Origin of the sequence: Chryseobacterium daecheongense (assembly GCF_003729955.1) — a bacterium.
GTDB classification, from domain to species: Bacteria; Bacteroidota; Bacteroidia; order Flavobacteriales; family Weeksellaceae; genus Chryseobacterium; species Chryseobacterium daecheongense.
The window spans coordinates 1-57,671 of sequence record NZ_RJTX01000004.1 but is presented as its reverse complement, the minus strand read 5'-3'; the positions used below and the strand labels follow the sequence as shown (position 1 = coordinate 57,671).

Genomic DNA, 57,671 nt, shown 5'->3' with positions numbered 1-57,671 from the left:
TTGGCCTTTTCATCTAACAACTCCGGAGAGGCTGCTGTGGCGCTGAACTGTATCATCAACTTTACCAAAGCCGGAAAAGAAGGTGATGTTTTCAGAGCAGAGAGTATCTTGGTGAACGAAACAAGAAAAACAGCTGTTTATGACATTAAGATTACCAATCAAAACGAAGAGCTGATTGCCAAATTTGTCGGAACAGTATATAAAATTGGAAAAAAAGTAACAGAACTATAAATAAGATTTTGGCAATAAGCAACAAGCTTTTTTTCGAAGCTGGCAAAACTTACTGCATATAGCTTAAAGCCTAAAGCAAAAATTATGAACAACGTATATATCATAGATTACATCAGAACTCCTATTTCAAAATTACAGGGAGGGTTATCAGAAGTCAGAGCCGATGATTTGGCAGCCATAGTGTTGAAAGAAATCGTAGCAAGAAACCCGGAAGTTCCTGTAGAAGAAATTGAAGACGTTATTTTCGGATGTGCTAATCAAGCTGGAGAAGACAATCGTAACGTAGCGAGAATGGGGCTTTTACTGGCCGGGCTTCCTTACAAAATCGGGGGAGAAACGGTGAACAGACTTTGTGCTTCAGGAATGTCTGCTGTAGCGAATGCTTTCAGATCTATTGCGGCCGGAGAAGGAGAAATTTATATTGCAGGTGGAGTAGAGCACATGACGCGTTCTCCTTATGTAATGTCAAAACCAAGTATGGCTTTCGGTAGAGACAGCCAGATGTTTGATACCACTTTCGGATGGCGTTTCATTAACCCGAAAATGAAAGAAATGTATGGTGTGGACGGAATGGGAGAAACTGCGGAAAATTTAGCGGATATTCACCAGATCAGCAGAGAAGACCAGGATAAGTTTGCCCTTTGGTCTCAGCAGAAAGCTACCAAAGCACAGGAAAGCGGAAGATTGGCAGAAGAGATCATAAAAGTTGAAATTCCACAGAAAAAAGGAGAGCCTATCGTTTTTGATAAAGATGAATTTATAAAGCCGACATCTTCTATGGAAGGATTAGGAAAACTTCGTCCTGCCTTCAGAAAAGAAGGAACGGTAACTGCAGGGAACGCTTCAGGAATGAATGACGGAGCTGCAGCTCTTATTCTGGCAAGTGAAGAAGCGGTAAAAAAATATGGTTTAAAACCAAAAGCTAAAATTTTAGGATCTTCCGTAGCTGGTGTAGAGCCAAGAATCATGGGAATCGGACCAGTGGAAGCTACTCAGAAATTATTAAAGAGATTAAATCTTTCTCTGGACGATATGGATATCATCGAATTGAACGAAGCCTTCGCGGCTCAGGCTTTAGCGGTAACAAGAAGTTTAGGGTTAAAAGACGATGATACGAGAATCAATCCAAACGGAGGAGCGATTGCTATAGGACATCCTCTTGGCGTTTCAGGAGCAAGAATTGTGGGTTCAGCCGCATTGGAACTTCAAAAGCAAGATAAAAAATATGCTTTGTGTACCCTTTGTATCGGTGTAGGGCAAGGATATGCAATGGTAATTGAAAAAGTATAAAATTTTTAATAAAAATTTCATGAACATCTATTCGTATCACGGAATTCGTCCCATTATCAAACCTTCTGCATATATCCATCCGCAGGCGGTAATTATCGGCAATGTGGAAATAGGTGAAGAAGTCTATGTTGGTCCTAACGCGGTAATCCGTGGCGATTGGGGTAAAATTTTGGTAAAAGACGGAGCCAATGTTCAGGAAAACTGTACCCTTCATGTATTCCCGAATATTGAAACCATCTTAGAAGAATCTGCACACATCGGTCATGGAGCTATTATTCATTCCGGGCATATCGGAAAAAATTGTCTGGTTGGGATGAATTCGGTAGTGATGGATAAGGCGGTGATCGGGGACGAATGTATCATCGGTGCGTTGGCTTTTGTTCCTGCTAATTTCAGAAGTGAACCGAGAAAACTGATTGTAGGAAGCCCTGCAAAAATCATCCGTGATGTTTCTGATGAAATGATCCACTGGAAAACAGAAGGAACAAAACTATATCAGGAATTGGCAAGAGAAGGAAAAGAAGCCATTCTGCCTTGTGAGCCATTCACAGAATATGTGAAGCAAGTCCCAACGAAAATTGTAGATTACAGCATCTGGGACGATGTAAAATAATAATTGCCGATCACAATATGAAATATCTGTTTTTTACCATTTTCTTTTCAGTACTGATCAATAGTCAGAAAATTCAGGATCAGTCAATTAATATTCAGCTTAAAAAAGAGTTGGCACAAATTGATAAAGATGATCAGATCTATCGTGAGTTTATGCTTCCTGACACATCACCAGAAAGAAGAAAAGAAATCATAAAAGAAAAAAATCTTACTCAGGAAGAGGCAACTGTCGGTTTGGGCAAAAAGATGGATCAGCAGGATGCAGAAAATCTGGCTAAGATTGAAAAAATAATAGCAAAATATGGTTACCCTGGGAAATCTCTTGTGGGAGAACCTGAAAATAAAACAGCTTGGCTGGTTATTCAGCATTCACCAAAGATCAATCAATATCTGCCACTAATTAAAAAAGCTGCCGAAGAAAAGGAGCTTCCTTTCAGATTATATGCAATGATGCTCGACAGACAGCTTGTACAGGAAGATAAAGAACAGATTTACGGAACCCAGGCCCGATCCTTTACAACAACAAAAGATGGTAAAACAGAAATGGTATGGATCATCTGGCCAATCAAAGACTTTATCAATGTAAATAGATTAAGAGAAGAAGCCGGGTTCGGACAAACAGTGCAGGATTATGCTCAAGGTATGCTAGGAAAAGACTTTGTATTTAAAAATTATACTTTAGAGGAAGCTTTACAACTTCAAAATCGTAATAAAAAGTAAATAACTATATGGAAAAATTAAAAAATTATATCTGCGGACAATGGATAGAGGGAACCGGAAACGGAATTCCTTTGTACAATGCCGTAAATGGAGAACAGGTGGCTGTCTCGGATACGGAGGGGCTTAATTTTGAACAAGCCCTTGATTTCGGAAGAACAGTAGGATACAAAAATCTTTCTTCCATGACTTTCTATGATCGTGGGGAAATGCTAAAAAAAGTAGCGCTTTACCTTCTGGAAAGAAAGAAAAAATATTACGAATTATCATATAAAACTGGAGCTACTCATGTTGATTCCTGGGTAGATATTGAAGGAGGTTTCGGAACTTTTTTCACTTATTCCGGATTGGCTAAAAGAATGCTTCCAAATACTCCGTTCTGGGTGGATGGAGATACACAGAAAATCTCTGCGAACGGAACCCATTTAGGAACTCATATTCTGACTCCAAGTGAAGGAGTTTCCATTCAAATTAATGCTTACAACTTTCCGGTTTGGGGAATGTTGGAGAAATTATCCACCTCATTATTGGCTGGTGTCCCTTCTATTGTAAAGCCGTCTCCTTACGGTTCTTATTTGACGAATGCAGTTTTCCAGGATATGATTGAAAGTGGACTTCTTCCTGAAGGAGCGCTCCAATTAGTTTGTGGGGAGCCAGGAAATATTCTGGATTATGTTCAGGATGGAGATTCGGTATTATTCACAGGTTCTGCGACTACAGGTAGAAAATTAAAATCTTTACCTTCGATTGCAGGAAATGCAGTACGCTTCAACATGGAGGCGGACTCATTAAACTGCTCTATCCTTGGTTTGGACGCAAAGCCGGGAACTCCGGAATTTGATCTGTTCATCAAAGAAGTCCGTAATGAAATGACGACTAAAGCAGGTCAGAAATGTACGGCGATCAGAAGAATTATCGTCCCCGAACATTTGATCGGAGACGTTCAGAATGCTTTATCTAAAGCTTTAGATCAAACTAAAATAGGAAACCCTTTAAGCAGGGAAACCAGAATGGGATCTCTTGTCGGAAGACAACAGTACGATGAGGTTCTTAGAAAAATTGATATACTGAAAGCAGAGACAGAGCTTGTGTATGACGGAAAACATGAATTGGTAGATGCAGATTATGAAAAAGGAGCATTCATGAGCCCTAAATTATTCCTGAATGACAAGCCTTTCGAAAAAAATATCTCTCACGACGTAGAAGCTTTCGGTCCTGTTTCTACTTTGATGCCTTATAAAGATGCAGAAGAAGCGGCAGCTTTGGCCAAAAGAGGAAAAGGAAGTTTGGTTGGTTCCATCGTTTCTTATGATAATGAATTCGTTGCAGAAACCTCATGGAAAATGGCTTCTCAGCACGGAAGAATTTTCGTATTGAACAGAGACAATGCTAAAGAAAGTACAGGTCATGGTTCACCACTTCCTACCTTGATGCACGGAGGTCCGGGTAGAGCAGGAGGAGGTGAAGAAATGGGAGGTTTGAACGGTCTTCATTTCTTCTTACAAAAAACAGCCATTCAGGGATCACCGGATATTTTAACAGCTATTACTAAAATATATCAGCAGGGAGCTGAGAAAAAATTCTCGGATAAACATCCTTTCCAGAAATATTTCGAAGAAGTGGAAGTAGGGGATTCTCTGGAAACAGCTGGAAGAACAGTTACGGATGCAGATATCGTGAATTTCTCCAATGTTTCCTGGGATCATTTCTATGCTCATACAGACGCAACAAGTTTAACGGGAACTATCTTTGATAAAACTGTGGCTCACGGATATTTCATCCTTTCAGCAGCAGCAGGATTATTTGTTTCAGGGAAAAAAGGACCTGTAATTGCGAATTACGGACTTGAAAACTGTTCATTCTTTAAGCCGGTTTATGCCGGTGATACGATCACAGTCTATTTAACGGCAAAGGAGAAGATCAACAGAGGGGTAAAGGGAAGAAATATTCCTTCAGGAGTGGTGAAATGGCTGGTTGAGGTTGTGAATCAACGTGAAGAAGTAGTTTGCGTGGCAACAATTTTAACATTAGTTGCTAAGCAATCTCCATTTATCGATCTGAAAATAAAAAGCATTGAAAAGATCCTTAACGGATTAACAGAAAATACAGAACCCAAATGGGGTAAAATGACCCCACAACAGATGATCGAACATCTTGAGCATGGTGTGTTGGTAAGCTTGGGTGAACCGGAAGCAGATAAATGCTTCACCCCTGAAGAACAGTTGGAAAAATGGCAGGATTCTTTATATAATCACAGAAAAATGCCGAAAGATTTTCCTGCTCCTTTCTTAGCTGAAGACGAAAAATTATTGGAGCTGAGACATAAAAATCTGGAAGCAGCAAAACAGTCTTTCATGGATACTTTAAAAAGATATTCAATTTACTATAAAGAAAATCCGCAGGCGGAACATATGAATTTTGTTTTTGGAAAGCTGAATAAAGAAATGTGGGAACTGATGCATAAAAAACATTTTACTCATCATTTTGAGCAGTTCGGATTGATTTAATTCAAATTAATTATAAAAAATCTCCCCTTCAATACTCACTTGGAGGGGATTTTTAGTCTAAATCTGCCTCCTGTTTTATTCGGTTCTTAAACTTAAAATATCCGTACATGACAAGAGGTAATGCAACTATCTGGAATATAAAAACAAGCAGTGAAGGAATCCCCTCAAGATGATTCTCATTAGCTTTTATAAAGAGCTGTTTGCCCAACGGACCGTTGGAGAATACCACAATATTGAACAAATTCCAGCCCAGATGAAGGCTTATAGGAAGATACAGGGATTTCGTTTTAGCAAAGGAAACAGCCAGCATCCATCCAAAAATGGCAGTCATCACGAAAATAATTCCCATCTGAAAAGGATTTCCAAAAGCATTATAAGAAAACCAGTGATACACGCCGAAACAGATTGCGGAAAAAACGCAGGCTTTAGTATTTCCCCATTTTTCAATGGCCAGATAAAGTAAGGCACCTCTGAAAAGTAATTCTTCAAATAATACGGATTTTACAACCCACCATGAGCTCATTAATGCAACGGAGAATGTTAATTGCTTGTTCAGTATCCAGCTGTTATTGATAAATACTGTTGTCATGATATGATAAAGACTACAGATCACTGCGGCCAAAAGAAAGCCAATGCTCCATTGAATGAATCTTGTTTGACTGGGCATAAATCCTAAAACGGAAAGATTCTTTTTTGCTATGAATTTAAGGATGAGCCATGAAATAATAAGCTCAATTATAATTCCAATCATTGGTTAAAAGTTTTAATATAATGAAAGTGTATTTCATTGAAAACGAAGATAGTAAAAAAAGACATCTGGAAATATGATAATTCAATAACAGTTTAGTCATAAATTGCTACATTGTTTTTTAATTCCATTCAAATGAAAACCCTTGCAGATAAAGTCATTGAGTTCAATAGAAATCTAAAGTACTCCGGAAATTTACCGGAAGGCTTTCAGGTATTGAATCCATACCTGGATAATCCTGAAACGATGGAAGTCATGCAGAAGTTTTATCACAAATACTATAATGATGCTCATCCGAGAAAATTTATTGTAGGAATTAATCCAAGCCGACATGGAGCAGGAGTTACTGGCGTTCCTTTCACAGATACTAAACGTCTCGAAAGTGCTTGCGGAATCAAAATGAAATCTGCACATACCCATGAAGTTTCTTCAGTTTTTATCTATGATATGATTGCAGAATATGGAGGCGTTGAGAAATTCTACAGAGACTGCTATATCAATTCACCATTTCCATTGGCTATTGTGAGGAAATCAAAGAATGGTTGGTTGAATGCGAATTATTATGATGATAAAAGACTATTTGAAGATGTGAAGGATTTTATGATTGATTCTTTAAAAAAACATATCAGTCTTGGTCTTGATACTTCAGAAGTATTTATCCTTGGAAAAAAGAATGCCGATTTTATCTCCAAATTAAATGCAGAAGAAAAATTGTTTGATACCATGACGGTTTTAGAGCATCCAAGATATATTCAGCAATATAAGTCCAAAGAAAAACAATTGTATATTGACAAATATATTGTAGCATTGAAAAGATAAAACCACCCTCCATCACACAGGGCAGTTTTATCATTAGTGTATTAGAATCGGTACAATCTTAATTCTAAATCGATTGTATTTAATTTTTAATGATTTTGTAAGATCCCGAGGAAGTTTGAATCAGATAAGTTCCCGTAGGAAGTTCGGAAATGTCTTCTCTGTTTTCTCCTTGTTTTACCTCTAATGATTTTACGATTTTACCGGTTTGATCATATATCTCAGCTTTACCGTTTTCATTACTGTTGATAATGAATGAGCCATGTGTTGGATTTGGATAGATACTGAGTTTGCTTTTTTGAGATTTTATCTCATTTGCTGCTAAAACAATTCCGGAATCTTTTACCCAAGTGAAAGAATCAAAGCCTCCGTAGGTAAAAGCTCCGCCTAGAGTAACCTGAAGCTGATCAATAACAATATTACTATAGTTTTGGCCATTCAGGTTGGTCATATCAATCAGTGTATACCCGTTTGTAGTTCCCAAACCTGTTGCAAATCCGGTAGTTTTTGTTTGGGTAAATTTTGTCGTACCTGATAATTTTCCTGTAATAGTAAGTGTTCCTGCAACATTTTGATTTAATGATGTATTAGATAAGAATATCCAGAATCTGTTTACTTTAAACAAGTTGGAAGTCGTTTTTATACTGAATGACGCGTCAGCCTGAGCCGAGGCGGAGTTATCAATATATCTGTTGTCATTTGCTGTACCATTCCATCCCGTTCCCGGATAATTGGCTTGAATATCAAAGGTTCCGACATGTGAAAGGATATTAAATATCACGCCGTTATCAGTAAAGCTTGCGCTGCTGTGAGATTCAGTTTCAAACTGCTCTGTGCTCGTCTGTCCAAATGAGAAAATCGATATGAAAAGACTGCATATAGCAAAAAATATAGTCCTTTTCATGATTGTAAGTTTTAAGTTTTAGGTTGTTTTTTATTTTATGGTCTTGAAGGATAAATCCCTTCTACACAAATAATGTAGTTCATTCCTAGATAAGGAGGCATGTTTTCAATCGGCAGGTTCGCGCCTGTAAAAGTTACTGAACCAGCATTGATAACAGTGTCCGGAGCTGCATCTACAAAACTTGGTATAGCGGTAAAGTCTCTTCCGTTCAATGTTCCTGTCACAGCAATTGATGAAGCTGAAGATGGAGAAGCTGTAGCGGCGTTTGATTTGGAAACTTTTAATTGACTTACAAAAGTTGGTAAATTAGTGTTAAGTATGGTGATATTTGGGCTACCTCCTGCTTCCCCAAGATTTACAGATTTTCCGGTATTTGCAGTTCCTGAACCTATGGGAGCACGTCCATTTAAGTTAGGTAAGGCAAAGGTTGTGGTACCGTTTCCGCCATAAGTAGTTCCTAACAGCGAAAAAAGCGCTTGGTTTTGTGCAATGCTTAATATTGCTCCGTTGCAAAACAAGTAGCCTCTAGGGGCAAAGTTGCCTGCAAACATTTTGATGGTTCCTAATAATTCTTCCATGATATTTTTAGTTTAAGTTGTTTTATTGTTAGTATTGTTGTCTTTATTAGCCTCTTGAAGGATAAATCCCTTGTACACAGATGATATAGTTTAATCCCAAATAAGGCATCATATTGTCGATAGGCTGGCTTTGTCCCATGAACATTACAGATTGAGGATTAAGAACTGTAACAGAAGAAGGATCTGCATTATCGATGTAGCTTGGTATAGCAGTGAAGTCTCTTCCGTTCAGTGTTCCTGTAATTGCAAGTGATGATGTTGCAGATGGAGATGCAGAAGTAGCATTAGCGTTGGCAACTTTCAACTGGCTCGTCATGCTAGGTAAATTCGTAGACAGAATTGTCTTTTGCGGGTTTCCAGATTGCTCGCCCAGTACATAGTTTTCACCTGCGTTAGTCCCCACTCCTAAAGGGTAGCGCCCGTTTAGGTTAGGTAAAGCGAAAGTTGTGATCCCGTCACCACCGTAAGTTGTTCCTAAAATGGAAAAAAGGGCAGAGTTCTGAGCAATACTTAATAAGCTTCCATCGCAGAACATAAAGTTTACTGGAGCAAAGTTTCCGGAGAAAGATTTAATGACTCCCATTATTTCATCCATGGTTAATATTTTTTTCAGTTATAAGTTTCCTACTCTGTTGGCTTTTCGGATTCCGCCATTGGTCCTAGATTTTTAGGTCTATTTGATAAACCAAAGTAACGACATCTATGAAGGCAGGGCTAGAGTAGAAAATACCAAATTTGGCATTCCGTATTTCTACGTAATGGAAGGCTGGACCTGGATCAAGATGTATAAAAACCTTCAGAACTCTGAAGGTTTTTTTGATACTGAAATCTTTATGAATATACTATCTATGCTTATTTTTGTTGCACGGTTGGTTCTACATAATCTTCAGGAACCTGGTCTTCACTCAAATTCACTACTCTGGTAACCGCAAAAGAATTCGGCCCTGTCTGAAGGATGGCAAAATTGCTGTAAGAAGTTCCTGATGAAGTATAAGGAGTTGCTACGATATCTCCATTAGGAGTTTTAAGAGTAGCTGTAATTTCTGTAAGCAAGCAAACTCCTCTGCTTCCGGCTTGCCACGTTGTATTGGGCGTTACAGAATAATTGTCATCTGAACAGAAAATGCTCATATAAGATACTTTACCACTTGCAATATAGTTGGTGGAATTGGTGATTTTTACTAATGGATAAGACATGGTGTTATTTTTTTAATTAAACTTTCCTACGCTTTTTTAAGGGCTTTCGGATTTTCCCTTTGTTCACATTTTTTTGAAGCTTCTTAATTAATAGGAACATGACAAATGTAGGATCATCTATATAATAAGGTTAGAGTAAAAATGACCAAATTGTATTTTTAGTATTTATACGGAATAAGAAATCATATTTGTAATGCATAACCAATTTATATACTTTAATTTTCTTTAAACGCTGTGTATTTAGTATTTTTGTAACTATTCAAATATATCTAAAAATGAACGAATTCGTAGTATCGGAACTTAAGAACAATATCTCGGAAATTACATTCGGGACACCAAAAAGCAACTCTCTGCCCGGAGCAATTTTAGAAAAGTTAGCTCAAACCATTTTAGACGAGGGAGCTAAAGAGGAAGTAAAAGCGATCCTGATTAAAAGTGAAGGAGAAAAAGCATTCTGTGCAGGAGCTAGTTTTGACGAGCTTTTAGCTATTGATGAGTTGGAAGCTTCTACTCAATTTTTTGGTGGATTTGCCAAAGTTTTGAATGCGATGAGAAATTGTGGTAAGATAGTAGTGGTAAGAGTTCAGGGAAAGACAACCGGTGGAGGAGTAGGAATTGCTTGTGGAGCCGATTATTGTTTTGCAACTAAGGATTCAGCATTGGCTTTAACGGAAATCAATTTAGGAATTGGACCATTCGTTATTGGGCCTTATGTGGAAAGAAAGATTGGTAAATCCCAGTTTTCTGCTATGGCCATCGATGCAGATTTCAGATCTGCAGAATGGGCAGAACAACATAATGTGTACCACTCTGTTTCTGAAAGCATCGAAGAAATGGATGCTAAACTAGAAAAATTCTTGCAAACTTTAGCATCAAGAAGCAGTGATGCATTAGCTTTGATTAAACAAGTATCTTGGGAAGGAACCGATCATTTCAATGAACTAATGCCTGCAAGAATTCATATGAGTGCAAGTCTGATCTTAGAAGATTCCGCCAAGAAAAATATAGAAGCTATTAAGGAAAGATTAAGGATAAAATAAGTTATTCACAATATATTGAATAAAACCATTGAAATTTTTCAATGGTTTTTTATTTTTCTTTTATTTTGTTTCATTCATATTGAACTATTAATAAAAATTTCATTTTATTGATTATAATTAATGTAATGCATAACATAAGTAGGGATATGTTAAATTTTTAACGAACATTTGCATATGTTAATATTTATTAACACATTTGCTTCTTTAATATTAAAATTTGTTAATATGAAGTTAAGATTGTCGTTAATAACTACTGCTGTCCTGTTCTTTGCAGGTGGGCAAATAGTTGAAGCACAGAGGACTAAGAAGGATACTGCAACTACTGAAAAGCAAATTGATGAAGTTGTAATTGTTGCTTACGGTTCTCAGAAAAAAGAAACATTAGTAGGCTCTAATACAGAAATTAAAGCCAAGCAATTTGCAGATCGTCCGATTTCCAACATCGGGCAGGCAATAGACGGAGCGAGTCCGGGTGTAAAAGTTTCTACAGGAACTGGACAGCCAGGAAGTGCTCCTAGTATTCAAGTAAGGGGGATCGGTTCGTATGGAATTTCAACATCTCCTCTATATGTGGTAGATGGTGTTATTTATACCGGGTCTTTATCTGCGATTAACCCAAATGATATTGCCTCTTTTAACATTCTTAAGGATGCGGCCTCTACATCACTGTATGGTTCAGCTGCAGCGAACGGGGTTGTTTTAATCACAACTAAATCTGGTAGAAAAGGAACTGATGTTCTGAACTTTAATATGAGTACAGGATATGTTGGGAGATCTATTCCTGAATATGACAGGGTAGATGTATACCAATATTACCCGCTAATCTGGGAAGCTATAAGAAACGGAAGACTTACTACTAATCCAACAGCAGGTCTTGCTGCGGCAAATAATTATGCTTCTATAGTTTTGGTTTCTGGAAACAGTACATTTGGTTCTGGGGTTTTAAAAACAAATGTATTTAATGTTCCAGATCATCAATTAGTTATTGATGGTGTTTTGAATCCGAATGCTCAATTAAAATATACAGATCTTGATTGGCAGGGACCATTAATGAAAACGGGTTTCAGACAAAACTATGAGCTAAACTATAGCGGAGGAACTAATAAAACTACGTATTTTTCTTCAGTAAGTTATACTAATGAGACAGGTTATCTGATGAAATCTGATTTCGAACGATTCACTGCCAGATTGAAAGTGGATTCACAAATTAAAAGCTGGTTGAAATTAGGAACAAGTATCAGTGGGGTGTCATCCAATGGTAATAACTCTATTGATGGGGCAGATAACAATACTGCATACATTAATCCATATAACTGGACAAGAACAATGGGACCAATATACAGCCCATATGCGCATGATCCTAATACTTTTGCAACATTGTATGATGCAGCCGGAAATATAGTATATGATGCAGGAGGTGCAAGAGGAGCTGATGCAGCGGCGGGAAGAAACGTAATTCAGGAAACTCTTTTAAATAAAGATATTTCTAAAAATTATTATATTATTTCCAGAGCTTATGCAGAGTTTAAAGTTGATCCGTATTTAACATTATCTACCAATGTTGGATATGATATAAGAAATAACAGAAGAAGCAGATATGTCAATAAAGTTATTGGAGATGCAGCTCCTGCCGGTGCAGCTGAAAAAACAACATTTACAGAGCAAACACTTACCTGGAACCAGTTATTAAACTATAAGCGTAAATTTGGAGTTCACAACTTTGAATTCTTGTTAGGTCACGAAAATTACAAATATATTTATGAGTATTTCAACGCTTATAAACAAGGACAAACAGTAGATGATAATGATGAATTAATCAATTTCGTAACACCTACTACGGTAACTTCACAAACGGATAATTATAAAAAAGAGAGTGTCTTCTCAAGATTAAACTATGATTATAAATCTAAATATTTATTATCTGGTTCCATCAGATGGGATGCTTCTTCAAGATTCGCTAAAGATGTGAGATGGAATTCATTCTGGTCAGTAGGAGCAGGATGGAGAATTAAGGCTGAGGATTTTTTAAGTGATTCAAGATTGATAAGTGAACTTAAGTTAAGAGGCTCTTACGGGGAAGTTGGAAATGACGGAACCAATAGCTACTATATGTATAAGAGTACTTATAGTTTAGGATACAACAACGCGCAGGAACCTGGAATTTTATTTGGTTTCTTAGCGGATCCTTCTATCACTTGGGAATCTAATAAGCAAACAGACTTAGGATTGGATTTTGGTTTCTTAAACAACAGAATTACGGGTTCAGTAGATTACTATAACAGAATTACGGATGATCTTATTTTCCCTGTTCCTGTTCCTGTATCTAGTGGTGTTCCTGGAAACAGCATCAGTAAAAATGTTGGAACCATGTACAATAGAGGTTTTGAATTTGCGCTTAATGCAGATGTAATTAAAAATGATAACTTTACATGGAGTATTAATGCAAATGCATCTACTCTTAAAAATCAAGTGACAGAATTGTCAGAAGGAATTACGGAGATTATTAGTGGAACTAAGAAAGTTTCAGTGGGGCATTCAGTATATGATTATTGGTTGAGACAGTGGTATGGGGTTGACCCTGCTGATGGATCACCATTATTCTTAGTTGCTGATGCTTATGCTGGTACTACAGCATCTGATATCAGAACTGTAAATGGAACACAGGTAACAACAAACTTTAACAAAGCTAAATATGACTACTCAGGATCAGCTATTCCTGATTTATTTGGTAGCTTCGGAACATCGATTTCTTATAAGCAATGGTCATTATCTACCATGTTTACCTATCAGTTAGGAGGATTAACGTATGATACTAACTATCAGTCTTTAATGTCAAGTTACTCTCAGGGAGGAGCTTTAAGTAAGGATATATTAGACAGATGGACTACTCCTGGACAAATTACAGATGTACCTGCATTAAACTCTTCTACATATACGAGTTCAAATGCTGCATCCAGCAGATGGTTGGTTAAATCTGATTTTATCACTTTCAGACAAGCTACCTTAGGATATAGCTTTAGCCCGGAAAGTATTTCACAATATGGTTTAACTTCATTGAGACTATTATTGTCAGGAGAGAATATCTGGAGTAAAACAGCAAGAAAAGGTTTAGAACCTGTGCAGTCTTTCAATGGAACAACTACAAACAGATATACACCTGCGAGAATTGTTACAATAGGATTTAGCTTATCATTCTAAAATTAAAGATTATGAAAAATATTTTAAAAAGACAATATAAAAGAATTGTGATATTATCTTCTGCATTATTGGTACTTTCTTTAAGTTCATCTTGCAGCAGTGATTATCTGGAAACAGATCCAACAACAGCTGTATCTGAAGAATCAGCTTACTCTAGTGCTTCTAACCTGATGGCTATTATCAATGGAATGCATAGAGATATGTATTACAGACAAAATAATAGCCAAGGGCAAAACGGCCAAGGAGGAATTATGATTATGATGGATGCCTTAGGAGAAGATTTGGTTTTCCCTTCCACAGGTAACAATTGGTATATTTCTACAGTAAGATGGCAGGATCAAGTAAATGAGAATGGGTCTAATGACTTTTATCCTTTCCAATTTTATTATGCTTTGATCAGAAATGCTAATCTTGTTATTGCGAATGGACCGTCTGTTCCAACACCTAATGCTGCAGATGCTGCTACAGTAAAGCAGGCTATTGCAGAAGCATACGCTTTCAGAGCGTTCAGTTATTATATGCTGGTTCAGCTCTATGGAAAAAGATATGTTCCGAATTCAACGAACAGCCAGCTTGGAGTTCCTATCAGATTGGTAGCGAATGAGGTTCCATTGGCCAGAAATACAGTAGAAGAAGTATATACTCAGATTAATAGTGATATTGCTGAAGCATTAACAAGATTAAGTGGTTCAAGACCAACAAAATCTCACTTTAATGATAAAGTGGTATTAGGCCTAAGAGCAAGAGTTGCATTAACTCAAGGGAATTATGCATTAGCTGCATCTTCAGCTGCCCTTGCAAGAGCTGGATTCACTTTAATGAATAATGCAACATATACTTCAGGATTCAATAACCTGGAAGGAAACGGTGAATGGATGTGGGGTGCTACCATTATTGCAGATCAAACTGACTATTTCGGAAACTTTGGGGCCTATATGTCTAGAAATTATAACTCTACTAATATCAGGCAGGCACCTAAAGCAATGAACAGCAAGCTTTATGCAATGTTCCCTAATACAGATGTGAGAAAAAAATTAGTTGATCAAACAGGACAGCATACTGCGCTTGCTTTACCTTCAAACTATTCAAAATTCCCATATACAAGTCAGAAATTTTTATCTGTAAGTTTCTCAGATAGTAGATTGGATGTGCCTTATATGAGAGCCGCAGAAATGTACCTAATCGAAGCTGAGGCTAAGGCAAGATTAGGTGATGAAGCTGGATCCAAATTGATATTTTTTGATTTTGCTAAAAACAGAAACCCTGATTATATCGGGCCAACGACTACAGGAGCTGCTTATATCACAGAAATCCTGAACAGCAGAAGAATGGAACTTTGGGGAGAAGGATTCAGATTTTTAGATCTTAAGAGATTGAACCAAGGGTTAGACAGAACAGGAGCCAATCATTCCTCAGTTGTTGTAAACAATGTACTGACTGTTGCTAATACAGATAACAGATGGGAATATTTAATTCCTAGAGCAGAGATCAATGCTAACCCGCTTATTGTACAGAATCCATTGTAATTCTTATTCAAATTTTAATATTTTTTAAAACCTTGCCTATTAAGGCAAGGTTTTTATGCTTTTAACAAGTTAATGGAAACAGTGCCCAGTTCCGAATCAGGAAACCTTCTGGAAAGTTCTTTATCAATACTTAAACCCACTTCTGCACAAACTTTTCTGAAAACATCAATTTCAAGAATGTACTGATCTGAATAACCATGAGTGGCTTCATATGCCGTTGCAGCCGTTTTTCCTATATTTTTACAGGTTAATTTTGGGTCCAGAGAATGTAATTCAATAATTAAAAGTCCGTTTTTCTGAATATAAGGCAGCCAAAGCTCAAGATGCTCTTTTAAGCTTTCTTCCACCAGATTATTAGATAATCTTTTCCCTCGGAAAGCAAATGCTCCTGTTGATGTGCTTATTCTTTCAGGATTTCTATTGTTCGGTGTTTTCCAGACTCTGTTATGATCAAGAAACGTCCGGATATTTAAGAGATCAGAGAGTTCGATTTCATAGTTTTCTTTTAAATCTTTGGCTAATTGTTGAGGATTCCCGATATCACCCCAAATCACTTTGGCCCAAATATCATTATTGATGAGGTTAGCTCTGGTGGCTTTCAGTGCTGCGTGATTGTAATCTGCTCCAACCAGGAATAAAGGATACTCTTCAAGCATTTTTCCACGGATGGTGTATCTTTCTATGGTTTCAAAAATATGCTGGATGAAGGCCCCGTTTCCACAGCCCATATCCAAGACACCTTTAGGCTGTAAATGAATGGGCTGGTTGAAAATTTCAATAATAAAATCATTCGCTACTTTAAAATAATTAGAATGAGCACCGCCGCTTCCCCATACATTCATCGTTCTGTCTACATGGATTTCATCTTCTCCTTCAGAAATCTCTCTTATCTTGGAGGCATTTCCAAATAATAAATCATCCATTTTATTGAGGAGGGGAAGATAAGAAACCGTAACACCATAAGAAGTAGCCCTTTTAGCAAAGTAAATTCCAGTTTCCGTAAACTTATAATTGTCTCCCGTTTTTTTAAACCAGTCCAGGTGAGTAAGAAAATCCAGGATAATTTCAAAATTGGCGGAATTCTTATGAAATTCGGCGGCCTGGAAAGAAGTTTCCATAAAATACTTGTGAAACATACCCGTCATCCCGAGGTAAACGATAATAGGACCAATAATGCATCCTTCAACATGCTTTAGGATTTGTTCCTGGATTCTTTTCTCATCAGGATTTTCTGATAAGGCAATTCCAAAATGATCTTTGATGGCTTGTGAAAGTTGTGCAAACTCATCAATAAAAGAGCTTTCCTTAATCTGATTTTTAATGTCTACAGATTTTTTCTGAAATGAAATCACTTTAAGGTAAAGAGGAGAATATTTTTGTAAATATTGAGTATTATGATTTACCGTAAGGGTAACTTCATCAGTTTTATTATTTACCGTATAATCCAGAAACCCTTGTGAAGATAGAGTACGCAGCGCAACGTTCAGATATCCGTCATGAGCCTTAAAAGTCTCAACAAGCTCCTGCAGCTTTATTTCCCTCTTATCCATAATATAGCAGATGATATCTTTCTTGATAAGAGAAGCTACAGTAGGAGCTGTAACGATTCCGTCCAGGTGTCTGAAAATCAGTGAGCGTAAAACCTCTTTATTCATATTATTCAATATTAGTTTCTTAAAATTAAGAATTCCTGATGATGAGCAGAAAATAATCACAAAAATTTTAAAAATTATTTTGAGGATTAAAATTTAATTTTAACTTTGTATTTCAAAGTTCTTTATATGGATACAAAAAACTATCACGAAGATCTGTCCCATATCCGTTCCATGATGGAGCGCTCTTCCAGATTTATTTCTTTAAGTGGATTATCAGGAGTTTTTGCCGGACTTGCCGCCATTATCGGAGCAGTGTACGTCTATTTTGTTTTTCAGAGAGAAGGGATTGATTATTTTGATGGGGATAGAAATATATATAGTCCCGCATTAGTAAAAGAACTCCTTATTGCCGGAACTTTAATATTAATTGCAGCTGTTTTAAGTGGTTATATTTTTACAGCCAATAAAAGCAAAAAGAAAGGATTAAAGATCTGGGACGGCACCACAAAACGCCTTTTGGCTACTTTTTCGGTTCCTCTGGTAACGGGTGGGGTCGTTTGCCTTGGTTTATTATACCATCATCTTTTTGCCTTGGTGGCTCCTGCTACTTTGATTTTTTACGGATTGGCTTTGGTAAGTGCTGAAAGATACACTTTAACCGATATTAAATATTTAGGATACTGCCAGATTGTTTTAGGACTTGTTTCCTTTTTCTTTTTAGGCTGGGGATTGGTTGCCTGGACTCTTGGTTTTGGAGTTCTGCATATTGTTTATGGACTAATCATGCATAGGAAATACAAATAAAATTTAAATTTGCAGGTTTTGGATAAAGAATTTAAAATCCTGTAACATTCTGATATGATCAAAATAAATCAACTCAATAAAGAATTCGAAAGTCGTGTAAGATTAGGTATTATGTCTGTTCTTATGGTCAACGATTGGGTTGATTTCTCAGAAATGAAGTCCTTGCTTGAAATTACTGACGGTAATTTGGCAAGTCACAGCAATGCTCTGGAAAAAGCTGCATATATTGAAGTGAAAAAAGAATTTGTCGGAAAAAAACCAAAAACATCATATCGGGTAACTCAAGCGGGAAGAGAAGCCTTTACCGAACACTTAAATGCTCTGGAAAAATTAATTGGAAAATAAAAGGCTATATTTTTTTGAAAATTAACTTTGTAATTCAAAGTACTTTATAATTAAATATTTAAAAAATATGAAAACACTAAAACAAACAAACATTTTGACTTTCGCTGTCCCAGCCTTGCTTTTGGCGGCAGCTTTTTTTGGAAATCTTTTTATTGAAGGATTTGACTGGTCGTTATTCGATTTTATCATTGCCGGGATTTTGCTTTTCGGAACGGCATTCATCATCAATCTTGTGGTGAGTTCAAATAAAAGCTTTTCTTCCAAACTAATTATTTGTGGGATTATTCTGACAGTGCTGATTTTAATTTGGATAGAACTGGCGGTAGGAATTTTTGGGACTCCGTTTGCAGGAAGTTAATACGTAAAATGATGAAGAATTCTGAAATGGAATTTGTTGGAAAATCCTTTTTCTGGGGATCATTCCTTCTGGGAAACCTTTGTCTGTTTGGGTATATGATAACGAAGTTGGAGAGCTTCGTGGAAGGAGGGATCTTCCTTCTTACATTCGGCACAGTGATCAACTTAATAGTTGCAGTGGGATTACTGCTATACGGAGTTTTTAATAAGGCTCATTTAGACTCCTGTGTCAGAGGAGTGTGTCTGATGCTGGTTAATATTCCTATTGCTGTTTTATATGCATTTATTGGAATTAATATTATTCAATAAAGATGAAAGATTCAACCATTAAAAGTATTGGTAAACTTACTTTTTTCTTGACGTTTCTGTTAGGAAGTATCTGTTTTTTTGGATTTTATTTAACAATGCTGTTTGAGTTTATCGTTGCAGGTTCTTTCGTAATTAGTTTAGGAACAATAGTAAATGGAATTGTATTTTTTGGGTTACTCATTTACGGCTCCTTTCATCAATCCCAATTCAAAGTTTGTGTTCAATCGGCTTTAATTTTATTGATCAATATTCCTATTGCATTTCTGTATGCATTACTTACTTAGATTATAAACTAAAAAAATAAATTATGAAAAAACAACGGGTCCGCTTCCTACTTTTTGTATATGACCATACCCAGAAACTATATAGAAAATATTTTAAAAAGAAAAAAAGGCAATGGCAATTCAATGAAAAACAATTGCTCGAATTCCAGGCGGATTCCCTGGGAAGAAAACTCGGGGAATTTTACAAAAAACATGGTTTCACGATGATCCCGAAAATGGAGAATCATGATGTTCACCACCTGATCACAGGATGCGGAACCAACTTTGAGGACGAAATAGCGATGCAATATCTTCTCCTTGGAAACGGAAAAATGAATGCGCATCTTCTTGCCGCCATCGGTTTAGGGACATTGATCTTACCTGAATATATCGGAATGTATGTGAAAGCATACAAAAAAGGTCAAAGAATGAGACCGTTCTACGATTGGGATTTTGAAGGATTGCTCTGGCAAAATTTTGAGCATCTGAAAGATTTCATTCAACAGAAAAACACAGTTACACACTTTTAAAAAAGTATCATGAAAACACATCATTATATATTTCTTACAACCGCTATATTTGTTATCCTTTTTTACAATGTAAACGTCGGTTTGAATCTTGGAATTCTGGGAATCATCTATGCTTTACTTGCGGCATACAAAACTCCGGAAAAAAACAGAACTAAAACTTTTCTGTTTTTATTGATGACAAGTATACTCTCAAGCATCGCTTTTGCCTGGTATGGGGACTTTCCTTCCTTTTTAGCGGTTGTAAGTTCGCTTTTATTGCTTTCTTACAGGTCAAAGAACAGGAGAATGAAGATTCTTTTCCTCGTCCCGGTTTTTATCTATAATTGCTTCACTTTTTTTTGCCGATTCTTCAGTTTTGATGATTGGCTGCCTAAAAAAAATACAACAGGTTTAGGCCAGAAAATAGTGGCTTTTGTTTTAATCCCCTTGTTTCTGTTTGCTGTTTTTTTCGGAATTTATTCTATAGGAAGTAATCATTTTGCTAATATTTTCGAAAATATAGAATTGGATTTTGATATATGGCTGTTACTCAGATTAACCGTTTTGGGATTTTTTATCGCCTTCAATTTCTGGAATTATCTCGTGGATAAAATTATTTATAAACAAAACCATTTTCTGGATGATGATTTCAGTGCAAAAAGTAAAATTCAAAAACCCACCTATTCCTTTCTGAATCTTGATTCAGAGAGAATGAGCGGAGTCATTTCTTTCTTTGTTTTGAATGTTTTACTGATTTTCTTTATCATCACTTATAATTATGAACAATTTTACGAAGCCGTAAAAGGCCCTGTTCAGCTTTCGGAAGAAACCCATGAAAGAGTAGGAGCCGTTATTGTTTCCATAGTTATGGTAATTATGGTGATTATGTTTTACTTCAAATCCGGATTCAATTTTGATCCGAAAGCAGGGAAATTAAAGCTGCTGGCCAAAATCTGGATCTTATTGAATGCAATTCTGATTATTTCCGCCGCCGCAAAGAATTCAGAATATATTATCAATTACGGATTCACGTATAAAAGATTGGGAGTATATGCCTTCTTGTTGTTATCATTAATAGGGTTGATCATCACTTTCATTAAAATTCAATATCAAAAAACAAACGCTTATCTCTTCAATACGATGACGTGGTATTTGTATGGAACTATTTTGGTGTGCAGTTATATCAATTGGGGCGGAATTATCACTTCTCAAAATATGAAACGTGAAGATTTTGTGCTTAAATATCATCAAACAGCTATCAATTTCAGTGAAAAATCTCTTCTGGAATATGCGAAAGAAAAGCATGATGAAAATTTGAAAAATGAAATTGTAAAAAAGGTAAAAGAAAAGCAGAATGAAAGTTTCCTTTCTAAAATAGGGTATTATGAAACCATTAAATAATTAATAATGATACAAAAACTTATGAAACATCAAAGGCTTGAAATAAGTCTGCTTCTCATCATGATGACTTTATTCTGCTTCAGCCTTTCCCTATTCAGGTATTATATAAGCGATACCAAAGTATTTTTCTTCCTGAACTGGAATTTGTTCCTGGCCTGGATTCCTTTAATCATTACATCTTTTGCTGTCATTTTTAATGTAAAAAGTAAATTATCATTGATGATTATGGTGGTTATCTGGATTTTGTTTTTCCCTAATTCACCCTACATCTTAACGGATCTTTTTCATCTGAAAGTCAGAAGCAGCATCCCGATCTGGTATGATCTTGTAGTTATCCTTTCCTACGCATGGACCGGTTTGATTTGTGGTTTTATAAGTTTGGGTGATATAGAAAAATTTCTTTCAGCATATTTAAAAAAGCCGATGATCAATCTCATTGTTGTTTTCTTTTTATTTCTGAGCAGTTTTGGAGTTTATTTGGGAAGATTTTTACGCTGGAACAGCTGGGATATTTTGAATAATCCTTTTGGACTATTCAATGATATTATTGTGAGATTTATCTACCCTTTGGAACATACGAAGACATGGGGTGTAACATTACTGTTGGGAATTATGCTTAATTTTATGTATTTCATGGTCAAAGTCATTAAAAAAGAGCATCCAACTATCACGCCGCTCAACATCAATTAATAGAATTTCCTCAGTGTCTGGAACAATTTTGGCATGTTATAAGCCAAATTAATTCATATGAAAAAAACGTTATTGCTCATCCCGTTATTCATTATTTCCTGTAAAAAAGAATCCAGTGTTTCAGAAACCGTTAATAGTGATTCAATGATGGTTGCAGAGCAGCCAGCTCCTCAGTCTCAGGTGGATTCGGCCGCCTTGAAGAAAAAAGATTCGATCGTTAACAATGCTCCGGCAACGAAAGAGGTGTTGCGGCAAGGTGTGATGAGAAGTGAGAAAGAGGGGCAAATCATAAGAACGGCAGATGCATCACAGCTTCCGTTTACCTTGGGAGAAGAATTTACCAAAGATAATCAGGAATTGGTTTTGAAAATTACCAATTATGATCAGCCTGCTCTTAAAGCTAAAATTACCACTAATGAAAAAGATTTTAATATCCGTTTCAATCAGATAAAACTCCCGAATGGTGAATACGATGGTCCGTTTGGCAGAGATATTTCTTACGAAATTCCTACCAAAGGAGAAGTATGGCTGATTATAGGAAAAAGTAACATGGCATCCGGAAATACAAAAGGAGGTTTTTCAGTAAGCGTAGAATAATTGGTACAATTTCTGTAAGGTATCTTTTAAAAAGAATTACTATTATGAAAAATATAGTTTTAACCGCAGTAATAGCTTCGGCGGCATTAGTAAGTTGTGGAACGGTTCAGTCGCTGGTTCAGAATACTTTTCCCTATACGGCCAACGTAATGATTTCAACAGGAGTTCCTGCCAATCAGGAAGTATCATCCACAGCAACAGCTACCAATGTACAAACCTGGTTTGGGGGAAACAATAATGCACAAATTAAAGATGTAAGGATTTCAGACGCGAAAGTATCTGTAGTTTCTCCTTCAGGGGGTAATCTAAGTGCCCTGAAATCTATCAAAGTGTATATTTCTTCAACCGGAACCGGAGAGAAATTAGTGGCGTCACGTACTGATATTTCCACCACTTCGTCTAGTGTTAACTTAGATCTTAATGATACCGGGTATCTGGATAGTATTGTAAAAAGTAGCGGTCTTACTGTAAGAACCGTTTATGAATTGAGAAATCAAACCACATCTGACATGAATCTAAGAGTGGCACTTAATTTTAACAGTGTTCCTGCTCAATAGTTTATAGTATTATAAAAAAAGCTGCACCGATTCCGGGGCAGCTTTTTTTTGTCATAATGACCTTAATCAATATATTTTAATTTTAATAATATTCTGCGGATATGTCCCGTGATAAATGTATTATTATTGGTAAGCCAGATTATGGAAATATTCTTTTCAGGGATCATAATCAAATGAGATTTGAATCCACCCTGATCTCCTGCATGTTCTATGACATCTACTGATTCCTCAGTTTTTTGTTCAGCATAGAATCCTTTATGTACAAACCATACACCGGAATGAAACATGGGATTTTCTTTTTTCCAGTTTTCAGGTGTTTGCACTGTTTTTGATGATTCTATTATATCACAATGAGTTATTTTACATTTCTGCATTGCTTTTACATATTTCCTCAAGTCCTCTATAGAACTCCATACTCCTCCATTTCCGGCAGCTGTAAAAGTTGGGTATTCACCATAATCATATTCCTGGTATTGATTATTCTTAAGAATATAACCATGAGCTACATTTTTATCAGGGTACTTACCATCAGTTATTTTGCTGTTTTTCATTCCGCTGGGTTTGAAAATATTTAAGTCAATGAAACGCTGCCACTTCATTTTACTCGTCTTTTCTATAACTAAAGCCAATCCATTGTAGGAAGGATTAGAATATTCCCATTTTGAACCGGGCTCAAAGTTCAAAGAATCCGTAAGCTTCAAAGGCTGGAAATTTTCTTCATCTTTTGCCGTTAAATAAAATACACTGTCCTTTTCCACCCCTCTAATGTCAGGAAGTCCGGAAGTATGGGTCAAAAGATGTCTTAATTGTATTTTTGCAGCAATGCTTTTATTTTTGAAGTCAGGAAAGAATTTCAATAGAGGATCTTCAACAGATAATTTTTTTCTGTCCTGGAGAATTAAAATTCCATAGGCTACAAATGTTTTGGTGATAGATCCTGTATTCGAAACGGTTTTGCTTGTAAACTTTTCTTTAGTTTGTAGATTTGCCAAGCCAAAAGATTTTTCATACAAAACTTTTTCACCCTGTTGAATAAAAATGCTTCCTCCGGGTTCATTATCACGAAAGATACCCGAAAAAGCAGAATCCAGCTTCATTTTTAAAAGCTCATCCCGGGATTGGGCACTACAGGAAATGGAAAATAAAACTACCAGCAAAACTGAGAAAAGGTAACTGAGTCCAGACATTAAACTAATTTTTAATTTTTTGTAATAGAATCCATTACAACGGTAACGGGTCCGTCATTAATCAGAGACACTTTCATATCCGCCCCAAAAATGCCGCTTTCGGTTTTCAATCCGGATTTGGCAATCTGTTCTTTAAAATAATCGAACAAAGGAACAGCCTTATCTGGTTTGGCAGCTTTTATAAAAGACGGGCGGTTTCCTTTCTTATAATCCGCGATCAAGGTGAATTGGCTGATGCAAAGAATTTCTCCTGAAATATCCTGTACAGAAAGATTGAGCTTTTCCTCAGCATCACCAAAAATTCTTACATTCAGGATCTTTTGAACCAGCCAGTCTGCATCGGTCTTTTCATCGGCTTCATCAATGCCGATCAAAAGCATTAACCCCTTATTAATTTCTCCCACCACTTTTCCATCCACCTTTACATTGGCTTCGGAAACTCTTTGTATAACTGCTTTCATTTAGACTACTTTTTATTTTCCAACATCTTTCTAAGAAAAATAATTTCTTCCTTTAAACTTTGAATATACTCTTTATTAATAACGAATCTTTTTTGTTCTTCATTATTTTCAGAATAAAATGAGTTGCCTTCATCAAATAAAGAAGAAAAAGAAATGTTGAGAATCTTTACAATCTTTTGTAGCTTAGGGACATTAAGACGACTATCGTCTTTCTCTAACCTACTATAATTACCTTGAGAAATTTCCATTTCATGAGCAATGTATTCTTGTTTAATACCTTTTTCTTCCCGGATTTTCTTTATTCGGGTTCCTATAATATTCATCATTTGTATGTTTTTATGCGTAAAAGTATTATTTTTATTTATATAATTTCTATGTCTTGAGAGCTCATTAATTAATTTTGAAATGTTTAACAAAATAAAAACATTTTTTATGAAAAAAATTAGCTTAATTGCCGCGTTAGGAGTTGCGGGTTTAATGAGTGCTAAAAATTCCGTAGAAACCGAAAAGAATTTAAAAGTTGAATGCTTAGTAGGAGTAAAGGCTATTTTTTATGATCCAATTATACCTATTACATCTTCGTGCGGATATACAGAATACATAGATCTTGCGGGTTCACCTATTAGTTGTATTGAAGTAGAGATTAATAGGATGGAAGAGGAGTGTGATGCTCCGTTTGAGGGTTGGGGATATGCTTATAATGGTTATTCTTAATGAATTTGATGGTGAAAATACTTTTTTCTTTATGTTTAATCCTTTTTTTTGAAGTTTCTGTTTTTGGACAAGAGAAACTAAATAAAAATATGTCAGAATTAGAAGTGAAATATATGTTCTCTTTTGTTCGTGACACAATGGATTTAGATATGAGTCATAGAATAAATGAGGTTATGATTTTAGATTTGAATACAAACTCCTCTATTTATTATAGCGAAGGCTTTATGAAAAGGAGAATGGCTATTGAGAATGTAGTCAATATTGCTAGAAATTCAAATACAAGTCCTGAAATTAAAATAGCTGATTTGCCAAAATCAGCTATTGGATATTCTGTATACAGAGAAAATTCTCGAATTTATGTTACAAATAATTTATACAGAGATTTTTATACGTTCGAAGCCGATTTTCCAAAATGGAATACTAATTTTCATGAAAAGAAGGATATCCTCGGATATCAATGTTATAGAGCGACTGTTTTATTTAATAAAAAAATGTACACAGCATGGTACACAAAGGATATTCCTATTTCAGAAGGGCCATACAGATTTAAAGGTCTACCTGGACTTATTTTGGAATTAAGTGATGAAAAGGGGTATAATGAGTTTCATGTTATTGGTATAGAAAAAAAGCAAGTAGAAATAAAACAATTTCAAAAAGGGATTCCTATAACCAGAGAACAGTATATCCAAAAACGAGAGGAATTTAGAATTAATCCTTATCCGGGAAGAGCGATGGATAAAACGAAAAGAGAAAAGTTAGTAGAATCAAATAAAAAGAATAACAATCTTTTAGAAAGATAAATAACTGATAACTAAACTAAAAATGAGACCGTCATAAAGAACGGTCTTATTTTTTTAGTATTCTACTAGTAATACACCGTTAAGATTTTACCGGTGGGATCATAATTATATGGATATGTTTTAGGAGGAACAGAGGAAACTGCTGTAGGCTGTCCTGTAAGAAGGATCCATGTCGCATTATCTTTTGGGCAAATAATGCTTATATTATCTTTAACTTCTAATGTGGTGTTGCTATCAGGACAAATATGAGGTGCGTTTCTGTCATATACCTTAAAATTAGTGTCGGAAGCTCTTACGATAATTAACCCTCTGGTTCCTGATTGCTGCTCATTCACATACATCCAGCCTCCAACCTGGTTCAAAACATTATAAGCAGGGAGATTGAGGTTTAAAGTAACATTAATAGGAGTGCTGGGAAAACAGCTTACGGTATCATCCGTGCTCCCACATGAATTTATACTTAAATTACTGAAAATCAATAATGTAAAAATAGATAAGATTGAAAAAGTTTTTTTCATTTCAATTTAAATTTTTATATATTTGTAAAAATTAAACGATTATTAAACGAAAACATTGTCCGGCAAATGTCGGATTATTTTTTTATACTAAAACTAAATTCTTAAAATTATGGCAAGCTACGTAACAAAGGAGGGACTAGAGAAAATGAAAGCTGAGCTGGAACAGTTGGAAACTGTAGAAAGACCAAAAATTACCCAGCAGATTGCAGAAGCAAGAGATAAAGGGGATTTATCTGAAAATGCGGAATATGATGCTGCTAAAGAAGCACAGGGAATGTTGGAAATGAGAATTTCTAAACTTAAGGATGCTATTGCCACTTCTAAAATAATAGATGAAAGCCAATTGGATACTTCTAAAGTTTCAATTTTAACAACAGTGAAATTGAAAAACAATGCTACTAAGCAGGAGCAGATTTTCACATTGGTTCCAGACAATGAAAGTGACCTTAAAAGTGGTAAAATCTCTGTAAATACTCCCATTGCAAAAGGATTATTAGGAAAAGTAGTTGGGGAAACAGCAGAAATTACTTTACCTAATGGCAATAAATTATCTTTTGAAGTACTGGAAATCACTTTGTAATTCTAATAGCTAACTTCTAACCTCTAATTTCTAAAAGATGAGCACGATATTCACAAAAATCATCAACGGCGAAATTCCCTCATATATAATTGCGGAAGATGAAAACTTTATAGCATTTTTAGATGCAATGCCTCTGGTTAAAGGTCATACACTAGTTGTTCCCAAAAAAGAAGTGGATCTGATCTTTGATCTGGAAAGCGAAGAATATAAAAACCTTTGGGGATTTGCCCAGGAGGTGGCCAAAAAAATAAAAAATGCGATCCCGTGCGTGAGAGTAGGAGTGGCGGTAGTAGGATTGGAAGTTCCTCATGCCCATATCCATTTGATTCCTCTGAATAAAATGGAAGACATGAACTTCAGAAATGAAAGATTGAAATTAACAAGTGAAGAGTATACAGAAATTCAAAACTCAATCATTAATTCTTAAAAAATAAGGAGATCGTAAAAAAGAAATTTTTTACGATTTTCTTTACAGATAATTATATTTAGAATATGAACGCAAACCAATGTTCTTTCTGCGGAAGAAAAAGAAATGAAGTGCAGATGCTGATTTCCGGGCAGAATGGTTTTATTTGTGAAAATTGTATTGAACAGGCGCATTCCATCGTCAAAGACAGTGTTTCAAAAGACGGATTTTCTCCTGCAGAAACTATAGATGAGCTTAAAAAGCCAAAGGAGATCAAAGAATTCCTTGATCAGTATGTGATTGGGCAGGATCAGGCAAAAAAGCAACTTTCCATTGCTGTCTATAATCATTATAAAAGATTGCTTCATGCTCAGGATGAAAACAGAGAAGTAGAGCTTGAAAAGTCAAACATCATTATGATCGGAGAGACAGGAACCGGAAAAACCTTATTGGCCAAAACCATCGCAAGGGAGTTAGATGTTCCGTTCTGTATCGTAGATGCAACTATTCTTACCGAAGCAGGGTACGTGGGAGAAGATGTTGAAAGCATCTTATCCAGATTATTAATGGTGGCAGATTATGATGTGGAAAAAGCTGAAAAAGGAATTGTTTTCATCGATGAGATTGATAAAATTGCCAGAAAATCAGATAACCCTAGTATTACAAGAGACGTTTCCGGAGAAGGTGTTCAGCAGGGATTGCTGAAATTACTTGAAGGAAGTATTGTAAATGTTCCGCCGCAGGGTGGTAGAAAACACCCAGACCAAAAATACATCCAGGTAAACACCCAGAATATTCTTTTCATTGCAGGAGGAGCTTTTGATGGGATTAAAGAGATCATTGAAAGAAGACTCAACAAGCAGGCTATTGGTTTCAGTGCTGAAAAAATCAATAAGACCGATGAAGATGAATATATATTAACGAATATTAATGCGATTGATCTGCGTTCTTTCGGATTAATTCCCGAACTTTTGGGAAGATTTCCAATCATCACCTATCTTGATAAATTAACCAAAGAAACAATGGTGAGAATTATGAAAGAACCGAAGAATTCAATTGTAAATCAATTTGTTGAGCTGTTTAAAATGGATGGCACAAAATTGGTATTTACGGATGGAGCAATTGAGAAAATTGTAGAGGAAACAATTGAGAAAGGATTAGGAGCGAGAGGTCTTAGAGGAACTACTGAAAAAGTTCTCGAAGATTATATGTTTTCAATTGGTGAAGAAAAGGAAATCATATTAACGGAAGATAATATTTTTGTTAATAAGTAAGATATTTTTTTTTTCTTTAAAAAAAAATTATACCTTTGCAGGTGAAGATTGTATTAACACACACAACACACACAAATAATTTATTTACAATGAGAAAAAGTTTATTTGCTATAGGTCTGTTAGCAATTAGTTATTCTGTTCAGGCACAGATATTATGTCATGTTGACACTAATGCTAATATGTATGTGAGTAAAGGCACGCTAGTTTATAGTGGTGGAGGCATGCAAATGAAAGGAAATGGTATCATTGAAAACCATGGTAATATAATGGTTTCCGGAAGTGGTACAGATCTTTTCAAAACGGTTGATGCTTCAAATGTGGATAAAACAGAAGCAAACGGAGGTGGTAACTTTGTCAATAAATTGAATGAAGATACCTCATATGCATCTCCTGGTGTATCCTCTGCATATACTTACGGACAGCTTTTCATTTCCGGTATTCCCCAAGCAAACATTACAGGTATTGTAGACCAGGAATTTAGAGCTATCAATCATGGTACATATCAGCAGATAGGTCTCCCTTTCTATGACAAGACAGCATCTACCCTAAGTACAGAATTAGGAAAAACATTCTCCAATACGAGATATTCTCAAAATGAGATTCTTACTTGGAACAATGCTACTACAGTGTCTCAAAATGTTGACATCAACTCCAAATTAGGCGTTGCTAATCCTGGAATAGCATACTATATGTTGGGAGGTTCGGGACTTAATGTGAGTACTATTACTAGAACTCTTAAGGGACGTCCATTAACAGATGCTGGGACAACTGTAACATTAACCAATGCCGGTGCAAGCGTTAACTTTGGTACAAACGGTAATAATGTAAACCAGTACAACGAAAAGTATAACACTTATCTACAGGATGGTTTCGATATTCCCGGAGGAGCTTGGCAGGGAACATATGGTAAAAACTTATACCAGTTCTCCAATCCTTTCATGACTAATCTTGATTTATCTTTAATTGCGACTTCTGAACCAGGTAGTTCAGGCCTTGGTGATGGAGTGAATCTTTCCACTATCCGTGGAGTTAGATTGGAAGTTTCTGGAGTTACAACAACACCAGCTGGGGGTACAGGTTCTTCATCTTATAAATTCATTACATTTGCTTCAGGGGTTCCTACAGGAGATGTTCGTGATATGATGGTAAGACCAATGGGTACTTTCGTTATCAAACTTAATGATAATAGTGCAACGAGCCCTGGCAACCTATTTAATTTTGCTAATCTAAGAAGATTTAATTATACTCCTAGAGCGGCCAATGTTGATTACAATGTTGCCGCTAGTAAAAACACTACAGGTACTGTAAAACAGATCGGAGTAATTGCTCTTGATATTAACGGTAAAGAGCTAGGAAGAACTTATTATGTGGTATATCCAAATGGAACTACGGGACATTCAGCAAGTGCTAAAACTCAGGTTTCCAACAGTGCTACTAATGTTGTAGGTACATTCGAAGAAGCTCCAACCGGAGGATATGATTACAACTATACTTCTTCTTATTGGTTATATATTAATGAAGCTAATGAAAATAATTTCTTAGGTAAGAATGTTAAATTAGTAAACTATAGCTCTAACGTTAAATCTTATAAATTTGAAATTAGAGAAAATGCCGCCTTAGTTAATGATGGTACTCACCAATTATCTTCTGGTACTGGTTTCTATTATAGAGCGCTTAACGGTTCTGTAATGCAGGCTAAACAAGGAGAAGTGATTCCTGTAACTAGTGGTGAATATGATTTATATTATGGAGAGCCTACCAGCGTATTGGCAGTTGAAACGCCATCTGCTAAGCCTTCAAGAACAATGGTAATTTATAATCCAGAAATTACTAATTATATTGTTAGATTTGATCCAAACTGGAAGAAAGCAGATATTGAAGTTTATGATATGAGCGGTAAACTAGTTATCTCTAAGAAAGCAGTTAATACTTCTACGGATTTTGTAATTGAACTTGATGGTTCACTTAAAAACTCATATGTTGTAAAAATTGTTTCAGATAAAGGAGAAACTGTTAACACTAAAATCTTAAAATAAAATCTAATGAAAACTATCAATAAACTAGTCACATCAGCTTTTTTCTTCTTTGCAGTCGCGTTAGTAAGTGCACAAACTGTTACAAATCCTGGAGGAGGTGCAGGAGGAACCGGTCCCGGCGCACCAGCATCACCAATTGATATGTATGTGTATGCACTATCTGCTATAGCGGTTTTGTTCATCGTATTTTTTGCGACAAAGATCAAAAAACAGAAAATATAAAATTTTATTAAAATATTTCAAACTCTCTGATTAGTCAGGGAGTTTTTTTATTTTTACCTAATGAAAAAGATTTATATACTATCGGCAGTATTGTCTGCATTCTCATTGCAGGCTCAATTTACGGTTTCAGTTCAGGCTCCTGTGGATTTCAAAGAACAAGACGCAATTTTATATACATTAAACGGCTCAAAAGATATTATTGTTACTAAAGAACAAAGTAAGAATAATGCCTGGACTTTTAAATACCCCAAGAACTATACGGGGATGATGAAAGTTTATTTTCCAAATACGAATAATACAGTAAGTTTTATTTCTGAAAATAAGAATGTAAATATAAAATTAGATATACAAAACAATAAGATCAAAGAGGTAACCTATTTGGATGAAGCCAATGATCTTATGAATTCATTACAGGAAGGTTCCCAGAAGAAAGAACTTATCTTACCTGCCTTAACCCAAATCAAAGAGTATTACAAGGATAATACTGAGTTTGGTAAAGCTTTAAAGGCGGAAATTGGAAGATTGTTAACAGGTGTAGGAGAAGTAAACGCAACTAATCATCCGTTTATTTATTACTATAATACCAATTATAATAAGTTCCTATCCAATAATACCAACAATAAAGTTAGCCAGGATGAGGTCATCAACTTTTTAGATAAATCCGGGGATATGCTTGAAACTTCATCACTGTTGAGACCCGTTTTGGTTGCTTACCTTAATGCAGGTGGAAATGCAAATGTTACTGGTTCCGTAGACAAACTTTTAGACAGGTTAAAAGTGGAAACACCACGTGGGCAAACCGTATTGTCTGAATTGATTGACATCTTTGATGTTTATGAGATGAATGAGCTTAAAGATAAATATCTCAATCTTGCTAAAAACCTAAAGTGTACTATTACAGACAGGCTTGCTTCAACTCTTAAATCGAATGCGAATGTAGAACTGGGAGCTGCATTCCCTAATTATAAGTTCCAATCGCCGATAAATTCCACAGCTAAATCAATCTATGATGTGAAGGCGGATAAAAAGGTCATTATTTTCTGGTCTTCCACTTGTTCTCATTGTGAAAGTGAGCTTCCTCAACTCTTGACAAAGTATAATGATCTGAAAACGAAAAACGTTCAAATTATTGGTCTTTCATTAGATACGGATAAAGATTCATATACTAAAAAAATAGCTGCTTTCCCTTGGATCAATGATTCCGAATTGAAGGGATGGAACAGCAGTTACACAGATACCTACAATGTACATGCTACACCAACGTATTTTATTTTAGATGCTAACAATAAGATAATCAGCAAACCAGACCATGTAGGCGATGTTTTGGAATATTTTAAGCTAAAATAATTTTGGTAGAAAGCAAATAATTTATATATTTGCACCACCAAAACGGCGAGGTAGCTCAGGTGGTTAGAGCGTTGGATTCATAACCCAAAGGTCACGGGTTCAAATCCCGTCTTCGCTACAAAAATGAAAACCGCAACAATATTTGTTGCGGTTTCTTTTTTATATAATATCAGATTCTAGCTTTGATATCCCAGAAGCTTTCTGATCTGGTAGAAGAATCTGTCAATGAGCCTCAAATCCTGCGTTACAATTTCTGCACTACCCTTTAACTCTTTATCAAAAGGAAGAGTTTTATTGTAACTTGTTTTAAGCCCTTTTGGAAGTATAATATCTACGTAATAGTTTCCATCCTTATCAGGAGAAAGAGAAATATTTTGTACTTTACCTTCTATAATACCATATTCCTGAAAACGATAGTTATCCAGTTTAATTAATACTTTTTCCCCCGGAGTAATCTTCCCTGAATTGGTAGCAGGAACAGACATTCTGCCGACCAATGTTTCTTTATTTTTCGGTAAGATAGATAAAATGGCATCTCCCGTCTTTACAAACTGATTTTCTCCAAAAAACTGTTGAAAACTGGCAAGGCCATCTATGGAAGAAATCACCAGATAATTTTGCTCCCACTGTTTCAATGATTTTCTGAGCTGTTCAAATAGCTGTAGTGTTTGTGATGAATATGTTATTTTATCTTTCTCACTGTTAATAGCTGTTCCGCTTTTGGTTTTGTTAAGGTTGGAAATACTTTCTTCAATTTGCGATATAGAAATCTTGATATTCTCAAGGTTTTGTTGGGCCTGAAGGTATTTTACTTTTTCACTTTCAAGTTCGAAGGCAGAAATTACCCCTTGATTATAAAGGTCTTTTGTACGCTTATAATTTTTTCTTGTCAGTTCATATTTTTCCATTTCCAGATTCTTCTGTAGCTTTAATGTAGCAATTCTCCCTCGATACTCAGAAAGACTTTGATTAGCTGCTAAATTTTCAGGGGCATAAGGTTGTAATCGGGTAAATAATTCTTCATCCTGAAATGCTTTGGCAAAATTATTATAATCTCCCTGCAGTTCACCAAGTTTAAATCTTGCAGTTTGCTGAATAGGAAATGTTCTTAACTGATCAGGGGTCAGAGAATCTATCAATTTTTTCAGTTCTAAAACATCTTTATAATTGGCTGTAGATTGCATCACCATCAGAATTTGATTCTTTTTAACCTCCTGATGATTTTTAATGAATATTTTTTCAATTTTAGAATTCGTTCTTGCTTCCAGCTTTTCCGGCGGATTTTGAGAGGTTACTATAATTGGAGCCGGTACAAATTCCGGATATTTGATGACGTAGCTCATCATCAGAATGAGCAATAAAATGATGAATATAATAGTATTTCCCCAACGGATCATCCAATGGGGCGGCTGTGTGAGAATATCCTGTACACTTTCAGAGCGAAGTTCTATATTATCTAAAATATCTTTTTCCATGTGAAATTTAAGAGGTGAAAATCAAAATCCCCATAATGAGGATTTTGATTGAATTTTTCAAAATTGCTACAAAGGTAATTTGTAACTGCAATTGGGATGGTTTCCCGGCTCAACGCCTGGTATAACTTCCCCGCCCGGGCAATACTGGTTGCATGCATTCCAGACTTTGGTTCCGTTTACATAACAGAAGCAATTGCAGGGAGATGGTTGTACAGGACCTGCCCCGTAAACATCTTTGAGGTGCTGCCTTGAGACTTTCTTTAGATTTTTCATAACTGATCGTTTTACAGATTATTATAAAAACAAACTCTTTCCTCAGAAATACAGCTTTGTGTGTATTTGCACCAGTAATAACCACTTGAGCATACTAATCCGGAGCCTTTGATCTGTTTCAGCTCTGCTTTTGAGATTTTTTTTAAATTTTTCATAATGAATACATTTTGAATTGGTTAAGAAAATAAATTTAGTGAAAAATTTTTAGTTTCCTAATTCCAGTTGATTTTTCACTAACCTGTAATATTCTCCTTTTAAAGCGACTAACTCTGCATGATTACCCTCTTCAACCACTTTTCCTTTATCTAGAACGATAATTTTATCGGCATGCTTCACTGTTGAAAGCCGGTGAGCAATAACGATAGCCGTTTTTCCTTTGAAAAACTGTTCAAGATTTTCCATGATAATTTTTTCATTATTGGCATCCAATGCACTGGTTGCTTCATCAAAGAAGATATATTCCGGAGATTTGTAAACGGCTCTTGCAATAAACAATCTTTGCTTTTGACCACCACTTACACCCACACCTTCATTTCCTATTTTTGTATTGTAGCTTAGCGGAAGACCTTCGATGAAATCTTTGATATTGGCAATTTCCACAGCCTTTCTCAGCTTTTGCTTATCAATATAATCTTCACCAACTGCAATATTATTGGCGATCGTGTCATTAAAAACATAGCCTTCCTGCATTACTACACCACAATGGTCTCTCCAGTGTCTTGGTGAAATATTCTTAAGTCTTGTGTTAGCAATTTTAATATCCCCGTCATTGGGTTCATAAAATTTCATCAGTAATTTTAAAAGGGTAGTTTTTCCACTTCCACTAGCCCCAACAATGGCCGTTGTTTTCTGATATGGAATGGTTAAATTGAGATTTTCAAAAACAAAAACATCTGATCCGATATAGCGGAATGAAACATTCTCGATCTCGATATCTTTCTTAGGAATTTCAGAAACATATTGCTCATCTTTATTTTCCTCATCTTCTTTATCATGAATTTCACCCAATCTTTCCAGTGATATTTTAGCATCTTGTGTCTGCTTGATAAAATCGATAAGCTGAAGCAGTGGACTGTTAAGCTGCCCAATAATATATTGTACGGAAAGCATCATCCCCAGTGTAAGATTACCGCTCAAGACCAGTTTGGCTGAAAGAAAACTTACCAGGATATCTTTCATCTGATTGATGAAGTTTCCTCCTACAGATTGCCATTGTTCGAGAGAAAGAGATTTAATTCTTATTTTAAACAGTTTTACCTGCAAAAATTCCCAATCCCAGCGTTTTTGCTTTTCAGCATTGTGCATTTTAATTTCCTGCATTCCATTGATAAGCTCAATTACTTTACTTTGCTCTTGGGAAACCTGGGAAAATCTTTTATAGTCCAGTTCTTTTCTCTTTTTCAAAAAGAAGCTGATCCATCCCACATATAAGATGGCTCCAACCAGATAAACAATAAATAATCTATAATCGTAGAACAATAAAACGATACTGAAGATAATTAAATTAACAAGCGAGAATAGGGTATTCAAAGAAGAACTTGTAAGAAGTTGTTCGATTCTATGGTGATCGTTAATTCTCTGCATAATGTCTCCGGTCATTCTCGTATCAAAAAAGCTAATGGGCAGCTTCATCAGTTTGATAAAGAAATCGGAAATAATGGAAATATTGATTCTTGCAGAAAGATGGAGAAGAATCCAGCTTCGGATGACTTCAATTCCCATTCTTCCAATAAAGAGCATGATTTGAGCCAGGAGAACCAAATAAATAAAATTCAGATCCTGGTTTTGTATTCCGACATCCACAATACTCTGGGTAAGGAAAGGGAATATCAAAGACAATAAACTTCCCGCTAAAAGACCCACGGCAAGCTGAATAACAAGCGTCTTATATTTTAATAAATATTTGGATAAAAAAGAAAAACTGGCCTTACTCTCCGTATCGTCAAATTCTGTCTGGAAGAAAGCAGGGGTGGTTTCAAGAATCAGGACGATTCCTTCTTCTGTATTCTCATTGGCATTTTCACCAATCCATGACCTTATGAATTCTTCACGGGTATAGGTAATGAGTCCATAGCTCGGATCTGAGATATAAACCTTATTATTCTTATCAATTTTGTAGACAACCACGAAATGATTTTTGTTCCAATGTGCAATGCAGGGAAATGGAACTTCTTCTGCAAGTGTATTGAAATCTACCTGAACGCCTAATGACCGGAAGCCTAAATCTTCTGCTGCGTCACTCAGGCCTAATAAACTGCTTCCTTCTCGGGTAGTTTCGGAAAGATTACGGATTTGTTGCAGAGATATGCTTTTGCCATAATATTTGCTGACAATTCTAAGACATGTGGGTCCACAGTCTTTAGTATCGGGCTGTTTGTAAAACGGAAATTTCTTCAAAACGTATAGTCATTTAAAAAGTCGCCAAAAAAATATGACGACATTTCTAATTTAATAAAATTTGGGTAAACTTTTATAATCTATTATACATAACACCATTTATTGCAGGCATTTACACAAAGCAAACCATCCGGATCCGGTGGACATTGTGCGGTTTTCGGGATACAGTAGGTTGCAGAAGCTTGAGTCTGAGCACATTCTATAGTGATCCCTCCTTTGATGTTTTTAAGATTCTCTCTGGTGATTTTTTTTAGATTTTTCATAGTAATTGTATATGGGTTTGGTTAAATTAGATTGCATAATAAAATACATTATACTGGAATAGCATCACACAAATAAGTGGAAGGGCTCGCTCCGGATATTAATTTACATGCACCATTGGAACAGCACCATCCTGATCCGCAGTTTCCATCTTGTGGACACATTCTAAGTCCTCCATTGATCATGCGAAGGCTTTCTCTTGAAATTTTTTTTAGATTTTTCATAATAAACGTTTTGATTGGTATGTTAAGTTCTATTTGTAATTTTTCCTAAGGTAGTGAATTTTTGTTTAGGTTGAAATATTTTATAACTCCTCATCTTCCATCAATTCATCAATGAAATACCAGATGTCTTCGCGGTCATATTTGTCCGGAAATTGATAACCGTTGATGATAAATACTGGAGTAAAGTTGATACCCGCATTGCTATTTTCTTTACCAATCTCAATTAAAGGAGTCAAGTCTTCTTGGGAAGTTGTACCTGCCAATTCTTTGATTTTATTTTCATCCTTATATTCAAACCAGGTTTCTACAGCATTCAGGAATTCCTTTTCTGATTTGTTTTTATAAATGCTGAAAAAGTCAGAAACCAAAGCAGTATATTGAGCATTGGCCTTTTCAGAAGTATAGTTGAATCTCATTTGAACCGAAATTTCATTCGGATATTTTTTAAGAAGCCCTTCCAGGATTTCATGGGCACCTTTGCAGAAGCCGCAATATGGGTTGGAAACTACAGCAATGTGCAGTCTGGCATTTTTATTTCCTAAAGACAATGTATTATTGTCTGTAAAATAAACTTTTTCCTTTTCTAAAAGCTCTCTTTTAAACAGTTCATAATTTCGTTTAAATCTCAAGTTTTTGGCATTGGATTTTTTTACTTCCTCTTTCTCTGTAAGAGTTTTATTGAGAGATAACACCGAAGAAAATACAGCGAGCCAAAGTATAACCGTTAATAGAAGTGTCGGGACACTGAAAAATATATTTTCAAAAAACAAAAAGCTGATCAGCAATTGCGCAGTAAGTATTGCTATAATTAATAGGCAAACTCTACAAAATGTTTTTTCTACAAAAGCCTGAATGTATAATGAATAACCTATCGCAATAATGGATACCAGTGTAAATCCTTTAATAACAAATGCTGTAGCAGGCAGGAATAAGCTTAAAATGGAAATCCCGGCAAAATAAATTAAAGAAAGATCCGAGAATTTAAGTCCTAAAAAGCTTGTTTTGTCCTGAGTAATGATTTTGTCACAGGAATTTACGGCCTGTTGCGCAGAAGTATCTCCACAAATACTGCCAATAACGGTAGAAGTATTTCCGAATTTCTGATTGAAAATCTCCATGGAAATATATACTCCCGCTAATGAAAGAACAGTAAAAACAGTTTCATACCAAGCTAAATTAACTACCGAATAGATAGCAATAAGTGCGAAAATGGCATAAATAAATGGTTTGAAATTACTGATGGATTTATGATCGGATTTTTCATCCTTCTCAAAAAGAAGAACAAAATCCGATGATTTTTGATGCAGTTCATCACGGTTTAAAGTTTTTGCCTTATCCGAGTAAACTGAATAACTATTTCCCGATTTTTTTACCAATGAGAATGAGTTTTCTACGATGGCAATAAATTCTTCAGGCAGCTCATCCCAGTATTCTTTATCAAGCTCATAAGCATCATTTCTTACACCCATGAAATTCAGAGTGTCACTAAAAGCCAGTGCAGAAGGATAATTCGGATGCGAATTGAATTGGAAAAGAAATTCCTGTTTATCCAGTTTAAGATAGTGAATGAGTTTATCAAAAGTCATGTTGATTTTTTTAAACTAAAATACGCAGATGTTTTAAAAAAACAAATATTTTTTCATTTTAGTGTGAGATATTTGCATAAACCTGATTTACAGAGTGAATTTATAACTAAATTTGCCCTATTGATAATAAATTATACGTTCTGTCATGAAAATTCCATAACATAATTTGGTTTTAATTGATCGAATTCTGCCAAAATCTATATAATATGAAACTAAAATTAATTATTCTAGCTTTATTTTTTGTAAATCTGTTTTCGGCGCAAAAGTTCTTTTGGCCTAAAGCTGCTTTATCAGATTCTGCTATTCTTGATAAAAGCATTTCATCGATTGCTTCCAGGATTTCTGAAAATTATAAAAAACCGAAAAGACTGGATTCTTTGGAAAGATCTTTCAAATTTGATATTCTCGCGGGGAATTATAAAAAATCCATTGCAACGATACAGCAATATCGTGAAGCCTTTGCAGATAAAAACAGCGCATCCACAAAATTCATCAATTATGAGCTTTATGCAATGGCCAAAGACATAGAGAAGAATGAGAAAATTGATTTTTCAAAAGCATTGGATAAGGCATTCGATATAAAATGTGCAACCTTACCTAGCAAATACTCATTCCGTATTGCGGATGTATTTGTTGAAAATATAGGAAAGAAAAGAGATAATTTCAAAAAAGCACTTGGGTCTTTAAAAAGTGACAGTATCAATGCACAATCTGCGGTTGGTCTTGGGTTAAGCTACCTGGATTATAAAACTTCTTCGGGAATCCAGCACAGAATAAATCAATTATTAGCCCAGAAAGAAAAAGAAAAATATATTGTAGAAACATTTGATTTTAAAACAAAAAAAGGAGGAACTGTAGCGGTAACAGTAACCAGAGATAAAAATAATAAGCAGCCTTTGCCTGCCATATTAACGAATAATATCTATGCAGGAAGCTATGACGGAGCATTAGGCAAAAGGGCAGTAGCTTATGATTATGTTGGAGTAGTAGTCAATACGAGAGGGAAAAGAACAAGTCCGGATGAAATTGAACCTTTTGAGCATGAAGCTGAGGATTTATATGACGTAATTGATTGGATAAGTAAGCAAAGCTGGAATAACGGAAAAGTAGGAATGATCGGTGGAAGCTATTTAGGTTTCAGCCAATGGGCAGCAACGAAAAAAATGCATCCTGCTTTAAAAACCGTGATTCCTCAAGTGGCCGTAGGAATTGGAATAGATTATCCTATGACTAATAATGTTTTTATGAGCTATATGCTGCAATGGATTTCCTATGTTACCACCAATAATCTTACCGATGAAGAAGGCTTCAGAAACTATAAAAAATGGGATTCTGTAAATACTGCATGGTATAAAAGCGGAAAATCTTTCAGGAATTTAGATGTTTTTGAAGGTAAGAAAAATAAGATTTTTCAGCGTTGGCTGGATCATCCTGCGTATGATAAATTTTGGAAAAGTATGGTTCCGTACAAAAAAGAATTTGCCAAAATCAATATACCGGTACTTACTACTACAGGATTTTACGATGCAGATCAGCTAGGAGCTTTATATTATTTTAAAGAATATTATAAATATAACAAGAATCCTAATCATTATATGATCATTGGTCCTTATGATCATGGAGGCGCACAAAGTTATGCTACCAATGTGTTGAGAGGATATACTGTAGATCAGGCCGCAAGGATCAATATCAGTGATTTGGCTTTTTCATGGTTCGATTATGTGATGAAAAACGGTAAAAAACCTGAACTGTTAAAAGACAAAGTCAATGTTCAGATCATGGATACCAATGAATGGAAGCATTTTCCAAGCCTTGAAGCAAGCCATAATAGTACATTGAAACTTTATTTGACTAAAGGTTCAGAGACTGTTCAATTATTATCAAAGGAAAAGCCTGCAAATAATGATTTCATAAAGCAAGTAATAGATTTTAAAGACAGAGACACCAAAGACGCATATTACAAGTACGGTAAAAAAGATAGTTTGAATATAACGAATATGGTGATTTATCAAACACCGGTTTTAGACAAAGATATCATCATCAACGGAGCATTTGAAGCAAAATTGAAAGCTGAGATCAACAAAAAAGATATGGATGTTATCATATCCCTGATCCAGATACAGCCGGATAATGAAGCTTTTTATCTGTCCAATTATTTAGGAAGAGCCAGTTATACCAAAAATCGTGAAAAAAGACATCTTTTAAAGCCCGGTAAAGTAGAAACCGTTTCTATTGATAATCCAACTTTTGTGGGGAAGAAAATTGCTAAAGGGAGCAGGCTGATTGTATTGCTGGGAATCAATAAAACTCCGGAATATCAGGTCAATTACGGAACCGGAAAAGATGTGAGTGAAGAGACCATTGCAGATGCTGCAGAACCTTTGGAAATAAAATGGTTTACAGATAGCTATATTGAATTACCGATATTACAATAAATGTATCGTTTTTGATCGGAAGTTAGAGTAATCAAACAATTTTTCTGAAATTTTCGTGAAAAAAAATGATTGATTTTCGAAATTAACACATTTTTAAACAAATGTTTGGTTTCATAGAAGAATTAAGTTAAAATCGAGTCAAAAATACATATCCTTTACTAGTTTAATGCTTTATAAATAAGTCATTTAAGGGTGACTAAACTCAAGAGAACTTAAAAAATCTTAAAGTTTTCTTAAAGTTTTAAAAAAGGCTAAAAATGTTTTTGTATTTCTAAAATATGTTGTACTTTTACATCGCCTTGAATGAGGGAACAAGTCAAGGTAATAAATTTTTTTTCATCATTTGTGTTTTTAGAATCGTATCGCCTGGTACGATTCTTTTTTTTGATTAAATTTTTTCGTAATTGAGTAGAAGATCGATGAAGTAAGAATAAGTAATAGAGCCTTCTTGCTGATTGCTTTTTAAAAAAAGATTATTCGTCATACCGAAAAAATCATCCAGCCATCCCTGATGTTTCAGAATGAAGTTTTTTTCGTATAATCTGTCTCTTTTCATTGCCGGGGAATAATTATTTATAACAGATTTTACAAATTTAGGATCTTCTTCTACAATAAAGCGCAAAAGGCTTTTTAAAGTAAAGTATTCCGTGCTGTATCTCAATTCTATATTTTCAGAGTTTACACCCATTAAATAACCGATGAAATTGGCTTCCTGTTCTCTGGCAAAACCTAATTGATGTGAACTTTCGTGTGCCGATGTAAAGGGAATGAATGTAGATGGCAATTCTGCATTATATTGAGCTTCGGCCGTAAATGGATTGTAATATCCAAGAATGCCGGTAAAGCTCATTACACTCTTAAAAATACTTGGTTTAAAAGAATTGATCTGTGGAGCTTTCTTGTCTGAAATATATTTCGGAAGCATTTGCTGCTGGGAAAGAATTTCATTTTGTATCGCTTGCAAATTGGTCGCCACAAAAACTCCGTTTTTATCTTCTTTGGTAAGCTGTCGACTGGTTTTACATTTTTCCAGGTATCGTAAAGCCAATATTTTTGCCTTATTCAGATTCGGTTCTTCCTGATGAGAAAGCTTATTAATAACCGGAGTCTGAAAATAGAGCATTCCCCAAAATACCTGGTAAATAAAATAAAAAACATTGATGATCAAAAGAAGCTTTAAAACGGCTTGGCTTCTGGCTGATTTCTTACAGCATTGAATAAGATAATAAAGAATAATAATACCCAATACAACATATAGAATATCTCCCAAAGAAAATGGAACCCAGGCAAATAACACCTGATGAAACCATTTTTGGAGCTCGAAGAAATTCTCAAAAAAAGAAATCATAATTTCTGATTTTGAGAAGATATAAAACAAAAGAATTTGGACAACTAAAATAGCTGCCCAAAATCTTTTTTTCTTATATATTTTCCTTGTATTAATGTCCACTGCTAGAGCTTTCTTCACTTAATACTATTCCTTGTTTTCTCAAAATCTTCGGAGTGACAAATCCATAAAATGCTAAATACAAGAAACAGAATGCGGGAATAATGTAGGAGAAATGAGTATAGGTAATTCCCATAATTCCATCTGGATTGGCTTTATCAAAATCACAGATCCATCCTTGTAATAAAGGAATAATTCCCCCTCCTAAGATCATCATGATTAGGAAAGATGACGCTTTTCCTGTATTTTTACCTAAACCTGCGATTGCTAAATCGAAAATGGAAGGCCACATAATAGAGCAGAATAATCCACCGGAAATGAAGAAATATTTTGCAATCTCTTTATCCGGATAGAATAATCCGAACAGCATCATAACAATTCCCGCAACACCAAAAAGCATTAACGTTTTTCCTGCATTTTTCCCTCCAATGAAACTCATCAGGATGAAAATAATGATCCAGATCGGGTAAATATAGAACGCAGAAACATCTTTACCGCTTAATGTATTTGCTACTAGAATAATTCCAAAGGCTATAAATGGAACTACAAACTTTAAAATCAGATTGGTTGTTTTGGATGTATTAAAAACATTGATTCCTCCATTCCATCTTCCGATCATCAAACTTCCCCAATACAAAGAGATGAAAGGAGCAATATTGTGTTCCAAGACATTTCCAAATTCATTGGTATGAAGCAAAGCTGGAAGATTACTGATGATAGAAACTTCAACTCCTACATAAATAAAGATGGCAAGCATTCCCAGAACCAATTGAGGATATTTAAATAAGTTGAATTTTTCCTCTCCGGCATCTATTTTCTTTTCTTCCGTCTTTGCGGGATCTTCTATTTTGGAGAACAACATGAAAATAGCTACTAAAATAAAAGCTACTCCCAATATAATGAAAGGAAGCTTTACATCATCCAAAGATAATTCTGTCTGCTCACTTCCTGTTCCAAACAACGCAATTCCTAATAAAATCGGTCCTATGGTTGTTCCCAGAGAATTGATGCCTCCTGCAAGCGTCAATCTGTGTGCGCCTGTATTCGGACTACCCATTTTAATCGCTAAAGGATTGGCTACAATCTGTTGAACAGAGAATCCTAACCCTACAATAAATAGTGCGGTTAAGAAAAACCAGAAATTTTGAGAAGTTGCAGCCGGTACGAATAAAAATGCACCTACTGCGGAAATAATCAATCCTGCAGCCAAGGTTTTCTTATATCCGAATTTTTGCAGGATATCGCTTTTCAACGATATGATAAAGAATATAAGGGACCCTACAAAGTAAGCTACATAAAATGCCCAAGCTACCAATTGGGATTGTACCTGCGAAAGTGTAAAACTTTTTTTAAACACGGGGATCAGAATGTCATTACTTGCAGCAACAAAACCCCAGAAGAAAAATACAATAACCAATGATATAAATTGAGACCATTTGGTTTGCTCGTTGTGATGTTCCATATAAACTTTTATAGTTTTTTTACAGTTAGTTTAAACAAATATAATTATTTCTTTTAAAAAGAATGATTTGTTAAAGTTTTTTTTATTGTCTCAAAAGCAGACATTCTTAAATCTTTAGGAAATTCGGATGGTTCAATAATATCATTGAAGTATACTTTTACCTTCCCGGGATATCCTTTGGAATTATCAAACGGGAACATTTCCTTTAACCCCACAAAAGTAAATACTGCAATAGGAGATTGATGTTTGGAGGACAGAATGAAGGCTCCGTCTTTAAAATCATCCAGCATAATGGAGGTATCATCAGGAACACCACCTTCAGGAAAAATCACAATACTATTGCCCTCTTCCATCTTTTCGGCGCATCTTCGGTACACATCGGCGCGGCTTCTTGCACTGCTTCGGTCTACCATCACACATATTCTTTTATATATGGTACCGAAAATCGGGATTCTTACTAGCTCTTTTTTTCCTACATAGCACAGCGGGTGATTAGGAAATAAAATGCAGGGAAGCATAATGTCCATAATGGAAGTATGATTGGAGATCACTACATATTGCCGGTTCTTATCGATCTTTTTATTCGTAAGATTGATCAGTTCATAGCGGAGTCCCATTCCGTAGAACATTCCGTAGCACCAGATACGGATGAACTGATAAGCATATTTATAATGCTTTTTGCTAAAAGACAGGATATAAACAGGTATTCCTAATATGATCGTTAATACAAAGGCTAGTATTAACAGCCAGAACCTCCAGAGATAATTTAAAATCTTTACCACAAATCAACCATTAAAAATTACTTTCTTCTTTACAGAATAATTAAGGATAGAGACCAATAAAATAGCTGCAATCTTACTGATCATTTCCGGGCTCAAGGTATAAAAAATCAAATCAATATTATCTTTAAATATACAGCTGTAAAATATCTGGAAGAAAGCAAGACTTAATAGAGTGGAAATAAAAGACACTACCATAAAGTAGGCAAACTCCTTTCTTTTAGAATGTTTTCCTCTTTCAAACACAAACCAGATGCTTAAAAAATAATTGGTGATGATCCCGCAGCTTGTAGAAAATATATTACTTAAAGGATAATGGATGCCATGAAAATCTGTTTCCTGAGAAATAAAGTGAGGAAGATAGGTGCTGAAGATCTTAAAACTTCCGATTTCCACAATAGCACTGAGTCCTCCTGCAATAATGAAGAATAATATTTGTTTCTGGCGTATTAGTAATTCTCTCATTCAAGTGATATGATGTGCAAATTTATAACTATATGTTAAACAGTAAAAAAAGTTGTTAAATATTTTTTCAGATTCAAAATTATTTCTAAATTTAGTTTTCAGAATGATGTAAAATATACCTGATAATAAATTCATTTTCAACTATTTGTGTTGATGGTTTTTTCTATCTTGTAATGCGTGTTTGAGCGTGCTACCAAAACCTTTTTGTAACCCTTTTATATTACTATTTGTATGAAACGTCAAAACAAATACAGAAAATTCCAGCTCCAACAGAAAAATATTGAAGCTCTGGAAAGAGAGAACTCCCGGTTCAAACGAGTATATTCAGAGTACGAAAATATGTCCGACGAACTTTGGAACCTAGAAAATTCCAAAGGCGAACCTGTTCCTGATGATTTCATTAATGCCATGATTCTTCAAACCTCTTATCTTGAAGATGAAATAGAAGACTGGTTGATACAATTCAATAAAGAAAAAACTGATATAAAACATTGATAAAGCTTCCGAAGGGTTTCTTAAGCTCTTTTTTCAAGATAAATTCATAATTTAGCATCCTTAAATTAAAATGTAAAATATGGTTGCTATTGTTGATAGTGGTTCTACCAAGACAGATTGGGTAATATTGGATGATTTCAAAAAAGTTTTTCTCAAAACGGAAACCATAGGTTTTAATCCCAATTTTATCAACAAAGAACTTATTGTTCCTGAAATAGAAAAGAATAACAGTTTAGCCAGCGTTAAAAACTCTATTACACGAATTTTCTTCTACGGTTCCGGATGTGGAATCCAGAAAAACTGTGAAACCATAGAAGAAGAATTGAGTAAAGTATTTGCAAACGCTTCCATCACCGTAAAGGAAGATCTTATGGCGGCAGCATATGCTGCCTATGACGGAAAGCCTGCCATTGTATGCATCATGGGAACAGGTTCTAATTCTTGTTATTTTGACGGGAAAAATTTAAAAATCAAATTACCTTCATTAGGATTCCTGATGGGAGATGAAGGAAGCGGAAGCGCTATTGGAAAGCAATTGGTGCGCAGGTACTTTATGCAAAAACTTCCGGAAGATCTTCACCGTGAATTTGAAGAGACTTATCAGTTGACCATTGATGAGGCATTAAAAAACATGTATCATACCACCAGACCGAATGCGTATCTGGCTGATTTCAATAAATTTGTGGTAGAAAGAAAGGAACATCCTTACTTTCAGCAAATGGTTTTTGATGAAATGATGAATTTCTTCGATTACCAGGTGCTTCCTTATGAAGAAGCAAAAAATGCTGAAATCAATTTTATTGGTTCCATTGCCTATTATTATGAAAATATCCTGCGTTCCGCAGCTGCAGAACTTAATTTAAATGTGGGGCACGTTGTACAGAAACCTATAGAAAGCTTAGTGAACTACCATATTAAATATATACTTTAATAAAAAACAAAATTTATGTCAAGTAAAACTCACCGCGACGAAAAGAATTTCAATCAGGCCGCGTTAGATTATCATAAAACCGAACCCAAAGGAAAAATTGAAGTAATCCCTTCAAAGCCCCATTCATCCCAAAGAGATCTGTCATTGGCATATTCTCCGGGAGTGGCGGTTCCTTGCATGGAAATCCATGAAAAGCCCGAAACGGTTTATGATTATACCGGAAAAGGAAACCTGGTAGCTGTAATTTCCAATGGTACAGCAGTTCTTGGATTGGGTGATATTGGGGCAGAGGCTTCAAAACCGGTAATGGAAGGAAAAGGTCTTTTATTCAAGATCTTTGCGGATATCAATGTCTTTGATATTGAAATTGATGAAAAAGATCCGGATAAATTTATTGAAATTGTAAAAGGAATTGCGCCAACTTTTGGGGGAATCAACCTTGAGGACATCAAAGCTCCGGAAGCTTTTTACATCGAACAAAGATTAAAGGACGAATTGGATATTCCTTTAATGCACGATGATCAACATGGTACTGCGATTATCTCTGCAGCAGCATTGATCAACTCTTTGCAGATCGCTAATAAGAATATTGACGAAGTAAAAATGGTAGTCAATGGAGCAGGAGCGGCAGCCATTGCGTGTACTAAACTTTACGTTGCATTGGGTCTTAAAAAAGAAAATGTCCTGATGTGCGACAGCAAAGGGGTAATTAACCATAAAAGAGAAAATCTTACCCCGGAAAAACTGGATTTCGTTGCCAATACCGATATTGAAACATTAGAAGATGCTGTAAAAGGATCGGATGTTTTTGTAGGATTGTCAAAAGGAAATGTAATGACACCGGAAATGCTGAACAGCATGAATGAAAACCCGATTGTTTTTGCATTGGCAAATCCTGATCCTGAAATAGCTTATGATCTTGCTGTGGCGACCCGTCCGGATGTGATTATGGCGACAGGAAGAAGTGACTATCCTAACCAAGTGAATAACGTGTTAGGTTTCCCATACATTTTCCGTGGAGCATTGGATGTTCAGGCTAAAGGAATTAATGAAGAAATGAAACTGGCGGCAGTTCATGCGATTGCCGACTTAGCTAAAGAACCGGTTCCGGAGGCGGTAATTTTAGCCTATAATGTTCAGAATTTACAATTCGGAAGAGAATATTTCATTCCGAAACCATTTGATAACAGATTGATTACGAAAGTTTCCAGTGCGGTAGCAAAAGCTGCTATTGAAAGCGGTATTGCAAGAAAAACAATTGAGGATTTCGAAGAGTATGAAAATCATCTTCTGGATAGAATGGGAAGAGACGAGAAGCTGGTAAGAATGATGCAGAGCCGAGCAAAGTCCAATCCAAAGAGAATTACTTTAGGAAACGCAGAAGAATATAATGTATTAAAAGCCGCTCAGATCTTATATGAAGAAGGAATTGCGCATCCCATTCTTTTAGGGGAGAAAAAATACATCAAAGAGCAGATGGAACGTTTCGGAATCAATTTGAATGTCCCGATTATTGATCCTAATGATGATGACCAGGAAGAGAACAGAAAAAAATACAGACAAACCCTTTGGAAACTTCGTCAGAGAAAAGGAATGAACGAGTACAAAGCCAAAAGATATGTCCGTCAGAGAGACTATTTCGGACCTTTGATGCTGAAACATGGAGATACGGATGGATTGATAGTAGGGTTTTCTAAAAACTATACTTCTGTATTAAGACCGATTCTAGAGGTTATCGAAAAAGACAAAGGAGTGGATAAAGTAGCAGCAATGATGATGATCCTTTCTGAGAAGAAACCTATTTTCTTTGCAGATACTTCCATCAATCATAATCCAAGTGCCGAAGATTTGGTAAATATTGCTAAAATGGCGGAATTCACCGTGAAATCTTTCGCAATCGAGCCAAGAATTGCAATGCTTGGTTTTGAGAACTTTGCAGCTATTTCGGAAACCTCTAAAAAAGTAGCGAAGGCAGTAAGCATTTTACATGAAAAATATCCTAAAATGGTAGTAGATGGAGAAATTCAACCTGATTTCGCTATGAATGCAGATCATTTAAGTGATTATCCTTTCTCGAAACTGGAAACAACTCCTGCGAATACCTTTATCTTCCCGAATCTGGAAAGTGCCAACTTATCCTACAAAATCATCAGAGGAATGAAAGTAGCACAGGTAATAGGACCTATCTTAATGGGACTAAAACAATCGGTACACGTATTGCAGATGCGTTCAAGCGTTGATGAAATTGTGAACCTGGCAACTATTGCTGTTCTTGATGCTCAGAGAAGAGAAAAAAAGTAAAATAATTCAAAGCATAACTCAAAAAGACTCCAAATTTTGGAGTCTTTTTATTTTATAGGAAATCCTTGAAAACCACATCAGAAATTAAGTTAAAAATCATTCCTGCGTGAAATGAAAATATTAATTAGTTTAAATTACTATATTTGGGTGGTTTTAAAAATTAATATGATATTTTCACTACAAGGTATTGTTCAGGAACTTACGCCTACCTATGCTGTAATCAATGTCAATGGAGTTGGTTATTATGTGGGAATCAGCCTGATGACCTCTCAGAAACTGACTTTAAATAAGGAAACTTTTCTGTTTATTCAGCAAATTATCCGTGAGGATGCCCATTTGCTTTTCGGTTTTAACACTCGTTCAGAGAAAGAAATGTTCAATCTGTTAATAAGCGTTAATGGAGTGGGAGTGGTTTCAGCGCTTATTTTACTCTCCACTTTAGGCCTTGATGAGATTGCTTCAGCCATACTTTCAGGCAACAGTGCCCTCATTCAAAAAGCAAAAGGAATAGGAGCCAAAACAGCGGAAAGAATAATAGTGGATTTGAAGGATAAAGTCCAAAAATTCAGCAATCCGGAGGAAAATATTTCTACATTTGTAAATAATAAAATTAAGGATGAGGCGTTATCTGCATTAGAAGTTTTGGGGATTCCGAAAAGGATGAGTGAAAAGATTGCGGATCGTATAATCAAACAAAATCCTGATATTTCTGTTGAAGAGTTGGTAAAACAAATTTTAAAAAACATTTAACATTTGGTGGCAAATAATAAGTACCTCAATATATTTTTGTTCCTGTCGTTCTTGTGTATGTCAGTAAGCGCGTTTGCGCAGGTACGTGACACAGCGATTATAAAGAAAGATTATCAGTTGGCCGATCCTACCCAGTATGAAGCCTTTTATGATATCAAAACAGGAATGTACTACGTGTATCCTAAAATTGGGAATACCATCACTGGTCCTCCTACGGCAATGTCTCCGGAAGAATATAAAGAGTTCATGCTCGCAACACAGGCAAGGGCTTACTATAAGGAAAAATCAGACAAATATAGCCTGCTTTTCAGGAAAGATAAAAGTGATGCCCAGAGAAAAGGATTACTACCTTCTTTAACTATCCGTAATAAGCTTTTCGAAACGATATTCGGCAGCAACAAAATTGAAATTATCCCTTCGGGATATGCTTCATTCGACTTTGCCGGATTATACCAGAAAATAGATAACCCTTTAATTCTTCCCCAAAACAGGAAGAGTTTCACGTTTGATATAGACCAGAGAATCCAGTTGGGATTATTGGGAAAAGTGGGAGAAAACCTGCAATTGAAAGCCAATTATGATACCCAAAGTGGTTTTGCATTCGAAAACAGGATGAATCTTGTATGGCAAGCCAAAGGAAGCTGGAAAGACTTACAGACCAAAGGACTTGGAGACATTAATTCACCCGGAGCCGGAGGGGAAGATAAAATCATAAAAAGAATAGAATTCGGTAACGTCAATATGCCGCTTTCCACCAGCCTGATCCGTGGTTCACAATCGCTATTTGGGGTTAAAACAGAATTCCAATTAGGAAAAACTTATGGAACATTAGTGCTTTCTCAACAGCAGGGTGAAGCCCGTAATATTGTTGTTCAGGGTGGTGGAGTGATGAGTAACTTTAAAATCAACGCTATTGATTACGAAGATAACCAGCACTACTTCCTGGGACATTATTTCTTAAACAATTATGACAATGCCTTACTAAACTATCCTCAGATCAATTCCAAAATCAATATTACCCGTTTGGAAGTTTGGGTATTAGATCAAGGGAATAGTAATTTAGCATATCAGAAAAGTATTGTCGGGATCAGAGATTTAGGTGACGGAACTTCAGGACTTCCGGATAACTCGCAAAACGGCCTTTACTCAAGTATTACCACAACAATGGGAACACCGAGAGATGCGGGAGTAAACTATGCCAATTTATTACAGGGACAATCTTTCCCGAATGCTTCAGGAACTCCTGAATCCTATGACAACGGGGAACAATTTATTTTCAATAAAAAAGCAAGAAGATTAAATGCTAATGAATATACCCTTCAACCACAATTAGGGTACATTTCCCTTAATCAAAAATTAAATGACAATCAGCTTTTAGCAGTTTCTTACTCCTATACGGTGAATGGAACCAATCAGGTATACAAAGTAGGGGAATTCTCGGAAGAAAGCCCTGTTTTAGTGACGAAGGTGCTAAAAGCTAATAATACTACCAAGATTACTTCACCAATGTGGAATTTGATGATGAAAAACATCTATCCATTGGATGCAGGTCAGGTAAACCAGGATGGTTTCATTCTTAATGTATTCTACAGAGATGCACAAACAGGAGGTAAAGTAAATTACCTTCCAAATACACCGGTTCAGGATACCAACTTATTGAAACTCTTAAACTGGGACCGTCTGAATCTTAATGGTGACTTGCAAAGTAATGGAGGCACAATGGGAGATGGTATTTTCGATTTTGTCAATGGAATCACCATCAGACCTGAAACAGGAAAAATCATCTTTACCAAAGTTCAGCCTTTCGGTAGTTATATGGCAAGTGTTCTGGGAAGTAATAATCCTCAGTACGTGTTCAATGATCTTTATTCTCAACAGAAACAGGTTGCCTCTTCCAATAATTTGGCTCAACGTTATACGATGGAAGGCCGTTATAAAGGAACACAGGGACAAGGAATTTCTCTTGGGGCCGTAAATGTTCCGCAAGGATCTGTAAAAGTGACCGCAAACGGAGTGCAATTAACTGAAGGGGTTGACTATACCGTGGATTATATGTTGGGAACGGTGACCATCATCAATGAACAGGTAAAACAATCCGGACAGGCCATCAATATTTCATTAGAAAACCAATTGACATTTAATACCCAAAGAAAAAGATTCTTAGGATTAAATTTAGAAAGAAGATTCAATGAAAACTTTATTTTAGGAGGAACCATTGTCAATTATTCAGAATCCCCGCTTACTCAAAAGGTAAACTATGGACAGGAAGCTGTAAATAACACGATGGCAGGAATCAACCTGATGTATAATAATCAGGCTCCTTTCCTGACAAGATTGACGGATAAAATTCCATTGGTGAAAACCGAAGCGCCTTCCAATATCAATTTTAAAATGGAAGCTGCTTATCTATTGCCGGGACTTAATAAAGGAACAAATGACCAGTCCTATATTGACGACTTCGAGCAGACGACTTCTAAAATATCTTTAAAAGAACCTGCTGCATGGAGCCTTGCATCCAGACCGGAGAAAAATACTCAGGCTCCTTTCAACGGACTGCCTCCGAATGACGACTTAACAAGCGGCTACGGAAGAGGGTTATTATCCTGGTATAATATTGACCCAAGATTTTGGGGAGTAGGCGGAAAAGCCCCTACGGGAATTACCCCTCAGTCTGTTTCCAACCACGCATCCAGAAGAGTACAATACTCCGAAATTTATAACAATAGAGATTTTGTTGCCGGTGAACAAACGTTTACCAATACATTCGATATTTCCTATTTTCCATTAGAAAAAGGACCTTATAATGTCAATCCGGGATCAGAGACAGCTCTGCAAAGATGGGGAGGTATCATGAGACCAATCAGTGTATCCAACTTTATCAATTCCAATATTGAATATGTTGAATTCTGGTTAATGGATCCTTATGCCGATGGGGGAACTTTAGGATCAAATCCAAGATTGTTATTACAGCTGGGGAATGTATCTGAAGATATCCTGAAAGATGGTTTGATGCAATATGAGAACGGACTTCCAACTCCTTCATCACAATCTTCCACTACCAATTCAAACTGGGGGATACAGCCAAAACAACCACCGATTCTCTATGCTTTCTCTAGTGAAGGTCAGGAAAGAACAGTTCAGGATCTTGGATATGATGGTTTAAGTTCGGACCAGGAAGCGATGAGATTTGGAAATACCTTTGTAAACCCGGTAACTAATATTGCTGACCCTGCGGTAGATGATTTTGTATTCTATATGTCTGATAAATTTACGGGCAGCCAGGCTTCTTCAGTGATCCAGCGATACAAATATTTCAGAAATCCGGAAGGAAACTCTCAGAGTAACTCCCTTGAAGTAGCTTCGCAAACTCCTGATGTAGAAGATATCAATAAAGATTACAACCTGGATCAAAGTGAAAACTATAATGAATATGTAGTAAAATTAGATCCTGCAAGTTTAGTATTAGGAGATAATAATATTGTTGATGTTAAAACTGTTCAGGCTCAATTCCAGAATGGAAATACTTCACAGGTAAAATGGTACTTGTTCAGAATTCCGGTTTCAAAATACAATGAAACGGGGGCAGAAGGAGATCACAGTGCAGAAGTATTGAACAATGTAAGATTTGCAAGATTATTATTGGCAGGATTTGAACAGACATCTACTTTGAGATTCGGTACCATGGACTTAGTAAGATCAGATTGGAGAAGATATCCTAAAAATATTGCAAAGTATAGTAATACTTCTACTACACCTCCTTCTATACCGGATCCTGCCACAGATGAAGGTAGCGCAGATGTTCTTCCAAATAATTTTGAGATAGGAAGTGTAAATATTGAAGAAAATGCTTTGAATCAACCACCTTATGTGCTTCCTCCAGGAATCGATAGACAGGTTCTTAGTGGGAATGCCGGTGCACAAAGACAAAACGAAGCATCATTATATTTAAAAGCAACTTCTTTGGCATCTAATGAAGCAAGAGGAGTATTCAAGAATACGGCACTGGATATGAGAAGATACAAAAAATTAAAACTTTTTGTACACGCTCAGGATCCGGAAAACACAGATTTGAATATAGGTAAGATCGATGAGAAAACTAAATTCTTTATCCGTTTCGGTAGTGATGCTACAGATAACTATTATGAATATGAAGCTTCTCTGAAACTTACTCCGAAAACCGCAACTGCGCCGATGGAGATCTGGCCGTTTGAAAACGAAGTGGATTTTGATATTCAGAATTTTGTAGATGCTAAGATCAGGAGAGATAAGAATTCTCCGAACAATATTGCAGAGAGGGTTTTGGACCAGGTTTTTGAAGGTGGTGATACCTTTAAAAAGATCTATATCAAAGGACGTCCGAGTCTTGGAAATATTACTACTATTATGGTGGGGGTAAGAAATGCACAGGGTAGATTCGGTGGAGCTATAAACAGGGTGCTTTGGATCAACGAAATCCGTCTTTCTGAAATTGAAAACGATGGAGGTTATGCTGGAAATGCAAGTTTGAATTTCAACCTTGGAGATTTTGCTACAGTAAATACCAATGCATCATATACATCTGTTGGTTTTGGAAATATTGATTCAAAACCAGCGGAAAGAAACCAGTCGACACAGTCTGCATTCAGTATTAATACAGCTATCAACGTAGATAAATTACTTCCTGAGAAAAGTGGAGTGAAAATTCCATTGAATTACTCTTACTCACAAACGATCGAAGATCCGAAGTACAATCCTTTGGATACAGACGTAGAGTTCAAAAAAGCGGCTAACAGAGAAGAGCTTAAAAAAGTAGCCAGAACTTATACTCAACAAAGAAGTATTGGTGTGGTGAATATGCATAAGGAAAGAGTAAACCAGAATAAGAAACCTAAATTCTATGACATAGAAAACGTTTCCGTAACTGCTGTGTATAATGATGATTTCTATAGAGATATCTATACGAAGAGAAATTACAGACAATACCTAAGAGGGTACATAGATTATAACTATACCTTTAAGCCTTGGGTAATTAAGCCTTTCAATAAAATGATCAGTGATACGGCTAAGTCTACCAAGTATCTGAGATGGGTCAAAGAATTCAACATCAACCCGATTCCGACAAGATTATCTTTCAGAACGGAAGTTGACAGAAATTACAACGAACTTGAGTTTAGAAATATTGATGCGATCTTAAGCGGAAACTTTGGAGAAGACTTCGCTGCGATCAAAAACAGAAACTTCTATTTTGGATGGCAGTATGGAGTAGGTTTCAATTTTACGAAATCATTAAAGCTGGATATCAACTCCACGATGAGAACACTTAATGATAATATGGATGTCAATACTATGGACAATAATTCCATTTTCGGAAATGTGTTCAGAGCAGGAAGACCAGTGTTGTATAATCACAGAGTGCAGTTAACCTATAAGTTACCATTCCAATATCTTCCATATCTGGATTTCATTGATGCGGAATTACAATATGGTTTGACCTATAACTGGAATGCAAGGTCTACGGCATTGCTTTCAAGTCCGGGAGGAAGCTTAGGATCTATTGGACAGAACACGAATGTTATTCAGGCTACTGCTACAGCAGATATTCCTAAGTTCTTTGGACAGTTTAAATATTTCAAAAATATTTCTACTAAACTTCAGAAGCGTAAACAAGAAATAGATTCCTTGAATAACGTATATACACAGGCTTGGGAAAAGAACAGATACAAGTATAAAAAATATAAATTCAAGAACAGATTAACACCACTTCAGAGTATAGCATTCTTTATGACTTCATTCAAGCAGTTGGATATTAATTACTCTGAAAATAACGGTACTGTAATTCCGGGATTATTATCTGCTCCTAACTGGTATGGATATGGGCAGACGTTAGGTGGTCCAACGGCCGGATTCTTATTAGGTTCACAGGCCGATATAAGACGAACTGTTTTGGAACGAGGATGGGTAAGCACAAATGATCTCATGACAGATCCTTATGTTCGTATGTCCACCAAAGAATTGCGGGCTAATTTGCAGGTCGTTCCGATCAATGATTTCAGAATTGATATTAATGCCTTGCATAATTATAACAGGAACTTCTCACAATCAGGATTTAATAATATTCAAAACCTTAATACCCCGGATCATAATTTTGCATTTGCCAATGATCAGATCACATACTCTAATTCAGTAGTGCTTCTTAAAACTTCCTTTAAAGAAGGACAGGCAATTTACCAGGCTATCAGAGAAAATGCCAGAACCATTTCACAGCAGCTTGGTGGGACACTGGGGCCTGATGGATTTACCGAAGGACATAGTATTGCCAATGCATATGTATTGATTCCGGCATTCAGAGCAGCGGTAGAAGGGAAATCTCCAAAAGAGATTGGGGATGCTAAAAAAGCAGGATTACCAATTCCGAACTGGAGAATCACCTATTCAGGATTAAGAAACATCCCGATCATTAACGGACAGTTTTCTAAATTTGATCTATTACATGCTTATAATGCCACTTATACAGCTACAGGAATTCAATCCAGCATTGATTATTTCAATAGCCTGACCACAGGAAATACACTAGATGTGAATGGCGATTTCTTTAATCCGTTCACCTTCTCCCAGGTAGGGTACGTAGAATCATTCTCACCACTTCTTGGAATAGATGTTACCATGAGAAATAATATGCAGTTCGGGTTACAGTATAACAGAAACAGAATGCTATTATTAGGATTGGTGAACCATACCCTTACAGAAGATGCTAATACAGAATATGTAGTAAGAGTAGGATATATCATCCGTAACTTTAGATTAGGCATGACGAATGTAAGAGGAAGAGGTAAAGCTAAAGGAAGTGATCTGAACATTAGAGGAGATTTCTCTTTAAGAGATAGCAAAACTAGTATTACCAATATATTGCTGGATGATTCCCAAGTGACAGGTGGACAGAAATTATTGAACATTAAGTTGTCTGCGGATTATAATGTTTCAGAAAACCTGAATCTAAGGGTGTTCTATGAACAGATGACCTCGAAATATAAAATTTCAACGGCGTTCCCGCTATCAACAATCAGAGCAGGAATCTCAGCTACATTCACGTTTGGAGATTCAGGAGGATTCTAGAATCAGTATAAATTAAATGTCCCTCAAAAAATAGAGGGACATTTTTTATATCCAATATTTGAACCTTATATAATTTTGAATAAATTTGTACAATATAAAAATTGAAAAATGAATACACCATCAGAATTAAAGTACACTAAAGATCACGAATGGATTAAGATCGAAGGGAATACAGCTACTATTGGAATTACAGACTTCGCTCAGGGAGAGCTTGGTGATATCGTATATGTAGATGTAGATACTGTAGATGATGAATTAAACGGAGGAGACGTTTTCGGAAGTGTGGAAGCAGTAAAAACTGTTTCAGACTTATTCTTGCCTATTTCTGGAAAAGTAATTGAATTTAATTCAGACTTAGAAGACCAGCCTGAATTATTAAATACTGATCCTTACGGAAACGGTTGGATCATCAAATTGGAAATTACTGATGGTGCAGATCAGTCTGAGCTGCTTTCTGCAGAAGAATACCAGGCTATCATTGGATAACATTTCAAAAATATTTAGTAAGATCTTGCCCATTTATTGGGCATTTCTTACTTATATGCTTCTCAAACCTGGAGAAGAGAATCATGAATACTGGTTCATGTTCAACGGAATTGACAAATTTCTACACGTAAGCATATTCGCAATGCTTGGCTTTTGTTTTATTTCCACATTTCCTAAAATAAAATTTCTATACTTTTTTCAAATTATCCTGATATATGCTTTTCTTACCGAGATCTTGCAGGAGGAAATGAAACTGGGAAGATCTATGGAGACGCTAGATATAGTAGCAGATACCATAGGTTGTCTTATAGGTTATTATATATATAAAGCTTTAATCAAGCGTTATTTTTAATACCTCGAATCGCTTTTTCTGTTTTCTGTCATTGTGGAAAACTATATAATTAAATTTAAATATTTCCATATCAATTGGTTACGCCTGGTACTTTTCCACGATCATAAAATTTATGTTAAGTAAA

General features: G+C 35.8%; 56 protein-coding genes and 1 tRNA gene (1 of these 57 running past the window's edge). 36 read left to right on the top strand and 21 right to left on the bottom strand.

From position 1 onward, the window contains the following. The 5 genes from EGI05_RS13600 to paaZ form a co-directional block, all read left to right on the top strand. Nucleotides 1–231: the 3' portion of a PaaI family thioesterase gene (locus EGI05_RS13600; protein ID WP_123263598.1), read on the top strand. 183 nt of this gene lie to the left of the window's left edge; the window shows 231 of its 414 coding nt (coding positions 184–414); its start codon lies off the left edge, out of view; it ends in the stop codon at nt 229–231. A gap of 84 nt (nt 232–315) precedes the next feature. Next, nucleotides 316–1,521 carry a 3-oxoadipyl-CoA thiolase gene (gene pcaF, locus EGI05_RS13595; RefSeq protein ID WP_123263597.1) on the top strand — a complete coding sequence of 402 codons (1,206 nt, stop codon included), beginning with the start codon at nt 316–318 and terminating at the stop codon, nt 1,519–1,521. A gap of 19 nt (nt 1,522–1,540) precedes the next feature. Beyond that, a complete protein-coding gene (locus tag EGI05_RS13590; protein WP_123264370.1) occupies nt 1,541–2,134 on the top strand; it encodes an acyltransferase in 594 nt (197 codons plus the stop codon). A 17-nt stretch (nt 2,135–2,151) separates the two neighbouring features. Continuing rightward, a complete protein-coding gene (locus EGI05_RS13585) occupies nt 2,152–2,853 on the top strand; it encodes a DUF6624 domain-containing protein (protein ID WP_123263596.1) in 702 nt (233 codons plus the stop codon). An 8-nt stretch (nt 2,854–2,861) separates the two neighbouring features. Continuing rightward, complete coding sequence (gene paaZ / locus EGI05_RS13580; RefSeq protein ID WP_123263595.1) at nt 2,862–5,357, top strand: phenylacetic acid degradation bifunctional protein PaaZ; 2,496 nt, start codon at nt 2,862–2,864, stop codon at nt 5,355–5,357. A 52-nt stretch (nt 5,358–5,409) separates the two neighbouring features. Here the strand turns inward: paaZ and EGI05_RS13575 are convergent, their stop codons facing one another. Continuing rightward, nucleotides 5,410–6,108, bottom strand: a complete 699-nt coding sequence (locus EGI05_RS13575) for a CPBP family intramembrane glutamic endopeptidase (RefSeq protein ID WP_123263594.1) — start codon at nt 6,106–6,108, stop codon at nt 5,410–5,412. 132 nt (nt 6,109–6,240) lie between these two features. Here EGI05_RS13575 and EGI05_RS13570 point away from each other — a divergent pair, with 132 nt between their 5' ends. Continuing rightward, complete coding sequence (locus EGI05_RS13570) at nt 6,241–6,924, top strand: SMUG2 DNA glycosylase family protein (RefSeq protein WP_123263593.1); 684 nt, start codon at nt 6,241–6,243, stop codon at nt 6,922–6,924. Between the two features lie 79 nt (nt 6,925–7,003). Here EGI05_RS13570 and EGI05_RS13565 read toward each other — a convergent pair whose 3' ends face one another. The 4 genes from EGI05_RS13565 to EGI05_RS13550 all read right to left on the bottom strand — a co-directional run bounded on the left by EGI05_RS13565 (nt 7,004) and on the right by EGI05_RS13550 (nt 9,600). Further along, nucleotides 7,004–7,825, bottom strand: coding sequence for a T9SS type A sorting domain-containing protein (locus EGI05_RS13565; protein WP_123263592.1), 822 nt, complete (start codon nt 7,823–7,825; stop codon nt 7,004–7,006). A 35-nt stretch (nt 7,826–7,860) separates the two neighbouring features. After that, on the bottom strand, nt 7,861–8,403 hold the full coding sequence (locus EGI05_RS13560; RefSeq protein ID WP_123263591.1) for a phage tail protein: 543 nt from the start codon (nt 8,401–8,403) through the stop codon (nt 7,861–7,863). Nucleotides 8,404–8,449: 46 nt separating this feature from the next. Next, nucleotides 8,450–8,998, bottom strand: coding sequence for a phage tail protein (locus EGI05_RS13555; RefSeq protein WP_123263590.1), 549 nt, complete (start codon nt 8,996–8,998; stop codon nt 8,450–8,452). A 257-nt stretch (nt 8,999–9,255) separates the two neighbouring features. Further along, entirely contained in the window at nt 9,256–9,600 is a 345-nt protein-coding gene (locus EGI05_RS13550) for a hypothetical protein (protein WP_123263589.1), read from the bottom strand. A gap of 275 nt (nt 9,601–9,875) precedes the next feature. Here EGI05_RS13550 and EGI05_RS13545 point away from each other — a divergent pair, with 275 nt between their 5' ends. The 3 genes from EGI05_RS13545 to EGI05_RS13535 all read left to right on the top strand — a co-directional run bounded on the left by EGI05_RS13545 (nt 9,876) and on the right by EGI05_RS13535 (nt 15,364). Then, a complete protein-coding gene (locus EGI05_RS13545; RefSeq protein WP_123263588.1) occupies nt 9,876–10,640 on the top strand; it encodes an enoyl-CoA hydratase/isomerase family protein in 765 nt (254 codons plus the stop codon). 225 nt (nt 10,641–10,865) lie between these two features. Further along, nucleotides 10,866–13,838: a SusC/RagA family TonB-linked outer membrane protein gene (locus tag EGI05_RS13540; protein WP_228428617.1), complete on the top strand. Its 2,973-nt coding sequence runs from the start codon at nt 10,866–10,868 to the stop codon at nt 13,836–13,838. An 11-nt stretch (nt 13,839–13,849) separates the two neighbouring features. Further along, nucleotides 13,850–15,364, top strand: coding sequence for a RagB/SusD family nutrient uptake outer membrane protein (locus EGI05_RS13535; protein ID WP_123263586.1), 1,515 nt, complete (start codon nt 13,850–13,852; stop codon nt 15,362–15,364). Between the two features lie 53 nt (nt 15,365–15,417). Here the strand turns inward: EGI05_RS13535 and EGI05_RS13530 are convergent, their stop codons facing one another. After that, nucleotides 15,418–17,019, bottom strand: a complete 1,602-nt coding sequence (locus EGI05_RS13530; protein ID WP_123263585.1) for an AprA-related methyltransferase — start codon at nt 17,017–17,019, stop codon at nt 15,418–15,420. A gap of 126 nt (nt 17,020–17,145) precedes the next feature. Here EGI05_RS13530 and EGI05_RS13525 point away from each other — a divergent pair, with 126 nt between their 5' ends. The 10 genes from EGI05_RS13525 to EGI05_RS13480 all read left to right on the top strand — a co-directional run bounded on the left by EGI05_RS13525 (nt 17,146) and on the right by EGI05_RS13480 (nt 22,791). Then, the gene (locus EGI05_RS13525) at nt 17,146–17,763 is read left to right on the top strand and encodes a hypothetical protein (RefSeq protein WP_123263584.1); all 618 of its coding nucleotides are present in this window, start codon (nt 17,146–17,148) and stop codon (nt 17,761–17,763) included. A 54-nt stretch (nt 17,764–17,817) separates the two neighbouring features. Further along, entirely contained in the window at nt 17,818–18,108 is a 291-nt protein-coding gene (locus tag EGI05_RS13520) for a winged helix-turn-helix domain-containing protein (protein WP_123263583.1), read from the top strand. A gap of 67 nt (nt 18,109–18,175) precedes the next feature. Then, a complete protein-coding gene (locus EGI05_RS13515; RefSeq protein WP_123263582.1) occupies nt 18,176–18,466 on the top strand; it encodes a hypothetical protein in 291 nt (96 codons plus the stop codon). A gap of 8 nt (nt 18,467–18,474) precedes the next feature. Next, nucleotides 18,475–18,774, top strand: coding sequence for a hypothetical protein (locus tag EGI05_RS13510; protein ID WP_123263581.1), 300 nt, complete (start codon nt 18,475–18,477; stop codon nt 18,772–18,774). Between the two features lie 2 nt (nt 18,775–18,776). Continuing rightward, on the top strand, nt 18,777–19,058 hold the full coding sequence (locus EGI05_RS13505; protein ID WP_123263580.1) for a hypothetical protein: 282 nt from the start codon (nt 18,777–18,779) through the stop codon (nt 19,056–19,058). Nucleotides 19,059–19,081: 23 nt separating this feature from the next. After that, the gene (locus EGI05_RS13500) at nt 19,082–19,567 is read left to right on the top strand and encodes a Coq4 family protein (RefSeq protein ID WP_123263579.1); all 486 of its coding nucleotides are present in this window, start codon (nt 19,082–19,084) and stop codon (nt 19,565–19,567) included. A gap of 9 nt (nt 19,568–19,576) precedes the next feature. Next, nucleotides 19,577–20,947 (top strand): DUF4153 domain-containing protein, encoded by a 1,371-nt coding sequence (locus EGI05_RS13495; RefSeq protein ID WP_123263578.1) that lies wholly within the window; start codon nt 19,577–19,579, stop codon nt 20,945–20,947. A 6-nt stretch (nt 20,948–20,953) separates the two neighbouring features. Continuing rightward, complete coding sequence (locus tag EGI05_RS13490; protein ID WP_228428616.1) at nt 20,954–21,637, top strand: DUF1361 domain-containing protein; 684 nt, start codon at nt 20,954–20,956, stop codon at nt 21,635–21,637. A gap of 57 nt (nt 21,638–21,694) precedes the next feature. After that, a complete protein-coding gene (locus EGI05_RS13485; RefSeq protein ID WP_123263577.1) occupies nt 21,695–22,234 on the top strand; it encodes a hypothetical protein in 540 nt (179 codons plus the stop codon). 44 nt (nt 22,235–22,278) lie between these two features. Further along, nucleotides 22,279–22,791 (top strand): hypothetical protein, encoded by a 513-nt coding sequence (locus tag EGI05_RS13480; RefSeq protein ID WP_123263576.1) that lies wholly within the window; start codon nt 22,279–22,281, stop codon nt 22,789–22,791. Nucleotides 22,792–22,853: 62 nt separating this feature from the next. On the opposite strand, the gene EGI05_RS13475 is transcribed toward EGI05_RS13480, so the two are convergent. From EGI05_RS13475 to EGI05_RS13465, 3 genes are read right to left on the bottom strand one after another with little or no spacing between them, the layout of a single operon-like run. Next, nucleotides 22,854–23,978 carry a serine hydrolase domain-containing protein gene (locus tag EGI05_RS13475; protein ID WP_123263575.1) on the bottom strand — a complete coding sequence of 375 codons (1,125 nt, stop codon included), beginning with the start codon at nt 23,976–23,978 and terminating at the stop codon, nt 22,854–22,856. Between the two features lie 11 nt (nt 23,979–23,989). After that, entirely contained in the window at nt 23,990–24,439 is a 450-nt protein-coding gene (gene dtd / locus EGI05_RS13470) for a D-aminoacyl-tRNA deacylase (protein WP_123263574.1), read from the bottom strand. A 5-nt stretch (nt 24,440–24,444) separates the two neighbouring features. Continuing rightward, nucleotides 24,445–24,765: a helix-turn-helix domain-containing protein gene (locus EGI05_RS13465; protein ID WP_228428615.1), complete on the bottom strand. Its 321-nt coding sequence runs from the start codon at nt 24,763–24,765 to the stop codon at nt 24,445–24,447. A 106-nt stretch (nt 24,766–24,871) separates the two neighbouring features. Here EGI05_RS13465 and EGI05_RS13460 point away from each other — a divergent pair, with 106 nt between their 5' ends. Both EGI05_RS13460 and EGI05_RS13455 read left to right on the top strand, forming a co-directional pair. After that, entirely contained in the window at nt 24,872–25,153 is a 282-nt protein-coding gene (locus tag EGI05_RS13460) for a hypothetical protein (RefSeq protein WP_134197473.1), read from the top strand. Then, nucleotides 25,153–25,953, top strand: coding sequence for a GLPGLI family protein (locus EGI05_RS13455; RefSeq protein WP_123263572.1), 801 nt, complete (start codon nt 25,153–25,155; stop codon nt 25,951–25,953). The genes EGI05_RS13460 and EGI05_RS13455 overlap by 1 nt, the downstream gene beginning before the upstream one ends. A gap of 65 nt (nt 25,954–26,018) precedes the next feature. Here the strand turns inward: EGI05_RS13455 and EGI05_RS13450 are convergent, their stop codons facing one another. Beyond that, a complete protein-coding gene (locus EGI05_RS13450; RefSeq protein WP_123263571.1) occupies nt 26,019–26,471 on the bottom strand; it encodes a hypothetical protein in 453 nt (150 codons plus the stop codon). Nucleotides 26,472–26,580: 109 nt separating this feature from the next. Between EGI05_RS13450 and greA the strand changes: the two genes are divergently transcribed. From greA to EGI05_RS13415, 7 genes are all read left to right on the top strand, one after another. Beyond that, on the top strand, nt 26,581–27,051 hold the full coding sequence (gene greA, locus EGI05_RS13445; RefSeq protein WP_123263570.1) for a transcription elongation factor GreA: 471 nt from the start codon (nt 26,581–26,583) through the stop codon (nt 27,049–27,051). Between the two features lie 37 nt (nt 27,052–27,088). Then, complete coding sequence (locus EGI05_RS13440; protein WP_123263569.1) at nt 27,089–27,478, top strand: HIT family protein; 390 nt, start codon at nt 27,089–27,091, stop codon at nt 27,476–27,478. Nucleotides 27,479–27,543: 65 nt separating this feature from the next. After that, entirely contained in the window at nt 27,544–28,731 is a 1,188-nt protein-coding gene (clpX, locus tag EGI05_RS13435; protein WP_123263568.1) for an ATP-dependent Clp protease ATP-binding subunit ClpX, read from the top strand. Nucleotides 28,732–28,820: 89 nt separating this feature from the next. Then, entirely contained in the window at nt 28,821–30,767 is a 1,947-nt protein-coding gene (locus tag EGI05_RS13430; protein ID WP_123263567.1) for a T9SS type A sorting domain-containing protein, read from the top strand. A 6-nt stretch (nt 30,768–30,773) separates the two neighbouring features. Next, complete coding sequence (locus EGI05_RS13425) at nt 30,774–30,989, top strand: signal peptidase (protein WP_123263566.1); 216 nt, start codon at nt 30,774–30,776, stop codon at nt 30,987–30,989. A 60-nt stretch (nt 30,990–31,049) separates the two neighbouring features. Continuing rightward, nucleotides 31,050–32,336, top strand: coding sequence for a TlpA family protein disulfide reductase (locus EGI05_RS13420; RefSeq protein WP_123263565.1), 1,287 nt, complete (start codon nt 31,050–31,052; stop codon nt 32,334–32,336). 44 nt (nt 32,337–32,380) lie between these two features. Beyond that, nucleotides 32,381–32,454, top strand: a tRNA-Met gene (locus tag EGI05_RS13415). Nucleotides 32,455–32,512: 58 nt separating this feature from the next. On the opposite strand, the gene EGI05_RS13410 is transcribed toward EGI05_RS13415, so the two are convergent. The 7 genes from EGI05_RS13410 to EGI05_RS13395 form a co-directional block, all read right to left on the bottom strand. Further along, the gene (locus tag EGI05_RS13410; protein ID WP_123263564.1) at nt 32,513–33,811 is read right to left on the bottom strand and encodes an HlyD family secretion protein; all 1,299 of its coding nucleotides are present in this window, start codon (nt 33,809–33,811) and stop codon (nt 32,513–32,515) included. Nucleotides 33,812–33,877: 66 nt separating this feature from the next. Beyond that, nucleotides 33,878–34,084 carry a bacteriocin-like protein gene (locus tag EGI05_RS17910; RefSeq protein WP_148042569.1) on the bottom strand — a complete coding sequence of 69 codons (207 nt, stop codon included), beginning with the start codon at nt 34,082–34,084 and terminating at the stop codon, nt 33,878–33,880. Nucleotides 34,085–34,095: 11 nt separating this feature from the next. Beyond that, nucleotides 34,096–34,239 carry a bacteriocin-like protein gene (locus EGI05_RS18025; RefSeq protein WP_166668365.1) on the bottom strand — a complete coding sequence of 48 codons (144 nt, stop codon included), beginning with the start codon at nt 34,237–34,239 and terminating at the stop codon, nt 34,096–34,098. A gap of 49 nt (nt 34,240–34,288) precedes the next feature. After that, entirely contained in the window at nt 34,289–36,481 is a 2,193-nt protein-coding gene (locus EGI05_RS13405; protein WP_123263563.1) for a peptidase domain-containing ABC transporter, read from the bottom strand. 83 nt (nt 36,482–36,564) lie between these two features. Further along, entirely contained in the window at nt 36,565–36,744 is a 180-nt protein-coding gene (locus EGI05_RS13400) for a bacteriocin-like protein (RefSeq protein WP_123263562.1), read from the bottom strand. Between the two features lie 48 nt (nt 36,745–36,792). Then, the gene (locus EGI05_RS18020; RefSeq protein ID WP_166668366.1) at nt 36,793–36,966 is read right to left on the bottom strand and encodes a bacteriocin-like protein; all 174 of its coding nucleotides are present in this window, start codon (nt 36,964–36,966) and stop codon (nt 36,793–36,795) included. Nucleotides 36,967–37,046: 80 nt separating this feature from the next. Continuing rightward, nucleotides 37,047–38,552, bottom strand: a complete 1,506-nt coding sequence (locus tag EGI05_RS13395) for a thioredoxin domain-containing protein (protein WP_123263561.1) — start codon at nt 38,550–38,552, stop codon at nt 37,047–37,049. A gap of 206 nt (nt 38,553–38,758) precedes the next feature. On the opposite strand from EGI05_RS13395, the gene EGI05_RS13390 reads away from it, so the two are divergent. Next, nucleotides 38,759–40,987, top strand: a complete 2,229-nt coding sequence (locus EGI05_RS13390; protein WP_228428614.1) for a CocE/NonD family hydrolase — start codon at nt 38,759–38,761, stop codon at nt 40,985–40,987. A 388-nt stretch (nt 40,988–41,375) separates the two neighbouring features. Here the strand turns inward: EGI05_RS13390 and EGI05_RS13385 are convergent, their stop codons facing one another. The 4 genes from EGI05_RS13385 to EGI05_RS13370 all read right to left on the bottom strand — a co-directional run bounded on the left by EGI05_RS13385 (nt 41,376) and on the right by EGI05_RS13370 (nt 45,140). Continuing rightward, nucleotides 41,376–42,335 (bottom strand): DUF3810 domain-containing protein, encoded by a 960-nt coding sequence (locus EGI05_RS13385; protein WP_228428613.1) that lies wholly within the window; start codon nt 42,333–42,335, stop codon nt 41,376–41,378. 91 nt (nt 42,336–42,426) lie between these two features. Further along, entirely contained in the window at nt 42,427–43,896 is a 1,470-nt protein-coding gene (locus EGI05_RS13380) for an MFS transporter (protein WP_123263560.1), read from the bottom strand. A 53-nt stretch (nt 43,897–43,949) separates the two neighbouring features. Continuing rightward, nucleotides 43,950–44,678, bottom strand: a complete 729-nt coding sequence (locus tag EGI05_RS13375) for a lysophospholipid acyltransferase family protein (protein WP_123263559.1) — start codon at nt 44,676–44,678, stop codon at nt 43,950–43,952. A 3-nt stretch (nt 44,679–44,681) separates the two neighbouring features. Further along, on the bottom strand, nt 44,682–45,140 hold the full coding sequence (locus EGI05_RS13370; RefSeq protein WP_123263558.1) for a GtrA family protein: 459 nt from the start codon (nt 45,138–45,140) through the stop codon (nt 44,682–44,684). Between the two features lie 231 nt (nt 45,141–45,371). On the opposite strand from EGI05_RS13370, the gene EGI05_RS13365 reads away from it, so the two are divergent. The 7 genes from EGI05_RS13365 to EGI05_RS13335 all read left to right on the top strand — a co-directional run bounded on the left by EGI05_RS13365 (nt 45,372) and on the right by EGI05_RS13335 (nt 57,547). Further along, nucleotides 45,372–45,635, top strand: a complete 264-nt coding sequence (locus EGI05_RS13365; RefSeq protein WP_123263557.1) for a hypothetical protein — start codon at nt 45,372–45,374, stop codon at nt 45,633–45,635. Nucleotides 45,636–45,714: 79 nt separating this feature from the next. Beyond that, on the top strand, nt 45,715–46,566 hold the full coding sequence (locus tag EGI05_RS13360) for a BadF/BadG/BcrA/BcrD ATPase family protein (RefSeq protein WP_123263556.1): 852 nt from the start codon (nt 45,715–45,717) through the stop codon (nt 46,564–46,566). Nucleotides 46,567–46,581: 15 nt separating this feature from the next. Beyond that, nucleotides 46,582–48,867, top strand: a complete 2,286-nt coding sequence (locus tag EGI05_RS13355; protein WP_123263555.1) for an NADP-dependent malic enzyme — start codon at nt 46,582–46,584, stop codon at nt 48,865–48,867. Nucleotides 48,868–49,032: 165 nt separating this feature from the next. Next, nucleotides 49,033–49,617, top strand: a complete 585-nt coding sequence (ruvA, locus tag EGI05_RS13350) for a Holliday junction branch migration protein RuvA (protein WP_123263554.1) — start codon at nt 49,033–49,035, stop codon at nt 49,615–49,617. 57 nt (nt 49,618–49,674) lie between these two features. Further along, nucleotides 49,675–56,709 carry a T9SS outer membrane translocon Sov/SprA gene (sov, locus tag EGI05_RS13345; RefSeq protein WP_123263553.1) on the top strand — a complete coding sequence of 2,345 codons (7,035 nt, stop codon included), beginning with the start codon at nt 49,675–49,677 and terminating at the stop codon, nt 56,707–56,709. A 108-nt stretch (nt 56,710–56,817) separates the two neighbouring features. Next, entirely contained in the window at nt 56,818–57,195 is a 378-nt protein-coding gene (gene gcvH, locus EGI05_RS13340; RefSeq protein ID WP_123263552.1) for a glycine cleavage system protein GcvH, read from the top strand. Between the two features lie 25 nt (nt 57,196–57,220). After that, nucleotides 57,221–57,547, top strand: a complete 327-nt coding sequence (locus EGI05_RS13335) for a VanZ family protein (protein WP_394337986.1) — start codon at nt 57,221–57,223, stop codon at nt 57,545–57,547. Nucleotides 57,548–57,671 lie beyond the last annotated feature (124 nt).

What these genes read in the sequence shown, in the direction of transcription:
- EGI05_RS13510 (WP_123263581.1), top strand. Translation starts at nt 18,475, where the DNA reads ATGATGAAGAATTCTGAAATGGAATTTGTTGGAAAATCCTTTTTCTGG.
- EGI05_RS13425 (WP_123263566.1), top strand. Translation starts at nt 30,774, where the DNA reads ATGAAAACTATCAATAAACTAGTCACATCAGCTTTTTTCTTCTTTGCA.
- EGI05_RS13450 (WP_123263571.1), bottom strand. Translation starts at nt 26,471, where the DNA reads ATGAAAAAAACTTTTTCAATCTTATCTATTTTTACATTATTGATTTTC.
- EGI05_RS13540 (WP_228428617.1), top strand. Translation starts at nt 10,866, where the DNA reads ATGAAGTTAAGATTGTCGTTAATAACTACTGCTGTCCTGTTCTTTGCA.
- EGI05_RS13360 (WP_123263556.1), top strand. Translation starts at nt 45,715, where the DNA reads ATGGTTGCTATTGTTGATAGTGGTTCTACCAAGACAGATTGGGTAATA.
- EGI05_RS13535 (WP_123263586.1), top strand. Translation starts at nt 13,850, where the DNA reads ATGAAAAATATTTTAAAAAGACAATATAAAAGAATTGTGATATTATCT.
- ruvA (WP_123263554.1), top strand. Translation starts at nt 49,033, where the DNA reads ATGATATTTTCACTACAAGGTATTGTTCAGGAACTTACGCCTACCTAT.
- clpX (WP_123263568.1), top strand. Translation starts at nt 27,544, where the DNA reads ATGAACGCAAACCAATGTTCTTTCTGCGGAAGAAAAAGAAATGAAGTG.
- EGI05_RS13555 (WP_123263590.1), bottom strand. Translation starts at nt 8,998, where the DNA reads ATGGATGAAATAATGGGAGTCATTAAATCTTTCTCCGGAAACTTTGCT.
- EGI05_RS13525 (WP_123263584.1), top strand. Translation starts at nt 17,146, where the DNA reads ATGGATACAAAAAACTATCACGAAGATCTGTCCCATATCCGTTCCATG.
- EGI05_RS13420 (WP_123263565.1), top strand. Translation starts at nt 31,050, where the DNA reads ATGAAAAAGATTTATATACTATCGGCAGTATTGTCTGCATTCTCATTG.
- EGI05_RS13465 (WP_228428615.1), bottom strand. Translation starts at nt 24,765, where the DNA reads ATGATGAATATTATAGGAACCCGAATAAAGAAAATCCGGGAAGAAAAA.
- EGI05_RS13365 (WP_123263557.1), top strand. Translation starts at nt 45,372, where the DNA reads ATGAAACGTCAAAACAAATACAGAAAATTCCAGCTCCAACAGAAAAAT.
- EGI05_RS13505 (WP_123263580.1), top strand. Translation starts at nt 18,777, where the DNA reads ATGAAAGATTCAACCATTAAAAGTATTGGTAAACTTACTTTTTTCTTG.
- EGI05_RS13410 (WP_123263564.1), bottom strand. Translation starts at nt 33,811, where the DNA reads ATGGAAAAAGATATTTTAGATAATATAGAACTTCGCTCTGAAAGTGTA.
- EGI05_RS13550 (WP_123263589.1), bottom strand. Translation starts at nt 9,600, where the DNA reads ATGTCTTATCCATTAGTAAAAATCACCAATTCCACCAACTATATTGCA.
- EGI05_RS13520 (WP_123263583.1), top strand. Translation starts at nt 17,818, where the DNA reads ATGATCAAAATAAATCAACTCAATAAAGAATTCGAAAGTCGTGTAAGA.
- EGI05_RS13440 (WP_123263569.1), top strand. Translation starts at nt 27,089, where the DNA reads ATGAGCACGATATTCACAAAAATCATCAACGGCGAAATTCCCTCATAT.
- EGI05_RS13495 (WP_123263578.1), top strand. Translation starts at nt 19,577, where the DNA reads ATGAAAACACATCATTATATATTTCTTACAACCGCTATATTTGTTATC.
- EGI05_RS13570 (WP_123263593.1), top strand. Translation starts at nt 6,241, where the DNA reads ATGAAAACCCTTGCAGATAAAGTCATTGAGTTCAATAGAAATCTAAAG.
- EGI05_RS13575 (WP_123263594.1), bottom strand. Translation starts at nt 6,108, where the DNA reads ATGATTGGAATTATAATTGAGCTTATTATTTCATGGCTCATCCTTAAA.
- EGI05_RS13460 (WP_134197473.1), top strand. Translation starts at nt 24,872, where the DNA reads ATGAAAAAAATTAGCTTAATTGCCGCGTTAGGAGTTGCGGGTTTAATG.
- EGI05_RS13385 (WP_228428613.1), bottom strand. Translation starts at nt 42,335, where the DNA reads ATGATTTCTTTTTTTGAGAATTTCTTCGAGCTCCAAAAATGGTTTCAT.
- EGI05_RS13590 (WP_123264370.1), top strand. Translation starts at nt 1,541, where the DNA reads ATGAACATCTATTCGTATCACGGAATTCGTCCCATTATCAAACCTTCT.
- EGI05_RS13395 (WP_123263561.1), bottom strand. Translation starts at nt 38,552, where the DNA reads ATGACTTTTGATAAACTCATTCACTATCTTAAACTGGATAAACAGGAA.
- EGI05_RS13390 (WP_228428614.1), top strand. Translation starts at nt 38,759, where the DNA reads ATGAAACTAAAATTAATTATTCTAGCTTTATTTTTTGTAAATCTGTTT.
- dtd (WP_123263574.1), bottom strand. Translation starts at nt 24,439, where the DNA reads ATGAAAGCAGTTATACAAAGAGTTTCCGAAGCCAATGTAAAGGTGGAT.
- EGI05_RS13530 (WP_123263585.1), bottom strand. Translation starts at nt 17,019, where the DNA reads ATGAATAAAGAGGTTTTACGCTCACTGATTTTCAGACACCTGGACGGA.
- greA (WP_123263570.1), top strand. Translation starts at nt 26,581, where the DNA reads ATGGCAAGCTACGTAACAAAGGAGGGACTAGAGAAAATGAAAGCTGAG.
- EGI05_RS13355 (WP_123263555.1), top strand. Translation starts at nt 46,582, where the DNA reads ATGTCAAGTAAAACTCACCGCGACGAAAAGAATTTCAATCAGGCCGCG.
- EGI05_RS18025 (WP_166668365.1), bottom strand. Translation starts at nt 34,239, where the DNA reads ATGAAAAATTTAAAAAAAATCTCAAAAGCAGAGCTGAAACAGATCAAA.
- EGI05_RS13490 (WP_228428616.1), top strand. Translation starts at nt 20,954, where the DNA reads ATGATACAAAAACTTATGAAACATCAAAGGCTTGAAATAAGTCTGCTT.
- EGI05_RS13475 (WP_123263575.1), bottom strand. Translation starts at nt 23,978, where the DNA reads ATGTCTGGACTCAGTTACCTTTTCTCAGTTTTGCTGGTAGTTTTATTT.
- EGI05_RS13430 (WP_123263567.1), top strand. Translation starts at nt 28,821, where the DNA reads ATGAGAAAAAGTTTATTTGCTATAGGTCTGTTAGCAATTAGTTATTCT.
- EGI05_RS13485 (WP_123263577.1), top strand. Translation starts at nt 21,695, where the DNA reads ATGAAAAAAACGTTATTGCTCATCCCGTTATTCATTATTTCCTGTAAA.
- gcvH (WP_123263552.1), top strand. Translation starts at nt 56,818, where the DNA reads ATGAATACACCATCAGAATTAAAGTACACTAAAGATCACGAATGGATT.
- EGI05_RS13480 (WP_123263576.1), top strand. Translation starts at nt 22,279, where the DNA reads ATGAAAAATATAGTTTTAACCGCAGTAATAGCTTCGGCGGCATTAGTA.
- EGI05_RS13455 (WP_123263572.1), top strand. Translation starts at nt 25,153, where the DNA reads ATGAATTTGATGGTGAAAATACTTTTTTCTTTATGTTTAATCCTTTTT.
- EGI05_RS17910 (WP_148042569.1), bottom strand. Translation starts at nt 34,084, where the DNA reads ATGAAAAATCTAAAGAAAGTCTCAAGGCAGCACCTCAAAGATGTTTAC.
- sov (WP_123263553.1), top strand. Translation starts at nt 49,675, where the DNA reads ATGTCAGTAAGCGCGTTTGCGCAGGTACGTGACACAGCGATTATAAAG.
- paaZ (WP_123263595.1), top strand. Translation starts at nt 2,862, where the DNA reads ATGGAAAAATTAAAAAATTATATCTGCGGACAATGGATAGAGGGAACC.
- EGI05_RS13500 (WP_123263579.1), top strand. Translation starts at nt 19,082, where the DNA reads ATGAAAAAACAACGGGTCCGCTTCCTACTTTTTGTATATGACCATACC.
- EGI05_RS13400 (WP_123263562.1), bottom strand. Translation starts at nt 36,744, where the DNA reads ATGAAAAATCTAAAAAAAATCACCAGAGAGAATCTTAAAAACATCAAA.
- EGI05_RS13370 (WP_123263558.1), bottom strand. Translation starts at nt 45,140, where the DNA reads ATGAGAGAATTACTAATACGCCAGAAACAAATATTATTCTTCATTATT.
- EGI05_RS13545 (WP_123263588.1), top strand. Translation starts at nt 9,876, where the DNA reads ATGAACGAATTCGTAGTATCGGAACTTAAGAACAATATCTCGGAAATT.
- EGI05_RS13380 (WP_123263560.1), bottom strand. Translation starts at nt 43,896, where the DNA reads ATGGAACATCACAACGAGCAAACCAAATGGTCTCAATTTATATCATTG.
- EGI05_RS13565 (WP_123263592.1), bottom strand. Translation starts at nt 7,825, where the DNA reads ATGAAAAGGACTATATTTTTTGCTATATGCAGTCTTTTCATATCGATT.
- EGI05_RS13560 (WP_123263591.1), bottom strand. Translation starts at nt 8,403, where the DNA reads ATGGAAGAATTATTAGGAACCATCAAAATGTTTGCAGGCAACTTTGCC.
- EGI05_RS13585 (WP_123263596.1), top strand. Translation starts at nt 2,152, where the DNA reads ATGAAATATCTGTTTTTTACCATTTTCTTTTCAGTACTGATCAATAGT.
- EGI05_RS18020 (WP_166668366.1), bottom strand. Translation starts at nt 36,966, where the DNA reads ATGAAAAATCTAAAAAAAATTTCAAGAGAAAGCCTTCGCATGATCAAT.
- EGI05_RS13515 (WP_123263582.1), top strand. Translation starts at nt 18,176, where the DNA reads ATGAAAACACTAAAACAAACAAACATTTTGACTTTCGCTGTCCCAGCC.
- pcaF (WP_123263597.1), top strand. Translation starts at nt 316, where the DNA reads ATGAACAACGTATATATCATAGATTACATCAGAACTCCTATTTCAAAA.